At 60.3% G+C, this 57671-nt stretch carries 46 protein-coding genes and 1 CRISPR repeat array (1 of these 47 running past the window's edge); of the genes, 29 read left to right on the top strand and 17 right to left on the bottom strand.

Annotated features, from left to right (window positions below):
* Together RQ593_RS04705 and RQ593_RS04700 are read left to right on the top strand one after the other, a co-directional pair.
* Positions 1-253: the end of a hypothetical protein gene (locus tag RQ593_RS04705; RefSeq protein ID WP_294626317.1), read on the top strand. The gene continues 1103 nt to the left of window position 1, outside the view; the window shows 253 of its 1356 coding nt (coding positions 1104-1356); its start codon lies beyond the left edge, outside the window; it ends in the stop codon at positions 251-253.
* Positions 254-746: 493 nt separating this feature from the next.
* Positions 747-2117, top strand: coding sequence for a hypothetical protein (locus RQ593_RS04700; RefSeq protein ID WP_294626319.1), 1371 nt, complete (start codon positions 747-749; stop codon positions 2115-2117).
* A gap of 177 nt (positions 2118-2294) precedes the next feature.
* On the opposite strand, the gene RQ593_RS04695 is transcribed toward RQ593_RS04700, so the two are convergent.
* Positions 2295-2921: an isochorismatase family protein gene (locus RQ593_RS04695; protein WP_070690107.1), complete on the bottom strand. Its 627-nt coding sequence runs from the start codon at positions 2919-2921 to the stop codon at positions 2295-2297.
* Between the two features lie 88 nt (positions 2922-3009).
* Positions 3010-4308, bottom strand: coding sequence for a nicotinate phosphoribosyltransferase (locus RQ593_RS04690; RefSeq protein ID WP_311449937.1), 1299 nt, complete (start codon positions 4306-4308; stop codon positions 3010-3012).
* Between the two features lie 228 nt (positions 4309-4536).
* On the opposite strand from RQ593_RS04690, the gene clpS reads away from it, so the two are divergent.
* The 16 genes from clpS to RQ593_RS04610 all read left to right on the top strand — a co-directional run bounded on the left by clpS (position 4537) and on the right by RQ593_RS04610 (position 26228).
* The gene (gene clpS / locus RQ593_RS04685; protein ID WP_070593485.1) at positions 4537-4857 is read left to right on the top strand and encodes an ATP-dependent Clp protease adapter ClpS; all 321 of its coding nucleotides are present in this window, start codon (positions 4537-4539) and stop codon (positions 4855-4857) included.
* A complete protein-coding gene (locus RQ593_RS04680) occupies positions 4857-5477 on the top strand; it encodes a DUF2017 domain-containing protein (protein WP_311449936.1) in 621 nt (206 codons plus the stop codon). The genes clpS and RQ593_RS04680 overlap by 1 nt, the downstream gene beginning before the upstream one ends.
* 159 nt (positions 5478-5636) lie before the next feature.
* Positions 5637-6692, top strand: coding sequence for a glutamate racemase (murI, locus tag RQ593_RS04675; RefSeq protein ID WP_049357660.1), 1056 nt, complete (start codon positions 5637-5639; stop codon positions 6690-6692).
* Positions 6683-7576 carry an MBL fold metallo-hydrolase gene (locus RQ593_RS04670; RefSeq protein ID WP_005507828.1) on the top strand — a complete coding sequence of 298 codons (894 nt, stop codon included), beginning with the start codon at positions 6683-6685 and terminating at the stop codon, positions 7574-7576. The genes murI and RQ593_RS04670 overlap by 10 nt, the downstream gene beginning before the upstream one ends.
* Before the next feature lie 160 nt (positions 7577-7736).
* Positions 7737-8468: a ribonuclease PH gene (gene rph, locus RQ593_RS04665; protein ID WP_005506419.1), complete on the top strand. Its 732-nt coding sequence runs from the start codon at positions 7737-7739 to the stop codon at positions 8466-8468.
* Positions 8469-8506: 38 nt separating this feature from the next.
* A complete protein-coding gene (locus RQ593_RS04660; RefSeq protein WP_311449935.1) occupies positions 8507-9163 on the top strand; it encodes a non-canonical purine NTP pyrophosphatase in 657 nt (218 codons plus the stop codon).
* A gap of 321 nt (positions 9164-9484) precedes the next feature.
* A complete protein-coding gene (locus RQ593_RS04655) occupies positions 9485-10714 on the top strand; it encodes a peptidase E (protein ID WP_311449934.1) in 1230 nt (409 codons plus the stop codon).
* Positions 10715-10937: 223 nt separating this feature from the next.
* The gene (locus RQ593_RS04650; protein ID WP_311449933.1) at positions 10938-13040 is read left to right on the top strand and encodes a DNA topoisomerase IV subunit B; all 2103 of its coding nucleotides are present in this window, start codon (positions 10938-10940) and stop codon (positions 13038-13040) included.
* A 520-nt stretch (positions 13041-13560) separates the two neighbouring features.
* A complete protein-coding gene (locus RQ593_RS04645; protein WP_311449932.1) occupies positions 13561-15132 on the top strand; it encodes a cytochrome ubiquinol oxidase subunit I in 1572 nt (523 codons plus the stop codon).
* Positions 15133-15153: 21 nt separating this feature from the next.
* The gene (gene cydB, locus RQ593_RS04640; RefSeq protein WP_311449931.1) at positions 15154-16224 is read left to right on the top strand and encodes a cytochrome d ubiquinol oxidase subunit II; all 1071 of its coding nucleotides are present in this window, start codon (positions 15154-15156) and stop codon (positions 16222-16224) included.
* 219 nt (positions 16225-16443) lie between these two features.
* On the top strand, positions 16444-17376 hold the full coding sequence (locus RQ593_RS04635; protein WP_311449930.1) for a multidrug transporter: 933 nt from the start codon (positions 16444-16446) through the stop codon (positions 17374-17376).
* 266 nt (positions 17377-17642) lie between these two features.
* A complete protein-coding gene (locus RQ593_RS04630; RefSeq protein ID WP_311449929.1) occupies positions 17643-18128 on the top strand; it encodes a hypothetical protein in 486 nt (161 codons plus the stop codon).
* A gap of 13 nt (positions 18129-18141) precedes the next feature.
* Positions 18142-18636 carry a hypothetical protein gene (locus RQ593_RS04625; RefSeq protein WP_311449928.1) on the top strand — a complete coding sequence of 165 codons (495 nt, stop codon included), beginning with the start codon at positions 18142-18144 and terminating at the stop codon, positions 18634-18636.
* A 95-nt stretch (positions 18637-18731) separates the two neighbouring features.
* Positions 18732-19859, top strand: a complete 1128-nt coding sequence (locus RQ593_RS04620) for an efflux RND transporter periplasmic adaptor subunit (protein ID WP_296704570.1) — start codon at positions 18732-18734, stop codon at positions 19857-19859.
* Positions 19856-22087: an ATP-binding cassette domain-containing protein gene (locus RQ593_RS04615; protein WP_311449927.1), complete on the top strand. Its 2232-nt coding sequence runs from the start codon at positions 19856-19858 to the stop codon at positions 22085-22087. Before RQ593_RS04620 ends, RQ593_RS04615 begins: the two co-directional genes overlap by 4 nt.
* Before the next feature lie 178 nt (positions 22088-22265).
* Entirely contained in the window at positions 22266-26228 is a 3963-nt protein-coding gene (locus RQ593_RS04610; protein WP_311449926.1) for an ATP-binding cassette domain-containing protein, read from the top strand.
* Positions 26229-26421: 193 nt separating this feature from the next.
* On the opposite strand, the gene RQ593_RS04605 is transcribed toward RQ593_RS04610, so the two are convergent.
* A complete protein-coding gene (locus tag RQ593_RS04605; protein ID WP_311449925.1) occupies positions 26422-28947 on the bottom strand; it encodes a DNA topoisomerase IV subunit A in 2526 nt (841 codons plus the stop codon).
* Positions 28948-29233: 286 nt separating this feature from the next.
* On the opposite strand from RQ593_RS04605, the gene RQ593_RS04600 reads away from it, so the two are divergent.
* Complete coding sequence (locus RQ593_RS04600) at positions 29234-29827, top strand: DUF5998 family protein (RefSeq protein WP_005506389.1); 594 nt, start codon at positions 29234-29236, stop codon at positions 29825-29827.
* A gap of 55 nt (positions 29828-29882) precedes the next feature.
* Complete coding sequence (locus RQ593_RS04595; protein WP_311449924.1) at positions 29883-31163, top strand: alkaline phosphatase family protein; 1281 nt, start codon at positions 29883-29885, stop codon at positions 31161-31163.
* A gap of 127 nt (positions 31164-31290) precedes the next feature.
* Here the strand turns inward: RQ593_RS04595 and sepH are convergent, their stop codons facing one another.
* Positions 31291-32454, bottom strand: coding sequence for a septation protein SepH (gene sepH, locus RQ593_RS04590; protein WP_311449923.1), 1164 nt, complete (start codon positions 32452-32454; stop codon positions 31291-31293).
* Between the two features lie 326 nt (positions 32455-32780).
* Here sepH and RQ593_RS04585 point away from each other — a divergent pair, with 326 nt between their 5' ends.
* The 5 genes from RQ593_RS04585 (at position 32781) to RQ593_RS04565 (ending at position 35980) form a co-directional block, all read left to right on the top strand.
* Positions 32781-33080: a DUF4193 domain-containing protein gene (locus tag RQ593_RS04585; protein WP_005506382.1), complete on the top strand. Its 300-nt coding sequence runs from the start codon at positions 32781-32783 to the stop codon at positions 33078-33080.
* 240 nt (positions 33081-33320) lie between these two features.
* Positions 33321-33767 (top strand): dUTP diphosphatase, encoded by a 447-nt coding sequence (gene dut / locus RQ593_RS04580; RefSeq protein ID WP_044142235.1) that lies wholly within the window; start codon positions 33321-33323, stop codon positions 33765-33767.
* A gap of 77 nt (positions 33768-33844) precedes the next feature.
* Positions 33845-34639, top strand: coding sequence for a DUF3710 domain-containing protein (locus tag RQ593_RS04575; RefSeq protein WP_304193208.1), 795 nt, complete (start codon positions 33845-33847; stop codon positions 34637-34639).
* The gene (locus tag RQ593_RS04570) at positions 34639-35178 is read left to right on the top strand and encodes an asparaginase (RefSeq protein ID WP_294631328.1); all 540 of its coding nucleotides are present in this window, start codon (positions 34639-34641) and stop codon (positions 35176-35178) included. Before RQ593_RS04575 ends, RQ593_RS04570 begins: the two co-directional genes overlap by 1 nt.
* Positions 35168-35980 (top strand): DUF3159 domain-containing protein, encoded by an 813-nt coding sequence (locus tag RQ593_RS04565; RefSeq protein ID WP_311449922.1) that lies wholly within the window; start codon positions 35168-35170, stop codon positions 35978-35980. The genes RQ593_RS04570 and RQ593_RS04565 overlap by 11 nt, the downstream gene beginning before the upstream one ends.
* A 186-nt stretch (positions 35981-36166) precedes the next feature.
* Here the strand turns inward: RQ593_RS04565 and RQ593_RS04560 are convergent, their stop codons facing one another.
* Both RQ593_RS04560 and RQ593_RS04555 read right to left on the bottom strand, forming a co-directional pair.
* On the bottom strand, positions 36167-36820 hold the full coding sequence (locus RQ593_RS04560; RefSeq protein ID WP_294631326.1) for a TrkA family potassium uptake protein: 654 nt from the start codon (positions 36818-36820) through the stop codon (positions 36167-36169).
* Positions 36821-37693 carry a TrkA family potassium uptake protein gene (locus RQ593_RS04555; RefSeq protein WP_311449921.1) on the bottom strand — a complete coding sequence of 291 codons (873 nt, stop codon included), beginning with the start codon at positions 37691-37693 and terminating at the stop codon, positions 36821-36823.
* A gap of 195 nt (positions 37694-37888) precedes the next feature.
* On the opposite strand from RQ593_RS04555, the gene RQ593_RS04550 reads away from it, so the two are divergent.
* The 3 genes from RQ593_RS04550 (at position 37889) to dxs (ending at position 44221) form a co-directional block, all read left to right on the top strand.
* Positions 37889-40024 (top strand): APC family permease, encoded by a 2136-nt coding sequence (locus RQ593_RS04550; RefSeq protein WP_311449920.1) that lies wholly within the window; start codon positions 37889-37891, stop codon positions 40022-40024.
* Between the two features lie 243 nt (positions 40025-40267).
* Complete coding sequence (locus RQ593_RS04545; RefSeq protein ID WP_311449919.1) at positions 40268-41923, top strand: TRAM domain-containing protein; 1656 nt, start codon at positions 40268-40270, stop codon at positions 41921-41923.
* A 225-nt stretch (positions 41924-42148) separates the two neighbouring features.
* Positions 42149-44221 (top strand): 1-deoxy-D-xylulose-5-phosphate synthase, encoded by a 2073-nt coding sequence (gene dxs / locus RQ593_RS04540; RefSeq protein WP_311449918.1) that lies wholly within the window; start codon positions 42149-42151, stop codon positions 44219-44221.
* A 160-nt stretch (positions 44222-44381) separates the two neighbouring features.
* Here the strand turns inward: dxs and RQ593_RS04535 are convergent, their stop codons facing one another.
* From RQ593_RS04535 to RQ593_RS04485, 11 genes are all read right to left on the bottom strand, one after another.
* Positions 44382-44906, bottom strand: a complete 525-nt coding sequence (locus tag RQ593_RS04535) for a Rieske (2Fe-2S) protein (protein WP_294631321.1) — start codon at positions 44904-44906, stop codon at positions 44382-44384.
* A gap of 207 nt (positions 44907-45113) precedes the next feature.
* Positions 45114-46379: an HRDC domain-containing protein gene (locus RQ593_RS04530; RefSeq protein ID WP_304193193.1), complete on the bottom strand. Its 1266-nt coding sequence runs from the start codon at positions 46377-46379 to the stop codon at positions 45114-45116.
* A gap of 213 nt (positions 46380-46592) precedes the next feature.
* On the bottom strand, positions 46593-47054 hold the full coding sequence (gene msrB / locus RQ593_RS04525; RefSeq protein ID WP_294631852.1) for a peptide-methionine (R)-S-oxide reductase MsrB: 462 nt from the start codon (positions 47052-47054) through the stop codon (positions 46593-46595).
* Between the two features lie 87 nt (positions 47055-47141).
* Positions 47142-47642 carry a Cys-tRNA(Pro) deacylase gene (gene ybaK / locus RQ593_RS04520; protein WP_005506356.1) on the bottom strand — a complete coding sequence of 167 codons (501 nt, stop codon included), beginning with the start codon at positions 47640-47642 and terminating at the stop codon, positions 47142-47144.
* A gap of 122 nt (positions 47643-47764) precedes the next feature.
* Entirely contained in the window at positions 47765-47947 is a 183-nt protein-coding gene (locus RQ593_RS04515) for a hypothetical protein (RefSeq protein WP_049345143.1), read from the bottom strand.
* A gap of 92 nt (positions 47948-48039) precedes the next feature.
* Positions 48040-49050 (bottom strand): YeiH family protein, encoded by a 1011-nt coding sequence (locus tag RQ593_RS04510; RefSeq protein WP_311449917.1) that lies wholly within the window; start codon positions 49048-49050, stop codon positions 48040-48042.
* 275 nt (positions 49051-49325) lie between these two features.
* On the bottom strand, positions 49326-50000 hold the full coding sequence (locus RQ593_RS04505) for a DUF6318 family protein (RefSeq protein WP_049345147.1): 675 nt from the start codon (positions 49998-50000) through the stop codon (positions 49326-49328).
* Positions 50001-50054: 54 nt separating this feature from the next.
* Positions 50055-50777, bottom strand: coding sequence for a DUF6318 family protein (locus RQ593_RS04500; RefSeq protein ID WP_311449916.1), 723 nt, complete (start codon positions 50775-50777; stop codon positions 50055-50057).
* 188 nt (positions 50778-50965) lie between these two features.
* The gene (locus RQ593_RS04495) at positions 50966-51856 is read right to left on the bottom strand and encodes a peptide ABC transporter ATPase (RefSeq protein ID WP_311449915.1); all 891 of its coding nucleotides are present in this window, start codon (positions 51854-51856) and stop codon (positions 50966-50968) included.
* A 28-nt stretch (positions 51857-51884) separates the two neighbouring features.
* Positions 51885-52142 (bottom strand): hypothetical protein, encoded by a 258-nt coding sequence (locus RQ593_RS04490; RefSeq protein WP_311449914.1) that lies wholly within the window; start codon positions 52140-52142, stop codon positions 51885-51887.
* Positions 52142-52873 (bottom strand): DUF6318 family protein, encoded by a 732-nt coding sequence (locus RQ593_RS04485; RefSeq protein ID WP_311449913.1) that lies wholly within the window; start codon positions 52871-52873, stop codon positions 52142-52144. The genes RQ593_RS04490 and RQ593_RS04485 overlap by 1 nt, the downstream gene beginning before the upstream one ends.
* 696 nt (positions 52874-53569) lie before the next feature.
* Here RQ593_RS04485 and zapE point away from each other — a divergent pair.
* The gene (gene zapE, locus RQ593_RS04480) at positions 53570-54625 is read left to right on the top strand and encodes a cell division protein ZapE (protein ID WP_005506346.1); all 1056 of its coding nucleotides are present in this window, start codon (positions 53570-53572) and stop codon (positions 54623-54625) included.
* Between the two features lie 378 nt (positions 54626-55003).
* A CRISPR array of direct repeats spans positions 55004-56272; the repeat unit is 35 nt; unit sequence ATTTCCCTTCCTTTTCGGAGGGACTTTCATTGAGG.
* Between the last annotated feature and the right edge of the window lie 1399 nt (positions 56273-57671).

Raw genomic sequence — 57671 nt, 5'->3', positions numbered from 1 at the left:
CTACGGTGGCGGTGGCTCCGGTGCTTCTACCTCCGCTGCTGCAATCATTCTGACCCAGAAGTGGAACAACAACCCCAACGGTATCCGCCAGAACGTTGGCTTCGGCCAGCTTGGTGGCGGCGGTGGCGCAGGTGGTTCCTACCTGGCACCCGACGTTACTAACGTTGAGGTTGGTCTTTACAAGAAGGTCACCACTGAGCGTGGCAAGCGTACCAACGGCTCCGTGGTCGTCAGCTTCTGCGAGCGCTCCTAATAGCGTGCTTATCCGAGTCTCCCTCTTGGGTTGCTCGGTGGGTTAGACACTAACCCTTCTGGTTCTCCCGCTTCTGAATTCTCATTAGGTGCGGGAGAACCGGCCCCTAAGTTTTAGTCCCTCCAGGGGCGCATCTGCGCGCATCTGACATGAGGACTGTGTGCTTCTCTGGCGAGTGGTCTCTTGGTGTATTTTGGCCACTCACGGAGAACGCCATTGAGTGATGTCTCGTTGAGTCTCAACGATGAAACCAATGGCTTTTGAGGAAAAGGTTGGTAGTAATGCGCCAACCTGAAGGCCCGCAGGCACTTCGGTGTCTGCGGGCCTTTGCTATGCCCGGGAAATGCTGGGTTGGGCGAGGTCATAGCGTGGCGAGTTGAGAATGTTTTTCAGGGTCTATACTCTAGAAAATGAATATTGCACTCAGTGCACAAAGGTGTAAATTACTCACTCTACTCAACCCGCACCCTCAACCCTCATGAAAGAAAACCTCATGCCCCACAACGCACACCCCACCCGCCGCACCATCCTCACTGGCGCAGCATGGGCACTGCCCATCATCGCAACCTCCGCCGCCGTACCCGCATACGCCGCCAACAATACGCAGACCGGCACCTCCCACACCATCAAGGGCCAGGCAAACGGCCGCAAGACCGTCAAGACCTTCACTGTCCCGGCGGGCGTACGCGAACTCAGCTTCACCCTCACCGGCGGTGCAGGCGGCACCGTCATGGCACGCAGCCAGGGCGGATGCGGCGCCAAGGTCACCGGCACCGTCAGCGTCACCCCCGGCGCAACCGTAGAAATCATCGCCGCGGCAGGCGGCATCGGAGTGCTCGAGCGCGTCACCCGCAACGGCGCAAGCTGGAACGAATCCAAGCCCGCAACCGGCGGCGAAGGCTACGGCAAGGGCGGCTCCTCCGCCGCTCAGGTCACCGTTCCCGCAGGCCCGAAGGCTATTATCGACGCGGCAAACCCCCGCACCTACGGCAACCCCACCGCGGGCGACGGTGCACCCCACACCCACTTCAAGCGCAGCATTTACGCCGCATCCGGTGGTGGCTCCTCCGCACTGCTGATCAACGGCACCGTGGTTGCTATCGCAGCAGGTGGCGGCGGTGGACACGTGCGTAACTCCAGCTCCACCGCACCGCTGCCCGGCTCCAGCTACGCCATCAGCCCGGTCTGCGGCCTGGAATGGGTGCGCGGCGGCTCCGGCGGCAACGCAGAAGCCGCCATGGGCTATGAAGGTGCTGCCGCAAGCGACGCCTACAGCGTCGAGGCGAACCTGCAGATCATCGCAACCCCCGGCACGGGTGGCTCCGGCGGTCGAGGTGGCATGGGTGCTATCCCCAATAGCCTGCCCACCGGCGACCACGGTCTGGTCGGCTTCGGTTCCCAGAACAAGCAGGTCATCCACAGCACCAGTACCGCGGGCGCAACCGGCGGTAACGGCTTCAACGCAAACGGTGCGGACGGCGTGGGCGCATACGCCTACCAGTACGACAAGAACGACCCGGCGAACCTGACCGGCACCGCAACCGCGCGAACCACCAGCATCACCATCAGCAAGAACTTCTTCGGCTACCAGACCGTGGTTTCTGCTGGCGGCGGCGCAGGCTACGGTGGCGGCGGTTCCGGCGCGGCGAACGCAGTTTCGGCAATCATCATCTCGCAGCAGTGGTGCAACAACCCGAAGAACCCGCGCCGCGCGGTCGGCTACGTTCAGCAGGGTGGCGCCGGTGGTGCTGGCGGCTCCTACCTGGCGCCGAGCGTGCGTAACGGCGCGATTGTTGGCACTAAGGAGGCGCCGGTCGGCCCGAACGTTCGCGTGAACGGCATGGCGGAGGTTCGCTTCAAGTAAGCGGCTCGGTTGACTAAGTAGCCTCAGCTACTCGGTTTGTATTGCTCGATGAGCCGCGGGCACGCTAAGAGGCGGGGAGCCTGGGATGTACTATCCCAGGCTCCCCGCCTCTGTATATTCAGTGCCCGGTATTCAGTGCCCGCCTAGATGGCGAGTCACCGGCAGAGCTGGTGGAGGTTAGAGAACCTCAACCACCTCAACGCCCTCATTTTCAAGTTCGGCAACCACGTCGTCGAGCTTGTCCTCGTGCACGGGCGCGGTCAAGTCAAGCAGCACGCGGGTCTCGTAGCCTGCATCGACCGCGTCACGAGCGGTTGCAAACACGCAATAATCGGTGGCGATACCAACAACGTCGACGAACTCGATGCCGCGCTCATCCAGCCACTCCGACAGGGGAGTCTGCGGGCCGTCCTCGGACGCATCCGCACCAGGCTCGTGTTCGCCGGTTGCGACCTCATCCTCGGGAGCGAGAAGACCCTCAAAACCCGAGTACGCTGCCTCGAAGCGGCCCTTACGGAAGTACGCCTCAATGTAGTCGGTGTCCAGGTTCTCGTGAATCTGCGCGCCTTCGCTCTTCGCCACGCAGTGCACCGGCCAGGAGTCAACGTAGTCGGGGGTCTCAGAGAAGTGCGAACCCGGCTCAATGTGCCAGTCCTGGGTGGCGACAATCGCGTCGTAGCGGTGGTGGTTGTTCTCCACGTATTCGCTAATCAGCGCGGCAACGTCCGCACCGCGCTCGGTGGCGAGGGCGCCGCCGGCGCAGAAATCGTTCTGCACGTCAACAATAATCAGTGCCTTAGACATGTCTGTCCTTTACAAGTAGGAATGAGTTTTCACTCTGGTTCGCCAGGTGAAGATTCGCCAGGTGAAAACAGTATCTCAGAAGGGTGGTTTAGATGAACTCGGTCGGAATGATCGGCTCACCCTCCGAGAGGCGGCGGGCAGCTTCGGGAAGCTCAGCCAGGGAGGCAGCGTGGCGGGCGGTCGCGCGGCGCACGCCTTCCTCACCGGTGAAGCCGGGGAGCAGTTCGCCGTTGCGGACGAAGTCCACCATGAGCGGGCGGGTGTCCTCAAGCAGGTTCGGGTCCTCGTGGGTGCCCAGAACCTCGGCGGTCGCGATGCCCATGCCGTTGAGGCGGCGGGCGGCACGCTTGGCGCCACCGATGGATGCCTTGCCAGCGGAAGCCTTGGCGACCGGCTGCATTTCGCCAGCGGAGTTCTCGCGCTCAACAACCTTGTACACCATGGAGGAGGTCGGCGCGCCGGAGCCGGTGACCAGCTTGGTGCCCACGCCGTAAGAGTCCACGGGTGCTGCCGCCAGGGATGCGATGGCGTACTCGTCCAGGTCGCTGGTGACGGTGATCTTGGTGTGGGTGTTGCCGAGCGAGTCGAGCAGTTCACGTACACGTGCCGCGGTGGCGACCAGGTCGCCGGAGTCCAGGCGCACACCGCCGAGCTCTTCACCGGCGAGTTCCACGCCAAGGCGGACCGCATCGTCCACGTTGTAGGTGTCCACGAGCAGGGTGGTGCGGGCGCCGAGGGAGCGCAGCTGCGCCTCGAATGCTTCACGTTCGCTGTCGTGCAGCAGGGTGAAGGCGTGGGCGCTGGTGCCGATGGTGTGCAGACCGTAGCGCAGACCAGCCTCCAGGTTGGAAGTGCCCGCGAAGCCCGCAATGACGGCGGCGCGTGCAGCGGAGACTGCGGCGCGTTCGTGGGCGCGGCGCGAACCCATTTCGAGGCAGGGTCGGTTGCCAGCGGCGGCGCTCATACGGGAGGCGGCGCTCGCCACGGCGGAGTCAAAGTTCAGGATGGACAGCAGGTAGGTTTCGAGGACGCATGCCTCGGCGAAGGTGCCTTCGACCTGCAGGACGGGGGAGTGGGGGAAGAATGCTTCGCCTTCTGCGTAGCCGCGGATGTTGCCGCTGAAGGTGAAAGATTCGAGGTAGGAGAGAGTTTCTTTGTTGACGATGTTGCGGGAGGAGAGGAAGGAGAGTTCTTCGTCGTTGAATCGGAAGTTTGCGAGGCCTTCGAGGAATCGGCCGGTGCCTGCGAGGACGCCGTAGCGGCGGCCTGCGGGCAGGCGGCGAGTGAAGACTTCGAAGGTGCACTTACGGTTGGCTGCGCCGGAGGCGAGTGCCGCCTGGAGCATGGTCAGTTCGTAGTGGTCGGTGAGAAGGGAGGTAGTAGCCATGTGTTTATTGTAGTGGGGGATTAGGGTATTTTTCCTATTAATTCGGCGTGTCAATCACTACATAAAGTATTCTTGACTCTAAGTGCTGTAGTATGACAAATTACCAGCACTCTGTGCGGGAGCAACGCAGGACGAACACCGCAGTAGTGCAGGACGAACACAGGGGTCACACAGGGGCAACACATACCCGCCCGTATAATCAAAGGGAACCGGCCGCAAAGGAAACCAATGAACACTACCGCCGTGACCCTCTCCACCGGAACCCTCGAGGACACCGACCTCGACACCGCCTTGGAGAACATCCTCGCCGCAGACATCCCCTGGAACGTCATCGTCTGGAACGACCCCGTCAACCTCATGACCTACGTGTCCTACGTTTTCCGTAGCCACTTTGGCTACTCCCGTGCCCGCGCCGAAGAACTCATGCTGCAGGTGCACAACAACGGCAAGGCAATCGTCTTCACCGGCTCCCGCGAAGACGCCGAAAAACACACCCAGGCAATGCACGCCTGGGGCCTGCTGGCAACCTTCGAGAAAGTAGAAAACTAATGGCGCGACCCTTCCGCCGCACCCCCGGAGGCTACACCGCCTCCTTCGAACCCGCCGAACGCGACCTGATCCGTGAACTCGCCGAAGATGTGCGCGCGCTACTGCGCCCGGCAGATACCACCGCCGACGGCGGCACCGTCGACCCGCTGGAGGCGCTGGTCGGCATCACCGAAAACCCCACCATCCCCGCCGACAGCGCCGTAGCACGCCTACTCCCCGCCGCAAGCAGCGACGACGAGGCCGCCACCGAATACCGCCGCTACACCGAACGCGACCTGCGCGAAGCTAAACGCGCGAACCTCGCCATGCTCGCCTTCGACATTGAGTCCAGCGACCTGCGCCTGAACGAAGAACACGCCCGCGCCTGGGCTGCTGCGCTCGGCGATATTCGCCTGGTGCTCGCCGACCGCCTCTACATCGTGGACGAAGACACCGCAGAAGATATTGCGGCGTTCACCGACCCTTCCGAGATTGAGACCCAAGAAGAGTACATGGCTGTGGTGTACAACTTCGTCTCCTGGGTTCAGGACTCGCTCATGCTCGCCATGCTCGACGGGCTGGACGACGAAGAAACGACCGGCGGAGTATTTGGCGAGGCAAATGGCAGGGAAAAAGAGTAAGAATAGAACGAATTTTTCAAATTCCCCTCAAACTATCGTCATATACAACCACATAATGGTGGTTCTCGACTCATCTAACCGCTCAACGGACTAAAAGGGTAACCTTAGCGAGTTAGCATAGAACGTGGTACCCGACCGATAACGAAGTGTAGGTGACACATGAGTGACAGCATCGACGCAACAAATCCCTACCGTGCCCGCACCCCCTGGGGAAGCCCCGCGCCCGTAGGCCCCACCGCCGCGGCACCCATCGGCGTCTTCGACTCCGGCGTTGGCGGACTCACCGTGGCACGCGCCATCATGGACCAGCTGCCTCACGAACGCATCATCTACGTCGGCGACACCGCCCACGGCCCCTACGGCCCCCTCAAAATCGCAGAAGTACGCGCCAACGCCCTGCGCATCATGGACGAACTCGTAGACTCCGGCGTGAAAATGCTCGTCATCGCATGCAATACCGCCTCTGCAGCGGTGCTCCGCGATGCCCGCGAACGCTACACCCGCCAGTACGGCATCCCCGTCATCGAGGTGATCCAGCCCGCCGCCCGCCGTGCGCTCGCCGCAACCCGCAACCGCAAGATTGGCGTGATTGCGACGGAGGCGACCGTCACCTCCCGCGCCTACGAGGACACTTTCGCAATCACCCCGAACCTTGAGGTGCACTCGGTGGCGTGCCCGCGCTTCGTGGAGTTCGTGGAGAAGGGCATTACCTCCGGCCCCGAGCTGCTGGAGACCGCCCGCGAGTACCTGCAGCCGCTCAAGGACGCCGGCGTGGACACCCTCGTGCTCGGCTGTACCCACTACCCGCTGCTGGCCGGCGTGATTTCCTACATTATGGGTGAGGATGTCACCCTGGTGTCCTCCGCGGATGAGACCGCGAAGGACGTGTACCGCGAACTGCTCAACCACGCCATTGAAAGCCCGGTCCCCGAGGAAAACCCGCACCACGAATTCCTCGCCACCGGCGAATCTGAGACGTTCTCGCAGCTGGCACGCCGCTTCCTCGGCCCCGAGGTCACCAACGTGCGCCACACCAGCTCCGTGGCGGAACGCTACCCGACCGGCTCGCTGGCGGCACTCACCCCCGAAATGCTTGCGGCACACCGCAGCATCACCCTCGACGATGACGCGGCAGAATCCGACCAGGCAGCCGAATCTACCGCAGGCACTGAATTTTCTGGCACCACCACTAAGGACGACACCTCATGCGTCTAACCGTTATCGGTTGCACGGGCTCCTTTCCCGGCCCCGTCTCACCGGCTAGTTGCTACATGCTCACCGCCACGGACTTCGCGGGTCGAACCTGGCGCATCATCATGGACATGGGCAACGGCTCCCTCGGCATGCTCCAGCGCCATATCGACCTGAGCGATATCGACGCGATTCTGATTTCGCACCTGCACCCGGACCACTGCATCGACCTGTCCGGTCTGCACGTGGCGGTCAAGTGGGATCCGCGCGGCTGGCCCAAGGGCCGCATTCCGCTGTACGGTCCCGCCGCGATTAACGAGTACCTTTCGGCGACTCACGGCCTGGACCCGGACCCGGGCATGAGCACCGAGTTTGAGTACCACACCTGGACTGAGGGTGAGCCCGTGCAGATTGGTCCCTTCCGCGTGGAGCCGTTCCGTGTGGTTCACCCCTCGAAGGACCCGTACGCGCTGCGCATCACCTGCAATGACCGCGAGGGTCACACCGTGTTCTCGTACTCGGGCGATACCGACCTGTGCGAGGGCCTGGTTAAGGCTGCGCGCGGTGCTGACCTGTTCCTCTGCGAGGCAGCCTACCAGGAGGGTCGCGACGACGCCCTGCGCGGTATTCACCTGACCGGCAAGCGCGCCGGCGAGGCTGCCACGGAGGCGGGCGTGCGTAACCTGCTACTGACCCACCTGCCCGTGTGGAACGACCCGGACATCGCCCGCGCGGAGGCGCGCAGTGCTTTCTCCGGCCCGGTCGGCATCGCCGAAATGGCGGCAAGCTACCGCATCTACCCGCGCCCGACGGAGGCTCACCCGGTCACGTCCACCCTGAACGTGGTGGAGGTGCTTGATCCGCCGCTGAACACCGCGATTGCGCTCCCTAAGCCAGAGCTAGATTAGGCGAAGCCCGAGATGGACTAGACCAAACCCGAGCTTGGCTAAAACGAGCTGGACAGTGCTAAAACTAGCTGGACTAGCGAAACTGCACTCAGCCTGCCCACCTTTCGACATAGATTCAACAGACAGACACAGATCCCGCAGACAGATTCAAGGAGAACCCATGACTGCAACCCGCGAAGACGGCCGCGCCCTCAACGAACTGCGCCCCATCACCATTACCCGCGGCTGGTCCCGCAACGCTGAGGGTTCCGCCCTCATCGAGTTCGGCAACACCCGCGTGCTGTGCACCGCATCCTTCACCGAGGGTGTGCCGCGCTGGCTCAAGGGCGAAGGTAAGGGCTGGGTGACCGCAGAGTACGCGATGCTACCGCGCGCCACCAACACCCGTTCTTCGCGCGAGTCGCTGAAGGGCCGCGTGGGCGGCCGCACCCACGAGATTTCTCGCCTGATTGGTCGCTCCCTGCGTGCGGTCATCAACATGGATGAGCTGGGCGAGAACACCATCGTGCTCGACTGTGACGTTCTGCAGGCTGATGGTGGCACCCGCACCGCTTCTATTACCGGTGCGTACGTGGCGCTGGCTGACGCTATTTCTTGGGCGAAGGAGCAGAAGATTCTGCCCGCTAAGGCGAACCCGCTGATCGATTCGGTGTCCGCAATTTCGGTGGGCATTATTGACGGCACCCCCATGCTGGATCTGCCCTACACCGAGGACGTGCGCGCCGAGACCGACATGAACGTGGTCGTCACCGGTAGCGGTAAGTTCGTTGAGGTTCAGGGCACCGCCGAGGGCGCGCCTTTCGACCGCGACGAGCTCAACAGCCTGCTCGACCTGGCGCTGGAAGGCACCGCCGAGCTGGCTCAGATTCAGCGTGAAGCACTGGCACACTAACCCGTCCCAGTAACTAGTTCCGTCGACAAGGAGAAACTATGGCAGACGCAAAGATTGTTCTGGCAAGCCACAATAAGGGCAAGCTCAAGGAACTGCGTGAAATTCTGCGCGGACGCATTGACGACCTGGACGTTGACACCCAGGTGGTTGACGCCTCCAGCGTGAACGCACCCGACGTTCCCGAGACCGGCGTGACCTTCGCTGAGAACTCCCTGCTGAAGGCGCGCGCTGTTGCCGAGGCAACCGGCCTGGTCGCTATTGCTGATGATTCCGGCCTGTCGGTGGATGTGCTCAACGGCGCTCCCGGTATTTTCTCGGCGCGCTGGGCGGGTAGCCACGGTGACGATTCCGCGAACCTGAACCTGCTGCTGGCTCAGCTGAGCGATATTCCTGCCGAGCACCGCGGCGCGAAGTTCTGCTGCGCGGCCTCGGTTGCCTCCCCGAGCGGTTTTGAGGCGGTCGAGTACGGCGAGCTGCCCGGCGAGCTGCTGACCGCACCGGCGGGGGAGGGCGGCTTCGGTTACGACCCGATTCTGCGCCCCGTGGAGCTGAACGGTGAGAACGCCCTGTACGAGGGGCAGTACGCTGGCAAGTCTTGCGCTGAGATTCCCGCCGAGATTAAGAACTCGATTAGCCACCGTGCGCGTGCTTTTGAGGCGCTGATTCCTCAGATTGCTGCTGCGCTGACCTCCTAAAACCGCTGTCTAAAACCGTCGCTGAGACGCCAGAGCATACTCGCTGTGCCGCTCTGACTGTGCCGCTCTGTTGGGTGGAAACGCGGGGTTGGGTGCGATTTTTTCGTGCATCCCCCTAAAATCCCCCACAGGGATACCAATTAAAGGCACAATAGGTAGAGAAGCTTTACCTCAAGGTTAGTGACACCAAAGAAAACTCGTCTACTGAAGGTACCTTCGGCAGACGAGTTTTGCTATTGAAGAGCCTTTCAGCGGGGCATCTGCCCGACGCTTGCTGTCACCGACCGCGGTAGAAAAACCTGCAGCGAAAGAGACACACCGATGCTCATCCTTCTTCTGCTGATGGCACTCGCCCTTGCCGCCGGATGCTGGGCATACTCCTACGTGTGGCGCGGACTGAACCGCCGCGTCATTGCCGCCGTGAAGGTGGTCGATCCGATGATTACGCTCGGCCCGTACGTCATGGCGGCGTGGGTGGCGTTTATGGCTCTGATCGCCACGAATATCTGGGCGACCGGAACCCTGCACACTGTGCTGACTATTATTTTCTGCGTGGTTGCCGCAGGGTGCCTCGGCTGGGCTGGATTCTGGCTGCTCATGCACTGCCTGGGCGGGCAGACCCCGGGCAAACGCCCGATGTGGTGGCGCGAGGCGGTTGCCGCGAAGTTCGCCTGGCGTAACCTCTCGCGCATGCCCGCCTACCTGGGTGCTCGCACCAGCATCCTGCCGGTGGAGAACCCGCGTCTGACCAAGCCGTATTCGGGGTCGTGGACTCGCCCGCTCGGTGCGACCATGCCCGGGTACAGCTCCAACGGCGAGTTTATTGAGGGCTTTGACGAGTTCGGTCGCAAGATGCCGCATATCTACCCTGTAGGCCCTGAACCGACCATTTTTGAGATGGCGCGCTGGGGTAAATCGGTCAGCTCCGATCAGCTGCTGACGACCTTCCTGCCGACAGCTCCGTTTGAGCGTCTGCGTCTGCCCGGCACCATGACGGGCCCCTTCACCTTTGCGGGGGAGGTGCCGCACGGTGCGGTGACGAAGTGGCCTCGCCGCAGCGGCGCAAACCGAGCCTTCGGCTCCTACGCTCGTCTGGGTGAAATCACCGAACGTAAGGTGGAGCTGCTGGTCGACCACCGCATCATTGCGGCGTTGCAGACCACCCGCGAAAGCTACGAACGCCGACACAGCTGGATGCTCGCCTTCACCGATATCGCAGACGGCGACTTCACAATGGACGCCGATGAGAACGGCAACCTGCGCATCACCTTCGGCATGGTCACCGAGGGTTACGAGACTCCGTGGGTTTTCACCAGCACCCTGAAAGACAGCCCGCGCTTGCGCCGCAAGGTACGCCACGCCATGAGGGAACGCCGCGTGCTCAAGCAGAGTAGCGGCGAGCTGATGGACTGGTACTTCGTGCCGAAGCTCAGCGAATTCCCGCACGGCCCGGTCACGAATGAGCTTCCCGAAGAGTTCTACTTCAAGTCCAATATCATGGTCACGAACCGTCACGAGAGCTCCTCGCGCGCCTCGGGTGAGGCACACTAGGGGAAGGAACGTGGGAGCAGAGCAGCGCATTAGCGGTGACTGTCTTAATCACTCTTTTCCCCAAGCCACGCTAGAATAGAGTTCCGAACGTTGAACGCTCTGCGGGGCACGACACGCGTCGTGCCCCGCTGTCGTTCTGCCCCCGTAGCACTTGAGCCGGACTCGCACTCCGCACGGTGGCACGCGTTCACCACCGCAGACATATTCACCCGAAAGGATTCCCGTGGCGTCTTCGAACTACACCGCCCGTCACCTCTCCGTGCTGGAAGGTCTGGAAGCTGTACGCAAACGCCCGGGCATGTACATTGGCTCCACCGATTCGCGCGGTCTGATGCACTGCCTCTGGGAGATTATCGACAACTCGGTGGATGAGGCGCTCGCCGGTTTCGGCCAGTCCATTCAGGTCATTCTGTACCGTGACGGTTCGGTTGAGGTGCGCGATGATGGCCGCGGCATCCCCACCGATATTGAGCCGCGCACCGGCCTGTCCGGTGTGGAGGTCGTGTTCACCAAGCTGCACGCCGGCGGTAAGTTTGGCGGCGGCTCCTATAACGCATCCGGTGGTTTGCACGGTGTGGGCGCTTCCGTGGTGAACGCGCTGTCTTCCCGTCTGGACGTGCAGGTGGACCGTGGCTCGAAGACCTACCAGATGTCCTTCCGCCACGGCATTCCCGGCTTCTTCGAGTCCGGCCGCACCCCCAAGCCCGATGATCCGTTCACCCCCGCAACCGAGGGCACTGACGCCCTGCAGATTGTGGGTCGCGCTAAGCGTGGCGTGACCGGAACCCGTGTGCGCTATTGGGCCGACCCGCAGATTTTCACCCCCGACGCTAAGTTCAGCTACGAGGACTTGGCTGCTCGTGCGCGCCAGACCGCGTTCCTCATTCCGGGTCTGCGTATTTGCATTCGCGATGAGCGCCGCCTGCCCGGCACCCCCGGCGAGTTGGAGCCCCACGAGGAAGTCTTCCAGTACGACGGCGGCATTAGCGAGTTCGTCGAGTTCTTGGCACACGATGAGCGCATTACCGACACTTGGCGTTTTAGCGGCAGCGGCTCTTTCACCGAGACCGTGCCCGTGCTGGGTGAGGACGGCCGCTCGCAGCTGACCGATGTGGAGCGCGATTGCGAGGTTGACGTTGCCCTGCGCTGGGGTATTGGCTACGAGACGACGGTCCGTAGCTTTGTGAACATTATTGCCACCCCCAAGGGCGGTACTCACACTACCGGTTTTGAGCAGGGCCTGTTGCGCGTGATGCGCAAGCACCTTGCCGATAACGCCCGCAAGTACAAGGTGGGTAATGACAAGATTGAGAAGGACGATGTGCTCGCCGGCCTAACCGCCGTGCTGACTGTGCGTCTTGCCGAGCCGCAGTTTGAGGGTCAGACCAAGGAGATTCTGGGTACTCCGGCGGTTCGCCAGATTGTCTCGAAGGTCGTGGGTGATGCCCTGAAGGCTCGCCTGGAGTCGACCGCCCGTGCGGAGAAGGCTCAGGCGGCCGCTCTGTGCGAGAAGGTCGTCTCTGAGATGAAGACCCGCGTCTCGGCGCGCATCCATAAGGAAACTCAGCGCCGTAAGACCGCGCTGGAGTCTTCGTCCATGCCCACCAAGCTGGTGGATTGCCGTTCGACCAATGTTGAGCATTCTGAGCTGTTCATTGTGGAGGGTGACTCGGCGCTGGGTACGGCGCGTCTGGCGCGTTCTTCCTCGTACCAGGCTCTGCTGCCGATTCGCGGTAAGATCCTGAACACTCAGCGTGCTTCGGTGACTGATGTGCTCGCGAATGCTGAGTGCGCGGCGCTGATTCAGGTGATCGGTGCGGGCTCGGGTCGTACCTTTGACCTGGACTCTGCTCGCTACGGCAAGGTCATTATGATGACCGATGCGGACGTGGATGGTGCCCACATTCGTACCCTGCTACTGACCCTGTTCTACCGTTACATGCGTCCGCTGATTGAGGCGGGTCGCGTGTACGCTGCGGTTCCGCCTCTGCATCGCGTGGAGGTGGTGCGCCGCGGCAAGCCGAACGAGATGGTGTACACCTACTCGGAGAAGCAGCTGCATGAGCTTCTGGATTCTTTGCAGGAGCAGGGTGTGTCGTATAAGGAACCCATTCAGCGTTATAAGGGTCTGGGTGAGATGGACGCTGACCAGCTGGCTGAGACGACGATGGATCCGCGTCATCGCATGTTGCGCCGTATTCGCATTGAGGATGCGGAGGCTGCCGAGCGTGCGTTCTCCCTGTTGATGGGTTCTGAGGTGGCTCCGCGTAAGGAGTTCATCATTGCGGGTGCTCATCAGCTGGATGCCGAGAGCATCGATATGTAGCGTGCGGTGCCTTGTGTGGCATTACGGGGCATTGCGGTACCCTGCGGGGCAGTGGTGGCTGGCGTGTCACATTCCATGAATTTTATGTGAGAATAGTCACGTAATTCTTGGAGATTCCGCGTAAATTTCGCATGAAACAGGCAAATTTAAGCTTTGAGTGCCACTTGAACCACCTGTCATATTCCCGGAATCTGTCACCAAAATTTTGCAGAAAACATTAAAAACTGCAATATTTCACCGAGGTTCCGAAACTACCTCCCAACCCCGCAAGGTGCCATCGTGTCTCATTCCTCTAACCACCCTCACATCGAGGGATAACGTTCAACGTACCTTTAGCGAAACGTCAAACAATAAACGTCCATGCTATGCACAGCCTACTCACAGCTCCTCAGGAAAACCCTGTACCTTAGAAGCATGAGAGACAGTGTGTCAGTAACTCTCGTACGCTCCCCATTGACGGGGAACTACCCGAAATCTGGCACAAGCACACATTAAGTACACACATAGTAAGGACCTATCAATGGATCCCCTTGATTTTGGTAGGTGGCAGTTCGGTATCACCACCGTCTACCACTTCTTCATGGTTCCGCTGACTCTGGGTCTGGGCCTTGTGGTGACCTACCTGTACATTTGCTACGTTCGTACCAAGAAGGACGAATACAAGCGCATGACGAAGTTCTGGGGCAAGCTGTACCTCATTAACTTCGCTATGGGTGTGGCCACCGGTCTGGTTCAGGAATTCCAGTTCGGCATGGCGTGGAGTGAATACTCCCGCTTCGTCGGCGACGTCTTCGGCGCTCCGCTGGCAATGGAAGGCCTCTTCGCCTTCTTCGTTGAGTCGACCTTCCTCGGCCTGTGGATCTTCGGCTGGGACCGCCTCAAGCCCGCAGTCCACGCCTTCTGCCTGTTCATGGCTGTTCTCGGCTCCTGGATTTCTGCATTTTTCATTCTGGTTGCAAACTCCTGGATGCAGCACCCCGTTGGCGCAGAAATGATTGACGGTCGTCCCCGCATGACCGACATTGGCGCAGTGCTGATGAACCCCCTCGCATGGGTGACCTTCTCTCACGTCATCACCGCATCCATCCAGGTTGCCGGTGGCTTCCTGGTCGGTATTGCCTGGTACAAGCTGTGGCGTCGCCGCAAGGACGGCATCGACAAGGTCGTTGACGGCAAGGTCGTCGTTGGTGAGTCCGACAAGGGCGCACGAGACAAGAAGGACTTCCAGGTTTGGCTCAAGTCCCTGCGCCTGGGCGCAGTCGTTGGTCTCCTCGCGTTCGCAGGTGTTGGTGCATCCGGCCACCTGCAGGCACAGATGATGATTCACGAGCAGCCCATGAAGATGGCTGCCGCAGAAGCTGCGTGCCACGACGGTACCGCCTTCTCTGTTCTGACCATCGGCGAGCTCGGCGCTCAGAGCTGTGACAAGATCACCCCCATCATCGAGGTTCCCGGCGTGCTGTCCTTCCTGGCACACGACAACTTCGACACCCCGGTGAAGGGTATTCAGACCCTGCTGCCCGAGTACGAAGCTAAGTTCGGCACCAACCTGCCCAACAACCCGCTCTACGGCGAGCGTGCAGGTCAGAAGATTGACTACCTGCCCTCCCTCGAGGTCTCCTACTGGGGCTTCCGCGGCATGATTGGTCTGGGTGCAGTCGTACTGCCCCTCTACCTCTACGCACTGTGGGTAACCCGTAAGAAGGGCGTTGGCACCGTTCCCGAGTCCAAGCTGCTCAAGAACGTTGCTGTCTGGTCCATCATGGCTCCCTTCTTCGCAATCGCACTGGGCTGGATCTTCACCGAAATGGGCCGCCAGCCCTTCGTTGTGGCTCCGAACCTTCAGGGTGACCCCGCAATCCACCTGTTCACCGCAGCAGCTATCTCCCCGGGTGTTTCCGGTGAAGAAATCCTCTTCTCCCTGCTCACCCTGGGTCTGCTCTACGGCGTGCTGATGGTGGTTGAGGTTTACCTGCTCATCAAGTACGTCAAGGCCGGTGTTGTGGCAGCAATGCCCGAGCTGGTTCAGTCGCCCCACGAGGACGAGTCCAACGACAAGTCCAAGCGCGATGTGCTGGAGTTCGCCTACTAGGCGGGTAAGGATTGATTCACCATGAACTTTGATTTCAATATCTTTGCCGGTCAGCCTGGCCTGCCCACCCTCTGGTTTGTCGCCATTGGCGTCTTCCTCATCATGTACATGATTCTCGACGGCTTCGACCTGGGCGTCGGCATGCTGATGGGTTCCAAGTTCACCAAGAACGAGAAGGAACGCCGTCTGCTGCTGAACATCATCGGCCCCGTCTGGGACGGTAACGAGGTGTGGCTTGTGTCCGGCGGTGCTGCTATCTTCGCAGCATTCCCCATCTGGTACGCAGCCCTCTTCTCGGCTCTGTACATTCCCCTGACTCTCGCGCTGGTCTTCCTGATTCTGCGCGTGGTCGCCATTGAATACCGCGGTAAGAAGAACGACGAGAAGTGGATCCGTAACTGGAACATCGCTCTGTCTGTTTCTTCCTTCTTCATCGCGTTGCTCGTCGGCGCTCTGCTCGGTCTGACCTCCATGGGTCTGCCCATCAACGAGAACGGCGACCGCGTCGGCGGCGCCTTCGCATGGGTCTCCCTGCCGGTTCTGCTCGGCGGTCTGGGCTTCGTTGGCTTCGCCCTGGTTCAGGGTCTTGCCTTCATCGCCCTGAAGACCGACGGTGATATCCGCGACCGTGCCCGCAACACCCTGGTACGCTGGGCTCCCGTCCTGCTGCTGCCGATCGTTGCATGGGTTCTGACTCTGGACTTCACCACCGGTAACGGCATCTCCTGGCTGTGCACCATCCTGGCTGTGGTTGCTGTTCTGATTGCTTGGATCTCCGCAAAGGGTGGCCGTGAGGGTCGCGCTTTCGCTGGTCTGTCCGTGTTCCTCGCATTCGGCGCTCTGGCAATCTTCACCGCAATGTACCCGAACGTTCTGCCCTCCACCCTGGACCCGGCATACTCGCTCACCATTGCGAACGCATCCAGCTCCGAGTACACCCTGGGCGTTATGACCTTCGTGACCTGCCTTGGTCTGCCGGTCGTGTTCGTCTACCAGGCATGGACCTACTGGGTCTTCCGTAAGCGTCTGCACGTGGATCACATCCCCGAGGCTCACGACGCTACCGAACTGGCTGAACTGCCGACCAAGTAGCATGTAGCTGATTGAAGGATCCCCCGAATTTCTCTTCTGAGAAGTTCGGGGGATTTTTCTATGTCCCCAGAGGATATTCCCGCAGAGGATGCAGCTTGCGGCAGGCGAGTGGGCGCGCAAAAATTTTTTGGTGCACACCCCCCCCCGAAATTCGGGCGTGACAGGGAGTAAAAGGTGTAATGTGGTGTACAACTCACTCTCACGATAAGGAGTTTGACGATGAAGTCCCCCAACCGCCGCACCGGAGCTACTTCTCGCACTGGCATGAGCCGCCGCCTGCTCACCACGGGTGCCCTGCTGGCCATCGGCGTGCTCCCGCTGAGCGCATGCTCGCTCTTCAACCCGCCGCTGGAACGTGACGAAAGCGTCCACGCCGTCTTTGACGCGGAACAGGACATCGTGAAGATGCCCCTGGACGATTACACCTACTACGAGCGCACTCACTACGAATACACGGCCTTTCAGATTGCTATGAAGCAGTGCTTTGCCGAACACGGGCAGAACTACACCATCCAGGCTCCCTACTCTGAGGGTGCGCCCCGCGGCGAGATGGGGCGAAAGTACGGTCCCTGGAATGTCGAGTACGCCCAGAAGTACGGTTTTCAGAAGCGAGACCCCAACAACGCAGCCGCCCCCATCTCCTATCACTCGGGGGAGAGCATGAGCCCCGAGGACAAGCTTCGCACCGAATGCTACCCCAAGGCCCGCGAGACCCTGGAGGCCGCGGTGCCCGAAGGTAAGAGGCCCGAGAAGGAAGATCAGGCCACGTACATTCGTATCTCTACTGAGGCGGGTAACGCCGTTTACGGTAGCACGCTACACCGCGAGCTCGAAGAGAAGTGGAAGCAGTGCGTCTCAGACCGCGGCCTCACCCCTCGCTCGGCAGGCTCCGTCGCCGAGGAAACCCCGCTGGCTGAGCAGCTGAGCAAGAACGACGGATTCAACAAGCCCGCCTCCGAAGAAGAGATTCGCATCGCCACCATCCAGGCCGAATGTAACCAGCAGGTCGGCATGAGCAAGCAGCTCTACGACCTGGAAGCTCAGTACCAGATGCCGCTCATCCGCAAGTACCAGTCGCAGCTTGAACAGGAGCGCCAAGCCGACCGCGACCGCGACGAGAAGTTCAAGCAGTACGTTCAGGAGCACCAGTAACCCGAGCGTCCACGACCGGTTGTGACGTCGGATTTTAAAACCGAATTTTGATGCCGGGGAAAGACTGGTAATGGTGCGGGCCACCCGAGACACAGGCTTGGCGGGTAGCCCGCACCCGCGAGGATATTCCCGCAGAGGATGCAGCTCGCGGCAGGCGGGTGGGCGCGCAAAATTTTTGGTGCACACCCCCCCCCGAAATTCGGGCGCGGCAGGGAGTAGAACGTGTAATGTGGTGTACAACTCACTCTTATGAAAGGTGTTCAACGATGAAGTCCCTCAACCGTAGCTCCACCGCATCCGCCCCTCGCACCGGAACTAGCCCTCGCACCGGAACTAGCCCTCGCACCGGAACTAGCCCTCGTGCCAGCATGAGCCGCCGCCTGCTCGCCACGGGCGCCCTGCTCTGCATCGGCGTGCTCCCGCTGAGCGCCTGCTCGCTCTTCGAGCCGCCGCTGGAACGTGACGAAAGCGTCCACGCCATCTTTGACGCGGAGCAGGACATCGTGAAGATGCCCCTGGACGATTACCTCTACTACGAGCGCACCAACTACGAGTACACGGCCTTTCAGATTGCCATGAAGCAGTGCTTCGCCGAACACGGGCAGAACTACACCATCCAGGCTCCCTATTCTGAAAGCGCACCCCGCGGTGATTTGGGACGAAAGTACGGTCCCTGGAACGTCGAGTACGCCCAGAAGTACGGTTCTTCAGAAGCGAGACCCCAACAACGCAGCCGCCTCCATCTCCTATAACTCGGGGGAGAGCATGAGCCCCGAGGACAAGCTTCGCATCGAATGCTACCCCAAGGCCCGCGAGACCCTGGACGCCGCGGTACCCGAAGGCAAGCGGAAAGATAATGACACCACGCAGCCTACCTACATTCGCCTGGAAAACGAGGCCGGCAAGGCGGTCTACGGTAGCGACCTGCACAAGGAGCTCGAAGAGAAGTGGAAGCAGTGCGTCTCAAACCGGGGGCTCACCCCCAATAGGGCAGGGTCGGTAGCCGAGGAAACTCCGATGTTTGATCAGATGATGAAGAACGGAGGACCGAACGCGCCCGCCTCCGAAGAAGAGATTCGCATCGCCACCATCCAGGCAGAATGCAACCAACAGGTTGGCATGAGCCAGCAGCTTTACGACCTGGAGGCACAGTACCAGATGCCGCTCATCCGCAAGTACCAGACGCAGCTTGAACAGGAACGCAATGCAGAACGTGAGCGTGACGAGAAGTTCAAGCAGTACGTTCTGGAGCACCAGTAATCCGAGGTACTGAAAGACAGCGCAACGCAGGATAGCGTAGCAAAAGACAGCGCAGAGAAATAGACAGCGCTGACACAGTTTAGAAAGACACCGCCATGACCACTCACACGAAAAACCAAAACAGCGGGCACCGCTTCAGCGAACGCATCGCCCGACCCCGCGTGCTCCTGCTGCTGGCTATTCTCGCCATCGGCTCGCTCATGCTGTCCTTCTACCTGGGCACCCGCTACGCCGCCACGGGCCCCGACCCGACCGTGCAGGCGAAAACCGTGATTCCGGTCTGGGCGAAGGTTGAAGAACGAACCGTCAGCGAGGGCCTCGCCATTGCCGGAACCACCAAGGCTGGGGAGACCGCCCCGATTAGCGCGCGCACCAACGGTGAGCCGGTGCTCGTCTACCAGAACCAGAAGCCCGGTAACGTGCTCAAGGCCGGTGACTTCATCGGCATTATCGGTGCCGACCCCGTCTTTGTGCTGGACGGGCCGCTACCGCTGTACCGCGACCTGCACCTGGGCGATAACGGCGACGACGTGCTCGCCTTCCAGAAGGCGCTGAACTCCGCCGGGTACGCCACCGCATTGAGCGGCACCGTCACCGAAGACACCCTCGACGCCGTCACGCGCCTGCACCGTGCGCACCTGACCGGCGTGCCCAGCGAGGGGGTCACCAGCATTGTCCGCAGCAACTACGCGATTCTGCCCGGCGGTAGCCACACCGTCACCGCAGTTGCGGCGGTCGGTCAGCTCATCAGCGACGGCAACCCCATCGCGAGTGTAGAAACCAGCGAACCCTACGTGGAATCCAGCGTTGAGCTCTCCGTTGCCAATAAGCTCAAGGTCGGCGACCGCGTTAGCCTGCGCACTTCCACCGGCAGCGTGGAAGGCACCATCACCAGCATCGGTGAGCTGCAGAACGACCCCTCCAAGGGCGCGGCGAAGAGCGTGCGATTCAGCGCCGACGACCCGAGCAAGCTCACTCCGGGGCAGAGCGCATCCATCACCAGCAAGGGCAACACCTCAACCACCCTCGCCGTGCCCACCACCGCGGTACGCCAGGACTCCCAGGGCACCTACGTGCTCGTTGAAAAGGGCGGAAGCTCCACCTCGACCAGCAAGGATGCGCCCGCCACCGAACGAGTCAACGTTGAGGTCCTCCGCACCGCCGGCGGATACGCCGCCATCAACGCGAACCTCAGCACGGGACAGAAGGTGCTTGTCTCATGAGCCGCCATCATGGAATCCCCGAGCGAGCCCCCGACGGCATGACAGCCCCGCAGGTCAGGGGAGAAGCTGCCGGGCTCGACACTGTGCCTAACATCGCGCCTAACACCGATCCCAACACCGCGCCCGCCATCGAAATGCGCGGCATTACCCGCATCTTTGAGGGGAGCGACCGACCCGTCCTCGATCGTCTCGACCTGGTGGTCGAACGCGGCGAATTCCTCGCCATCATCGGTCCCTCCGGATCCGGTAAATCCACCCTGCTCAACGCCATTGGCCTGCTCGACACTCCCACCAGCGGAACGTACAGCCTCTTCGGCAAAAACACGGAAGGACTCAGCGACAGAGAACGCGACGAAATGCGCCGAGACCACCTCGGCTTCATCTTCCAATCCTCAAACATGCTGCTGGACGAAACCAGCACGACCAACGCCTCCATGGGCCTGCGCGTGCAGGGCGTACCCTACAGTGAGCGCCTGCAACGCACCGAAGAAACCCTAGAATTTCTGGGGTTGAGCGACCGCGCCAGCATCCGCACCCGGTACCTGTCCGGCGGCGAAAAGCAGCGTTGCGCCATTGCCCGCGCCCTCGCCACGCGCCCGCCGCTGATTCTTGCCGACGAGCCCACCGGCAACCTGGACAGCCACAATAGCGCCAAGGTCATTGAGATTCTGCAGCGCATTAACGCGACCGGCTGTACCGTGCTGGTGATTACCCACGACCCGGAGGTTGCCGCCGCTGCCCGCCGCGTGATTCGCATTGAGGATGGGCGGCTACACGAGCAGAGCCGTGCCGATTCGGATACGGTGCCTGCCGCTGAGGTTGTGTCGGCTGCAACGGATACCCCGGTTGATGCTCCCGCCAGCCTCGCACCGGGGGAGAAGCCCGCTACGCACCGCCGCGGAAGCTTCCTCACCGACGACAGCATCGAGGCAATCTCTGCGCTCACCTCACGACCGCTACGCACCCTGCTGCTGGGCCTGTCCTTCGCACTGGGCGTGGGCGGACTCATCAGCGCCTCCGGCATGAGCGAATCCGCCAGCTACCAGGTGAACCAGCGACTGCTCGGCTCCGAACAATCCACGCTCTACATCAGCGACCGGGACAATGACCAGAACATGCTCGGAACCTACCGGCAGGGCGAATCCGCGCAGAATGTAGCCGACCGTATTAGCGCGCTGGACTACGTGAAGAACACCGGATTCGTCAGCAGTGTGGCACCCGCCGACGTGCGAATCACCCGGTTCAGCCCCTACGAGGATGAACCCAAAACGGCGATTAGCCTCAACTCCACCTCGAAGACCAGGCTCGAGCAAATCGGTGCCCGCATGAACCCCGAAACTCTGCGTGCGCTCGAACAGATGAACGCGACCCTCACCCAGGAGAACGTTGCCGACCGTGAGCGCTCCGAGCAGCTCTCGGGCGCTATCGTGTCGGTTTCTGCTGCCCGCGCCCTCGGCATTATTCCCGAAGATAAGGCGGCAGATAACGCCACAACCGAGCCCAGACCCGGCGAGCTACCCACCGTAGAGTACGGCATTAAACTCGGTGGGCTGCCGCAGGTGGCACCCGGCGTGAGCATCTGGGTGGACGGTCAGCTGATGCCGGTCATCGGCCTCTTCGACCCCGGCAATAGCGGCTACGAATTCAGGAACTCGGTCATTGTCTCGCCGGGCACACTTCAGCGCACCGGACGCGGCCAGGTGACCTACATTGCCGAAACCGAACGAGGCTACGGCAAGGCGGTCGCCAAGGCCATTCCGCTGGCCCTCAAACCCGCTGAACCCAGCCAAATCAACGTGGAAACCCCCTCCGACCTGCAGAGCCTACGCGCGTCCATCGCCTCGGATCTGGGTCTGTACGTGGGTGTGCTCTCCGGAATTTTGCTGGTGCTTGCCTCCCTCTCGGCGGCAACCGCCATGTACCTGTCCGTGCAATCGCGCACCGCAGAAATTGCGTTGCGCCGCGCTATCGGATCGAGTAAATGGCTGATTGCCCGCATCTTCCTCATGGAGGGGGTCATGCTCGGCGTGCTCGGCGGCTCCATCGGCGCCTGCTCCGGCATGATTGCGACCATCATTCTTTCGCTCGTGCAAGGCTGGCAGGCGGTTCTCTCACCCGGATTCGTGGTGCTCGGCGTGGGCGTTGGCGCCCTTACCGGTCTGGTGTCTTCGGCGTACCCGGCGTGGGTGGCGTCCCGCAAGAGCCCCGCCGACGCGATGCGCGGCTAGAACTAGCGCTGGGTGAGGACCAGCCAATTAGCTGAAACCTGACTGGTCAAATAGGTATTAGATAGCCCAAGCCTTAAACTAATGGGAGGTAAAAACAGCAGAAGACTAAGGACAACACGTGAGTCGAACGCACACACCGCGTCATGCTGACAAACATCAGAACACTGAGGTACCAGAGGTGACCGAAGGAAAGCGCAACGACCGCGCTGACCGTCGCCCGCCCCTGGGCCCTGACGCCCGTAAAACCCTCAGCACGTTCGGCGTCATCACCGCCGTGCACACCCTCGCAACGGTGCTTTTCAGTGCCGCCCTGGCTGTAATTATTGCCCGGGCGGCACACGCCGGTTTCGCCGCTGTCGCCGCTGAGCACGCGCGCCTCAAAGAGACCAGCGCGCCGGACGTGTACCGCGCCTACATTGAGTTCTCGGGCTCCGCGCAGGCGCAGCTGGAGGCGCACGGCGGCTGGCTGCTCGGCCTCGGTGGCATCTTCGGTGACGCAGACACCATCACCCCCGGCCTGATTGCGGTCGCCGTCATTGCCCTGCTCGTCCGCTCGGGCGCCGACTACCTGCTGGCTGTGAGCGCGCAGCGTGCCGCCTCCGGAGCGAAGTCTCAGATTCGTTCTTCGCTGCTCAAGCGTGTGCTCGCCACCGGTGGCGCAGACACCCCCGAGGGTACCGGCGCAACCGCTGTGCTGCTTTCTCGCGGCCTGAACGCCCTGGACGACTACTACACCAAGACGCTGACCGCGTTCGTCTCCACCGCGGTTGTGCCGTTCATGCTCTGGGTCGTTGTGGCGTCCCTGGACTGGATGAGCGCTATGGTGCTGGCGTGCACCCTGCCGCTCATTCCCGTGTTCATGATCCTGATTGGTAAGAACACCCGCGACGAAACCGCAGAAGCTCAGGCTGAACTGCACCGCCTCTCCGACCATATTCTGGAGCTGGTGCGCGGCCTGCCCGTCATTATCGGTCTGGGCCGTGAGCGTGCACAGACCCGCGCCATGAACGCGCTCGGCCAGCGTTACCGCGAACGCACCATGCAGACCCTGCGTAGCGCCTTCATGTCTTCGCTGGCGCTGGAGCTCATCACCACTATTTCGGTGGCGCTGATTGCTGTGCTGATTGGTGTGCGCCTGGTCAACGGCACCCTGGGCCTGGACACCGCAATTCTTGTGCTGCTGCTGGCTCCCGAATGCTACCAGCCGCTGCGTGATGTGGGTGCCGCCTACCACCAGTCGGAGGACGGCGTTGCCGCCCTGCGTAGCGCCCAGAAGATTATTGATGCGCCCCTGCCCGCCGCTGCTGCGGACTCGACTGTGCAGGATTCGACTGCGCAGGATAAGGCTCAGCCTTCCACCATCGCTGTTGAGGACCTGTCGGTGAGCTACCCGGCGCGTCCTGCCGTGCTGACTAACCTGTCCCTGAATCTGGACCGTCGCGTTACTACTGCCCAGGGTGAGCGCGGTGCGGTGATCGGCGTGATGGGTGAGTCCGGCTGTGGTAAGTCCACCCTGCTGAACGTGTTCTCCGGTGCCGTGCGTGAGGGTCTGGTGCCCACCGGCTCGGAGGAGCCCGTGCACGTGACCGGTAGCGTGCGTGGTCTGGGAACGACCCTGGTTATTCCGCAGTCGCCGGTCTTCACCGCACCCACCGTGCAGACCGAAATGGCTCTCTATGCGCTCAGCGCCACCGAGGTGGAGCGTGAGCGTGCAGCCGCTCTGCTCGGTGAAGCGATGGACTCCAAGAAGCTGTCTGTCACCGATGCGGAGTCCGCGCTGCTGGTTGGCCCGCTGGCTCAGCTGGGCATGGAGAAGCTCACCGCCCTTGAGCCCGGTGCCCTCAGCGCAGGTCAGGCGCGCCGCCTCGCCGTGGCACGCACCCTGGCTCGTGCTGAGGCTATCTACCGTGCCGGCGGTGAGCAGACCGTGCTGACCGTCCTGGTGGATGAGCCGACCGCGCACCTGGACGCCTACTCGGCATACCTGGTGACCCGCGCCCTGCACCGCCTGGCGGAACTTGGCGCAACCGTGCTGATTGTGACCCACGAGCAGGAGCTTTCCGCTGGCTGCGACACCCTCGTTCGTGCCGTGCAGACCGCTCGGGGCTACACTTGGACCGCCGAGGCGAACACCGCCCGCGTTGCGGTTCCCGCGCAAGCCCCCGCGCACCTGCTCAAGGATCGGGAAGAGTACGAGGCTGAAAGCACCGCCCCGGCGGGCGCCTCCGCAACTGCCGAGGCCGAGGAAGCCGAGCCTGCCGGCCTGTTCGCTAGCCTGCGCACCCTGAAGGAACTGACCGGTATCGGTGTTCGCGCCGCAACCGGCCCGGTGATTATGGCTGCGATTACGTCCCTGATGGCTGCGGCACTGACCGCGCTGTCCGGCTGGCTGATTGTTCGCGCCGCCGAGGGCCCGGCAATGATGTACCTGATGGTCGCCATTGTGGGCGTGCGTTTCTTCGGTCTGGGTCGTGCCTGCGCCCGCTACGCTGAGCGTCTGATGACCCACTCGAAGGTTCTTGCCGCCGCAAATATTCTGCGTCTGCGCGCCTGGGTTGGCGCATGGCAGAGCGTGAGCAGCGTGCGTGCCCTGCTGCGTGGTGACGCGCTGCTCGAACGCCTCGTGGGCGGTATTGATGAGCTGCGTGACGGCGTGCCGCGCGTTATTATTCCGCCGGCTGCGCACCTGCTGGTCATGACCGCGGCGCTGATTACGACCGCGTGCATCCTGCCGCAGGCTCTGATTCCGGTTCTGCTTGCCGTGCTGGTTAGCACTTTTGTGGCTCCGTGGATTGTGCTTCGCGCTGATGCCCGTGCGGAGTCGCTGGCTCGCCGCTCCACCGCGCAGATGCTGCGCCTGGGCACCGGTATGCTTTCGGCGGCTGAGGATCTGCGCGCTAACGGCGTGGCAACCACCGCTGAGAAGGCTAACGGCGCTCTGGACGCCGAGAACCTGTCCGCCCTGCAGAAGGGCTCGACCGCTCAGGGCGTGGGTCGTACCCTTGTGACTCTGAGCTGGTTCGGTGCGGCTCTGGCGAGCGCAGTCATTGCGTACCCGCTGGCTGTTGACGGCACCGTGCGTGCCCCCGAAGCGGCGATTGTGGTACTGCTGTGCACCGGCATGCTGGAAAGCTCCCTGGGCCATGTTGAGGCGGTCCGCTCCTGGCCCGCGTTCAGCCGCCTGCTCGCGACGATTGCCCCGAGCGTGCGTGACGTATCCCTGGAGGGTGTTGTTGCGACCTCGACCCTGAAGCGTTCCGTGCCGACCGAGGCTGAGGTGGACACCCACGTTCTGCCGCGTCGTGTTGAGCGTCTGCGTGCCCGCGCGGAGGCCGAGATGGAGGAGCTGCTGGAGGCTGACCGTCAGCGTGCTCACCGCTTTGACCGCCCCGAATCTGCGGCTGGTTCTAAGAGCGATACCCCGCGCCCGCCGAAGCCCGGCGAGCCCAAGCTGGTTAGCTGCGGTACCCCGCAGGAACTCGGCGTGAAGGTCACCGAACCCGCCCTGAGCCTGCAGGACGCAGCCGCCCGCTGGCCCGGCATGGATCACCCGGTCTTCACCGACCTGAACATGAACGCCCGCGCGGGCTCCTGGACTGCGGTGACCGGCCCCTCCGGTTCCGGTAAGTCCACGGTGCTTGCAACCGTTCTGGGCTTCTTGCCGCTGGAGTCCGGCCATGTGCTGGCTTCCGGTGAGGTCCTGGAAGGTGAGCGGCTGCGCGGTTACGCGGCGTGGTGCCCGCAGGCGGCTCACATTTTCGAGTCGACCCTTGAGGGTAACCTGATGCTGGCTCGTGACCGTTCGGATCGCCCGAGCGAGGAAGAGCTGATTGAGGTTCTGCGCCGTGTGGGTCTGGGCGAGTGGTTTGACGCTCTGCCTCAGGGTCTGCGCACCCCGGTGGGTGCTGGCGGTTCTTTCCTGTCGGGTGGTCAGCGTCAGCGTCTGGCCGTGGCTCGTGCCCTGCTGGTGAACTCGCCGGTGCTGCTGCTGGATGAGCCGACCGCGCACCTGGACGCTGAGTCTGCCCGCGCACTGATGGCTGACTTGGATGCGGCGACTCGCTCCAGCTCCGTGGCTACGGTTCTGGTGTCGCACCGTCCTGAGGATATTGCCCGCTGCGACGAGGTGGTTCGCCTCTAAACGCAGCTGAGCGTAGCCACCGCGGGCGAGATTGAACGCAAGAAACTGCGAGGAATGCCCCGGTACTTCGTGAAAGTACCGGGGCATTTCTTTGTGCAAAATTTTCTGGGCACATTGCTCTGCGCGTTATATCTGCGCGGATTCCCCCAGGCTTTGTAAACAATCTAAGGTCGAAAGGCCGTGAACGGCGCGCTTAGAAGAGCTTTTCACCCTCCGGGCTAACCGCCAGCGCAGCAGAAACAGCCGCATAGTTCGGGCCCACAATGCCGATGCTCTGAGTGAGCATCACACCGGAACCGTCGCGGGCACCGTGCTCGGTCGGCAGGGAACGAGCCACACCGACGGAGGACGCCGCCTTCGCCGGGCCCACGCCCACCCACGCCAGAGCCAGCTGGCTCTCACCGGTGAGGAATCGGTGCGCACGCACACCGCCGGTCGCGCGGCCCTTCTGCGGGTACTCGCTCAGCGCGGTGACCTTGGCGCTCGCCAGGCCGTCCTTGCCGTTGGTGACGGTCACGACCTCCGCCGCGTCGCCGGGGGCGGTCACGCCCAGGGCAATCACGCGATCGCCGTCGGCAAGCTTGATGCCTGCGATACCGCCGCCGGTGCGTCCCTGCGGGCGGACCTTCGCCGCGTCGAAGGTCAGTAGCTTCGCGTCGCGAGTGACGAAGGTAAGTACCGCATCGTCGGTGGGGCAGGGGGCAGCGGCTACGATTTCGTCGCCGTCCTTGAGCTTCATGATGTCCCACTCGGTCTGGTTCAGCGGGTAATCCGGGTTCAGGCGCTTAATCACGCCGCCCGCGGTTGCCAGCGCCAGCACCGTGTTCAGCGGTACGAGGGCGACCAGCTTCTCACCCTTGGCGAGCTGAACCAGCTCGGCTGCCTTCACCGCAGACGCCATGGAGGGGGTGCCGCCGTTCTCGTCCAGCACCGCAATGTCCATGACGGACAGGCGCACCATGCGTCCTGCGGAGGTGATGGCACCAATCTCACCGCGTGCGGTGGTCGGCACAATCGAGGTGAACACGTCGTGCTTGAAACGCTTGCCGGGGTCCACGAGCGCCTCGCGGATGGGTTTGCCGGGGGTTCGTCCCATCATGCCGGAGGCCGAAAGCAGCACCCAGCAGGGATCGTCTGCGATTTCGAGGGCGAGACCCAGGCTCTTCTTCGCCTTGGACTGTGCGGTGACCGCCTCAATGGCGACCTGCATATCGTCCTTGGTTTTGAGCTGGGTGCGGCGGTCGGTGCCGTAGCGTTCGGCGACCTCGGCGAGCTCGTCGGAGACCAGTTCGCGTAGCGCCGCATCGGAGCCGAGGATACGCTGCAGCTCCGCGATTTCCTGTTGCAGGGTGTCGCGTTCTGCTTCCAGTTCCAGGCGGGAGTACTTGGTGAGCTGGCGCAGGCGCAGCTCCAGAATGTGGTTCGCCTGGGTGTCGGTCAGGTCGAAGACGACCTTCAGCTTTTCGCGTGCCTGAGCGGTCTCGTCAGATTCGCGAATAATCTGGATGACCTCGTCAATGTCGAGGATGGCCAAGAGCAGACCCTCGACCAGGTGCAGGCGGTCGGTGCGCTTGCCCAGGCGGAATTCGGTGCGGCGGCGGACCACGTTCAGGCGGTGGTCAATGTACACGCGCATCAGGTCGAGCAGGCCGAGGGTCTGCGGCTGACCGTCCACGAGCGCCACGTTGTTAATGCCGAAGGAGTCCTCGAGCGGGGTGTGCTTGTAGAGAGCGGCGAGCACCGCCTCCGGGTTGAAGCCGTTCTTAATCTCGATGACCAGGCGCAGGCCGTTGGTGCGGTCGGTCAGGTCGACCACGTCGGAGATGCCGGTGAGCTTCTTGGAGTTGACGCCGTCCTTGATTTTTTCGATGACCTTTTCGGGGCCGACCATGTACGGCAGTTCGGTAACGACAATGCCCTGCTTGCGGGGGCTGACCTGCTCGATGGAGACCTTCGCGCGGGTCTTGAAGGTGCCGCGGCCGGTTTCGTAGGCGTCACGGATGCCTCCCAGACCCACGATGGTGCCGCCGGTGGGCAGGTCGGGACCGGGGATGAACTTCATGATGTCTTTGAGGGTCGCCTCGGGGTGGGCGATGAGATGGCGGGTACCGGCGATGACCTCGCGCAGGTTGTGCGGCGCCATATTGGTCGCCATGCCGACCGCGATGCCGGTGGTGCCGTTGACGAGCAGGTTCGGGAAAGCGGCGGGTAGCACGGAGGGCTGCATGAACTGGTTGTCGTAGTTCGGTACGAAGTCGACGACGTCTTCTTCGAGGTCCGCGGTGAGTGCCTGCGCGGCGGGTGCCATGCGTGCTTCGGTGTATCGGGCGGCTGCCGGGCCGTCGTCGAGGGAGCCGAAGTTACCGTGACCGTCAACGAGGGGCAGACGCAGCGCGAAGGGCTGGGCGAGGCGCACCATCGCGTCGTAGATGGCGGCGTCGCCGTGCGGGTGGAGCTTACCCATGACCTCGCCGGTCACGCGGGCGCTCTTGACGTGGCCCTTGTCGGGGCGCAGACCCATCTGCTGCATCATGTAGAGGATGCGGCGCTGTACGGGCTTGAGGCCGTCGCGGGCGTCGGGGAGGGCGCGCGAATAAATCACCGAGTAGGAGTATTCCAGGAAGCTGGATTCCATCTCGGCGGATACGTCGATGTCGACGATATTCTCTACCACATCCACCGGGTAGTCGCTGACGGCGGATTTGGATCGGCGAGCCATATATCTCCTCGTGTCGGTGTGTTTTCGCTCCTCCTATTTTAGCGGGTGGGAGCGGGTCAGACGGGCTGGCTGGTCAGCGTCATCTGTGGGGTACGCCAAGGCGGTCGCGGGGCTGTAACCGAAGCGTACCGGGGGAGCGCACGCCGTCATATGCGCATGTATTAGCGTGGTCAAGTAGCATAGCCCGGCTGGAACCCTCTAAGGTAGAGGGGAGTAACACCTAACCGCCTTCATCGTGTGCGCCGACCGACGTCGCCTCATGAGGGCACCGCACGAAAGAGGTACGATGTACGCCACCACCCCCGAACGCGAGCAATTGGTCGCAGACATTAAGCATGCCGGTTTCTACCCCGACCTCGTGCTGGAAGTGGTGGATGACGCGCTAGCGGGCATGAACCCGGACGCGCACTTCGTACAGCATGAAACCCACTTCTCCCGCGATGATTTTCACCGCCACATCACCGTGATGGTGCTCTGCGGTGAGCACGTCATCTTTGCGCACCTGGACGACCAGCACCTTGAAGGTGACGCGCAGGGCACCGTGGCGCATGTGAGCGTGGAGGCGGTGCACCTGAGCGCCCTGAACGCGGTCACCATCAGCTACGGTTTCAGCCAGCCGCAGGCGTACAACGCCGGTAGCACCGCCCCGACTGAGATTTCCTTCCAGATTGCCTGGACCGGTTCGCTGCACATGGAGCTGGCTCCTGCCGGCTGCCAGGATCCGCAGTGCAACGCCGACCACGGCTTCACCGGCGATGCGCGCCGCGAGGACATTGCGGTGCGTGTTTCTGCGACCGCTGACGGCCCGGAGTCGGTTCAGCGTGCGCAGCATTTTGCGCGTGCTCTGCACCGTGCCCGCATGTACGCAACCCGCCGATAAACAGCACCGATAAGCACCGGCGATAAACACCCCGAGAGAGACCCGAGAGGAACCTATGACGGCCCCGTCCCGCACCGAACAGCCCACTCTGCACGATGTTCTGGGCGCGCCGTTGCCTCCCGCGCCCGCCTACGGCAGCAATAGCATCGCCGATGTGCTGGAGTCCGCCTCCTCTCTGGTGGCTCAGCGAAGCCTGGCGCGCCCCGCGCACGCCCTGGACGACGACTCGGCGTTCAACTCCGTAGCCGACCCGCTGAACCTTGCCGGTCGCCTCGCGGAGCAGGACGTTGACCCGGCGTCTTTCCGTCACGCCTGCGTGGTCATGGTAGACGGTCTGGGCGAGCAGCTCATCAACAGTTACGGCGGCTACGCGCCCGCCCTGCGCAAGACCCTGAACCTGGGCCCGCTGGACGCGGCGTTCCCCACCACGACCGCCGCCTCCCTGACCTCGTTGGGTACCGGTACGGCACCGGGCGCGCACGGCATCGCCGGTTACGAGGTGCGCAACCCGGCTGGCAACGGGGGAGCGGGCTCGGTCATGAACCACCTGTCCGGTTGGGACCAGTCGGTGGACCCGCACGCCTGGCAGCCGCTGCCGACCGTGCTGGAACGCCACCACGAAAACCGCCGCGTGCTCACCATTTCGCTGGGTAAGTATCGCGGTACCGGTCTGACGGAGGCGGCGTTGCGCGGTGGCGACTTCGTGGATGCCGTCGGCTATAACGCCCGCGTCACCTACGCCCTGGAAGCGCTCTCCAGCCGCACCCCGACCACCGTGTACCTGTACTGGGGCGAGATTGACGCGGCGGGCCACCGCTACGGCGTGGGCAGTGACGAATGGCTACAGCAGCTGGAGGAACTGAACTCGGCTCTGAAGCGTCTGGCGGAGCGCGCCCCGGCGTGGGCGGCACTCTTCGTGACCGCCGATCACGGCATGGTGAACGTGCCCGAGCATCAGCGCATCGACTACTCGGGCGTGGAGGAGCTGACCCGCAACATCGCAATGACCGCCGGTGAACCGCGCGCCGTGCACCTGTACCTGGAAGACACCTCGGAGGCGGCACGCACCGCCACCGCTCAGCGTTGGGCGCAGTACTGGGGCGAGCGCGCCTGGGTGATTGACTCTCGCGAACTGATGCGTGCCGGCTACTTCGGCCCGGTCATCACGGATGCGGCGCGCGGCCGCATTGGTGACCTGATGGTGTGCGCTCGCGACGATTGGGCGCTGTACGATATGCGCCACTATCAGGAGCGTGCCCTGCACATGGTTGGTCAGCACGGTTCGCTGACGGACGCTGAGCGTCTGGTGCCGTTGCGCATGCTCAAGACTTTCTAAAACGCTGGGGGATAAACGAAAACCGCTGGTTATTCGGGTGAATAACCAGCGGTTTTCGTATGTCTAGAGGCCCTCGACTAAAGCCCTCATCTAGATGCCCTTGATTGGACGGCGCGAGGGCGGTCGCTTACTTGCGGCCGCCGAAGATGATGTCGTCCCAGGCGGGAACGCTCACGCGCTGCTTCTTCGAGGAAGACTTGGGCTTCTCGGCCGCGGAGGCGGGCTCAGCCGGTACCTCAGCTGCGGGCTCAGGCTGTGCTTCAGCTGCGGGCGCCTCAGCAGCCGGTGCGTCCTCGATGGGTGCCGGCAGGGCGAAGGACTCGACCGGAACGGAATCAACGGGTGCTTCCGAATCCACAGCCAGCGGGTCGGTGGTTTCTACGGTGGGCTCGGGTGCAGCAGGAGCCGCAGGTTCTACCGGCGCAGATGCAACAGGTGCAGCGGGCGCAGCCGGTGCTACGGGCTCAGCGGGCTGCGCAGACTCGCGGTGCACGAACACCTCGGGCTCCTCAACCTGCGCCGGGCGCACCGAGCGGGCGCGCTCCAGAAGCTCCTTGAGCTTACGCTCGTCGGCGCTCTCAGAAGAAGTAAGGGGTGCCGGTGCGGGCTCGGGTGCCTTCGGCAGGCGGGCGGGAGGAACCTCCACGGGAGCCTTCTTCGCGGCGGCGGCAACAGCATCCTCACTATTGCCCATCAGGAAGTACGCCGCCTCATTCGAAGCGTACAGGCCCTGGTTCGCCGGGTTATACACCCAACGCGCGGGGAAGACGACCTGCGCGGGCAGGTTCTGACGCACCGAATCCTTCAGCGCAATATCAACCTCAACGCGCCACTGGCCGTTCTCCTGCTGGCGGGTGGTCCAGTCCTGGGTTGCGTCCTCAAAACCGTAACGCTCGGAGACTTCCTCGATGCGGGCGCTCAGAGTCACGGGAATCTGTGCGGTACCCGAAGCGGAGCTGCGGCGACCAATCTTCACGCTCTGAGCGGCACGAATAATGTGGGCACGCTCAGCAACAATCGGCCACTCGTAGCGGCGCACGCGCTCCGGCTCCCAACCGGACTCTTCAGCGATTTCCTCAACGGAGGCACCCTGACGGAAACGGGTCTGAATATCGCGCGGACCGTAGGTGCCCTTAGCGCCCAGACCGCGGGCGGGCTGAATACGGCGAGCCTTGGTGATGCTCGTGCGCAGGTTCGCGTCAATCGGCAGCAAGAAGCGGGTGCCGTCAGCAGACTCAAGCACCAGATTTTCGCCGTCATCGTGAACGCCAATCAGACGCAGTTCAAGCATGAGAACCTCCATAGGTGAACCGGACGCGTTCGTGAATGTGTTGCACGGAACGCAAACTACCTACCAGGGTACCGTGAAAGCGCGGTAAATCAGTAGCGGAGGCGGGATTTTCCCCAAAAAAAGATGTACTTTTCGGACCGAAAAAGCTAGAATGTGACGCCAAAACAGTCCAAAGCCTACCCAGGATTAGACAAATAGGGTGCCAATGGTGAACAATACCTGGCATGCCGTCGGGGTTAAATCCCCACCAGCGGCACCTAGAGCACTCATTAAACCAGCGTGGCCCAGTTCAACACACAGCCACAGAACCAACGGAGCGTGAAAGTTTGGCAACTGATTACGATGCACCTCGCAAGCAGGACGAAGAGCAGAACGAAGAGTCCTACGAGGAGCTGAACGCCCGCCGTTCCGAGATGCAGTCCGGTGCGGTGGACGAAGACGAAAACAGCGCAGCAGAAAGCTTCGAGCTGCCCGGTGCTGACCTCTCCAACGAGGAGCTGAACGTTGTTGTTCTGCCCGCTCAGGACGACGAGTTCACCTGCGCATCCTGCTTCCTGGTGCGCCACCGCTCGCAGATTGCACGCGAAGAGGGCGGCCTGTCCTACTGCATCGAGTGCGAGGGCTAAAACTTTAGGGAAGGGCTAACACCCACCCGACATACACCTCATGACGGGGCGAGTGCCGAGTGCACCCGCCCCGTTGAGTATGTGAAAGCCACGCACGCAAGAACAGCGCCGCGTCGCACCCAATACGGCACAGTGCGGCACGTGCTGAACGCGAACACGTAACGAAAACACCCCGCAGTAGAGCCTCAACACAGCGCGAGGTGATGGCACAGACACCCGCGAAAGGTTAGAGTATTGACCATGATGACCCCCGTAAACGTCCACATTAAGCTGCTCGACCCCGAGCTGCCCGCACCCGCCTACGCAAAGCCCGGCGACGCCGGCGCTGATCTGCGCTCCCGCATCGACTTCGAGCTGGAACCGGGCGAACGCGCCCTCGTCCCCACCGGCGTAGCAATCGCCCTGCCCGAAGGCTACGTCGGTCTGGTGCACCCGCGCTCCGGCCTGGCGACCAAGAACGGTATCACCATCGTGAACGCACCCGGCACCGTTGATTCCGGCTACCGCGGCGAACTGATGGTCACCCTGCTCAACACTGACAAGACCAAGTCCTTCCACGTGCAGCGCGGCGACCGCATCGCCCAGCTGGTCATTCAGAAGTACGAGCACGCAACCTTTACCGTGGTGGATGAACTGGAACAGACCGAACGCGGCTCCAGCGGCTTCGGCTCCAGCGGAATCCACTAGTCTGCTCTCACCGCAATTGTCGCACGAGAGAAGAGAAGAAACCCCCGCACCCTGCGTGCGGTGAAAGTAGGAATACCATGTTCGGATTTGGTAAGAAGAAGCGCGCCGAGGAGGCTGAAAAGGCCGCCATCGACAAGGCTGTCGCCGAAGAGATTGAGGAAACCAACGTCGAGGTTGAGGAGCTGAAGGAAGAGGAGAACTCTCCCGAGGTCATCAAGTACGACCGCGTCAACGGGCCGCATGACATTGAAGAAGTCACCGCCGAAGACCTCGAAGACTACGTGAACCTGGGTGCGCTGCGCATCAAGCTGCTCGACGGCATGAACCTGCGCCTCGAAACTGACGACGCAACCGGCGCGGTGATTGCCGCAACCATCACCCGTGACGGCGCAACCCTGCAGGTGCAGGCATTCGCCGCACCGCGCACCACCGGCATCTGGGACGACATCCGTCACGACCTGACCGAATCCGTCAAATCCCAGGGCGGCGTTGTCGAAATCTACGCCGGCGTATTCGGCGCCGAGATGCTCACCCGCCTGCCCGCCGTCACCCCGGACGGCCAGCCCGGCGAGCGCATCGCCCGCTTCGTGGGTGTGGACGGCCCCCGCTGGTTCCTGCGCGGCGTCATCTCCGGCGCGGCTGTGCTCGGCGACGATAAGGCTGCCGCCTCCGTGGAGGAAGTATTCCGCACCGTCGTGGTGGACCGTGGCGACGACCCGCGCCCGCCGCGTGAACTGCTGCCCATGACTCTGCCCGCCGACCTGGTCGCTGCGGCTGAGGAAGAACCCGCCGTCGAGGAAGAAACCGAGAACGAGCACAGCAAACTGCGCCCGATGCCTCGCCGCGGCCCTGAGATTACCGAGATTGGCTAATGCCTGAGTTCTCGAACTACCCGAGTGCGCTCGCGGTTCCTGAGGAGCAGATTCTTGCTCCCGGGTACCCCGAGCGCTTTCGCGTACGCCTTGCCGGACGCGTGGAGCAGGTGTGGTTGCCGACCGCCCAGGATAAGCCGATGTACCGTGCCGAGCTGGTGGTGGCTAAGTCAAAGCCGCTGCAGTGGTCGAGCCCGCTGGCGCTGATTGGTATGCCGATTGTGGAGCCGCCCGGTGAGGATTTCGAGGAGGAGTCCGAGGACCCCGAGAAGCAGCACCACCTGAACACGGCATCTTTGGCGACCGTGGCGGTGCAGGAGCCGCACGAGGTGTCTTTCCCGCCATATGCGCCGTTCAATCCGGGGGATAGGGTCATGCTCAAGTGGCAGGGCCAGCAGATGGTGCCCGGCGTGCATGCCGGTGCGCTGCTGCGCTGTTCCGGGGTGGTGTCTGTGAGGGCGCATCAGCCGGTGATTTATAACCCGCGCTATGAGATTGTGCCGCAATTCTTTGTGGAGAAGGGAAAATATGAGCGCTGAGCAGTCTTCGACCCAGCCCGATCCGAACGCTAACCCCGCAGATGCCCCGGCGCGGGAGGAGAATCAGCTGGCGCAGAGCCTGAGTGCCTCCATGGGTGCGAATATGCGCCGCACCGCTAACGGCGACGTGGATATTCTGCACGCTATCGGCGGCTGGCGCGGCCTGGTGGAATCCTCCCTGCCCGCGGTGGCGTTCCTGGTGCTGTTCACCGTGACGAAGGAACTGAACCTGTCCCTGATTGCGGCGTTGGCTGCGGCGGGCGTGTTCACGCTGATTCGCCTGGTGCAGGGCTCTAAGCTGGTGAGTGCGCTGACCGGTCTGGTGGGCGTGGCGATTTGTGCGTTTGCCGCGTACCGTACCGGTAATGCGAGCGACTACTTTGTGGTGGGCTTCTGGACGAACGGCGTGTACATTCTGGCGTATCTGCTGTCGATGCTGGTGCGTTGGCCGCTGATGGGTCTGATTTTCGCGGTCATTCGTGGTGAGGCGCTGACCTGGCGCCAGAACCCGGTGCGTCTGCGCCAGTACATGCTTGCCACCTGGATTATTACCGTGCTGATGATGCTGCGCCTTGCCGTGCAGGTACCCCTGTACTTCGCGAATAATGTGGAGGCGCTGGGCGCGACCCGCCTGATTATGGGCCTGCCGCTGTACGCTTTGGGCGTGTGGCTGGCGTGGCGTGTGTCGGCTCCCGAGGAGGCGCTGGTCAGCGAGGACACCGAGGCTTTGAATGCTGAGGCGACCGAATCTGCTGAGATCACTGATAGCGCTGAGGGCACTGAAAGCTCTGCGAACCGCTAAGGCACGCCCCGCAATTTGTACGCCCCGCAACTTCGCGAAATAGCTTCATAAAAGTAGGCGAAAGCCCTGGTACCCGTATGGGTGACCAGGGCTTTCGCCTCCTCAAATTTGGGGGGAGTCGTGCTTCAAATCTAGGGGAGAACCACGCCTCGCAACGCTTATGCGAACAGTGCTACGCAAACAGCGTTATGCAAACAGCGCGCGAATCTGGTCCTCACCGGCAATGGTCGTGATGAAGAACAGCTCGTCGCCGCCCTCAATCGCCACATCCGCACTGGGCGGAATCGGCGCGCCATCACGCAGGATGGCGGTGAGCACCGTGTCGACGGGCCACTGCACGTGGTCCACGCGGTAGCCGATGACGGGGTGGCCGTCCGGCACAGTGTACTCGGCAAGGGTTGCGCCGCCAGCCTGCAGGGTCAGCAGGCGCACCACGTCGCCGACTTCCACGGCTTCCTCGACGAGGGCGGTCATCAGGCGCGGGGTGGACACGGCAACGTCCACGCCCCAGGAGTCATCAAAAAGCCACTCATTACGCGGGTTGTTCACACGCGCCACGGTGCGCGGCACACCAAACTCACTACGAGCCAGCAGGGACGTCATCAGGTTTGCCTTGTCGTCACCGGTTGCTGCAACGACCACGTCCGCCTTGTTCGGGTGCACCTGGCGTAGCACGGACAGCTCGCAGGCGTCACCAATATGCCAGCGCACGCCGGGCAGATCGGCGCGCTTCTTGGCTTCGGGCTTGGAGTCGATGATGGTCACGTCGTGGCCGTTCATCATGAGCTCTTTAGCGATGGAGGCGCCCACGGAACCGGCACCAACAATGAGGACCTTCACTTACTTCTCACCTTTCGAGTGGTCACGATGGCGGCCGATGAGTTCGAGGGGGTCGGGCAGCTCCGGGGGAGTGTCACCGAGGTGGAATTCATGCTCGATGACGGGGCCGTCGTTGTGCTTCTGCTCGGCGGGTTTCTTCGGGGCGTGCGGATGCTTGCGGTGGCCCGAAGCGGGGGCGTAGTCCCCCTCAGCCTCCGCTTCTTCGTCTTCAACGCGCGGCGGGCGGGAGAGGATGCGGGTTACGTCCGCAACGTCGTCGGTGCGCATCATGACGTGCACGCTATCGCCCTGCTGGTAGGCGCTGTCCGGGCGGGGGAGCATGCCCTCGCCGAAGCGGGTGATGTAGGCGATGCGCACCCCGGCGGCGCTTTCGATGCTGGTCAGGGCGTGGCCTGCCCAGCCGTCGTCGAGCGGAATTTCGGTGAGCATGAGGCGGCCCGAGGGCTCACGGAAATCACCCTTGAGCGCCTGCTCGGGCAGCAGGCGGCGCAGCACCTGGTCGGTGGACCAGCGCACCGAAGCGACCGTGGGAATGCCCATGCGCTGGAAGAACTCGGCGCGGTTCGGGTCGTACACACGCGCCACAACGTTCTTTACCTTGAACATTTCGCGTGCCACACGGGCGGCAATAATATTCGAGTTATCGCCCGAAGAGACGGCGGCAAAAGCGTACGCCTCGGTAATACCGGCACGCTTGAGGGTGTCCGCATCGAAGCCGACACCGGTCACCAGACGCCCCTCAAAGCCCTTACGCAACGGCTGGAAAGCGCGTTCGTCCTGGTCGATGACGGCGACCGTATGCCCCGAAGCTTCCAGAGTGCGCGCCAACATGACGCCCACGCGTCCGGCACCCATAATGACGAAGTGAGGCATACAACCCTCCGAATGTGTTGATGTTTTGTGTCGATAAGGCGGTACCGCCTACCTCTACCAGTGTAATGGGCGGGTGAGGTTCCGCGCCGAGGCTCCGTGATATTCCGCTCGCAATGCCCACTATTCGGCTGAATAAAATTGAGCTTTGAAGCCGCGACCGATAGCCTTAACAGCGTGAGGAATCGTTGGGATAAGATGCGCATCGCCCTGACCGGTCAGCCGGTCAGCACGCGAAATCTTTCGGCAGTCGCGCTGCCGAAGCGCTACGCCCTGCCTCTTTTCGGCGCCGACGGTATCTCCTCGGTCGCCTACGCCGCCGACCAGATGATCCTGACCCTTGCCGCCGCGGGTGCATCTGCGCTCGCTTTTTCGCCCTGGATCGGTTTGGGTGTGGCGATGGTGGGTCTGCTGGTGATTGGCACCTACCGCTACAACATTAATCAGATTGCCTCCGAGGGCGATATTCAGCTGGTGCACCGTAAGCTGGGTGCGTTGCCCTCGATCGTGATGGGTGCGTCCTCGCTGATGGACTACATACTCACGGTGGCGGTTTCGATGTCTTCGGCGTCCTCGTTTTTGGTGGCGCTGTACCCGCAGATTCAGGATTGGCGCACCCTCATTGCGGTGTTGCTCATTGTTGCCCTGACGCTGTTTGCGTTGCGCGGCGTGCAGCTGCTGGGAAAGATTGCGTACTGGCCGCTGTACGTTTTCTTGGCGCTGTTGGGGGTCACTCTCATTGTGGGTTGGATTCGTGCCGCTACGGGTACTCTGCCACTGGCTGAATCGGCAACCTACGTGATTGTCCCCGAATACCAGGATCATGCCATGGAAGGCTTGGCGCTGGTGCTGCTTCTGGCACGTTCTTTCTCCGCCGGGTTGGTGGCGTTTTCGGGTGTTTCTACGATCTCTAATTCGGTGAGGTATTTCCGCCGCCCGAAGAAATATAATGCGGCGGTCACCATGATGATGATGGGCCTGATTACTTCGGTCCTGCTGGTGAGCCTGCTCGGTTTTGCGGCGGCAACCCGCGTACACATGGTGCACGATACGACTCGTTTCTTGTTCATTGACGGGCACACGCCGGGGGAGTACTTCCACCAGAAGCCGGCGCTGTACCAGGTGGCTTTGGCGATTTATCAGGGTGTTCCGTTCTTCGCGCAGCTGCTGGTGTTTGCCACGGTGGGCGTGCTGATTATTGCCTCGCTGACTGCGTTTACGGGCTTCCCTGTGATTGCCTCGTCGCTGGCTGATTACCAGTACCTGCCGGTGTTCTTCCGCAGCGTGGAGTCACGCGGCCTGTACGCGAACGGTGTGCTGGCGCTGTCGGCATTCTCAATTTTTCTCACCTGCATTTTCGGTTCGGACGTGTACTCGCTGATTCAGCTGTACATCGTGGGTATGTGCCTGTCCATGGTGCTGGTGCAGCTGGCGGTGGTGCGCTACCGCATGCGTCTGATGCGTATTACCCTCGCGCAGATGCCGCGCCGCGCCCTGATTCGTGATATCGCTGTCTCTGCGGTGGGTGTGGTCGTGACCGCCGCGGTGCTGGTCATTGTTGTGGTGACGAAGTTCGCCGCCGGTGCGTGGCTCTCCCTTGGAATGATTGCCCTGATGGTTGGAGGTATGGTTGTGACTCGCCGCCACTACGATGCGGTGGATGCCGCCCTAGACATCCCCCTGAACGCCGAATCCGTTGCGGATGTGGCGGCACTGCCTTCGCGTGTGCACGCCATCGTGTACGTGGAGCGTGTGCGCCGCCCGGCGGTTCGTGCCCTCTCCTATGCGCGTGCCGGTCGCCCCTCCACGATTGAGGCGCTGACGGTCAACAACGACCGCGCCGCCCTGGAGATTGTGAAGAAGCGCTGGTACGCCCTCGGTATTCCGGTGCCGCTGTCGGTCATTGATTCGCCGTACCGTGACACCGTGAATGCGGTCGTCTCGTATATTCGCCGCCGCCGCAAGAAGTCGCCCCGCGATATTTTGGTGGTGTACCTGCCGGAGTTCGTGGTGCAACACTGGTGGCAGCGTCTTCTGCACCGCCGCACGGTGCGCCGCCTCAAGCGGGCGCTTCTGCACGAGCCGGGCGTCATGACGGCAACCGTGCCCTGGGCGATGCACGAGGATGAGGTGTATGATGAGATTTTTGATCAGCGTTTACAAAACGAAGAATCAACGGTAGAAGCAGAGGACCCAATGGCAGCTGTCGCCCCGAAGATTACTCGTTCTGCCGGTGGCGGCCGTGAACTGATTCAGAGCAACCGCCACGCGGTGTACCGCGGCCGCCTGCACGAGGCGGACGCTGTGGCGCGCGAGAAGAAACGCCAGCCGTAATAATCGCCTGGTACCTAGAAATAATTGCTCGGTGCCCAGAAAAAATTGCCTAGCGCCTAGAAATAATTGCTCGGTGCCCAGCCCGGTCAATTGCCCTGCAACTTTGCTTGAGCACCCCGCATAGCGCCTGGACTTTGCCTTTTGCAACTGATGAAGCGCCCCTTGCGGGGCGTCGGAACCGGAGTAAAGGTACAATCCGGTGTAAAATAGTTCACATTAAGTGATTCTTTAGGAGACAATGCTGTGACCCACACTGCTACCACGCCTGCCGCCTCCAACAACGTAGACGGATACAGCGTCGGGCAGACCCTCACCGTCACCTGTGAGGCACCCGCGCACGGCGGCGCCTTCGTAGCGCGCACCGAACAGGGCGTCATCTTCGTGCGTCACGGCATCGTCGGCGAACAGGCAGAAGTGCGCATCACCGCAATCGGCCCCAAGCGCCGCTTCTACTTCGCAGACGTCATCTCCGTACCCGTACCCTCCCTGGCGCGCCGCCCCCACCCCTGGATCCAGGCGGATGCGCTCGCCACCGAAGAGGAACGCGCCGAAGCAACCGGCGTACCCGAACTGCTCGGCGGCATGGAATACGGCCACATCAGCCTGGCTGAGCAGCGACGCTACAAGACCGATATTGTCCGCACCCAAATCAACCGACTGGGCGGCCTGCCCCTCGAATCGCCCCTGCTGACCAACCTCATCGTTGAAGAGCTACCCCTGCGCGATAACAACGAGGGCCTGTCCTGGCGTACCCGCGTGCGCTACAACGTGACCAAGGTCCGCACCCAGCCCGGCAACGAGAAGAACACCAACCAGAAGAACAGCGTCGGCAAGAAGAGCCCCGCCGTCACCTGGCGCGTCGGCATGCACCCCTACCGCGCCTCCCAGCCCGTACCGGTCGTAGACTTCCCCCTCGCCGCACCCGAACTGCGCAACCTAGAGCTTGAGCGGCTGAACCTGCGCGGCGTACGCGAGGTCGAGGCAACCGTCTCCTCCCGCGGCAGGATCCTGTTGCAGTTCATCGTTGACCCGCGCTTCTCCATCGAAGAAGTCGCCAAGGACATCGAACAGCAGGCAGCCGACGCCTGGGGACTGCTCGCCAAGCGCAAAATCTCGCTGTTCTTCACCCCGCAGTCCACCTCCAACGGCAAGCCCAAGCGCCGCCGCCCCGGCTCCTCCCACACCCCCTACCGCCGCGTACCCGAAGGCGACCAGCTGCTCGGCGCGGGCCTGCGCTCCGTCACCGAAGAAGTCACCTTCGGCTCCCGCCGATTCAGCTACCAGGTATCCGCCGGCGGCTTCTGGCAGATTCACCGCGCCGCCCCCTCCACCATGGTCGGAACCATGCTCACCATGCTCCGCCCGCAGGAAGGCGAATGCGCCCTCGACCTGTACGCCGGCGCGGGCCTGTTCACCGCCGCGCTCGCGGACGCTGTGGGCGCGACGGGTACCGTCGTCAGCATTGAGGGTTCCCCGGTGACCCATAAGGATGCGCGCTCGAACTTCGCGCCGGATGGTTGTTCCCGCACCGATAACTCGGCGAACACCCGCATTGAGGTGATTCGCGGCGACGTGGCACGCCACCTGGTGGACTTGAAGACTGCCCTTGAGTTTGGTGAAATTCCCGCCATTGATGCGGTGGTCCTCGACCCGTCCCGTGAGGGCGCGAACCGCACCACCCTGGAACGCCTGGATGCGCTGGACCCCAAGCGTATTCTGTACGTGGCGTGCGACCCGGCATCCCTGGGTCGTGACACCGGTATTTTGCGTGATCTGGGTTGGGATATGGTGCAGCTTCGGGCGTTTGATATGTACCCGAATACGCATCATGTGGAGTCGGTGGCGCTTTTTGAGCGTGCCCCGGCGAAGCCTCGTCCGCGCCGCCGCCGCACCACGTAGCGCGCAGCTAGTTGCCGTAACAAAGAAGCAAATAATCGCAGTGTTGGGCGGGTTGGGCTGTTCACCAGCCTGCCCACTAGGGGTTATTTCAGGCTGTTTTCGCTCAACCCGGTGCGTCTTGCTCTGCGGGCGCATAAATCTGCTTTTTGGCACTGTAAACGGTAGAATCATTGAAGAACCAACGCACGGAATGAGCCGTGCCCCGACCTTGAGGAGTGTGGGTGTATGTCCGCTGAAAACGCATTGCCGCAGGAGGAGACCCCGAATAGCGCCGCCGGTGGCGCACCCACCGCCGACTACAGCATTGGCGATGGTGCCACTGCCAAGTTGCTCCCGGGTATTCAGTCTCCGGCGGACCTGCAGAACCTCAGCTACGAGCAGCTGGAGGAGCTCTCTAAGGAGATTCGCCAGTTCATCGTGACGAACGTGTCGGCGACCGGCGGTCACCTGGGCCCGAACCTGGGCGTTGTGGAGCTGACCCTCGGCATTCACCGTGTCTTCGAATCTCCCAAGGACAACATTCTTTTCGACACCGGCCACCAGTCCTATGTGCATAAGCTGGTGACTGGTCGTCACGCGTTTAAGACTCTGCGTCAGAAGGGTGGCCTGTCGGGTTACCCGGATCGTGGCGAGTCTGAGCACGACATTATTGCTTCTTCGCACGCCTCCAGCTCGATTTCGTGGGCTGACGGTATTTCTCGCGCGCACAAGCTCAACGGTGAGGATGACCGTTACACCGTGGTTCTCATTGGCGACGGCGCGCTGACCGGCGGCATGGCGTGGGAGGCAGTGAACAATATTGCTGCCGACCGCACCCGCAAGGTCGTGATTGTGGTCAACGATAACGGCCGCTCCTACGCGCCGACCATTGGCGGTTTTGCGAACCAGCTCTCTGAGCTCAAGCACGGTGTGCAGCAGCAGGTGGATCGTGTGCGCCTCGATCACCGCTACGACCACGCCCTGGATGCGGTGCGCGTCGGTCTGCAGCGTGGCGGCCCCGTCGGTCAGATGGTGTACCGCGGCTTGCACGGCATGAAGGCGGGCATTAAGGACGTCGTCGTACCCAAGGGCATTTTTGAAGACCTGGGCATGAAATACGTGGGCCCCATTGACGGCCACGACCAGCAGGCTGTGGAGAACGCACTGACCGCGGCGAAGAACTATGCCGGCCCGGTGATTGTGCACGCCATTACCGAGAAGGGCCACGGCTACGCGCCCGCCCGCGCGAATGAGGATGACCAGTTCCACGCGGTGGGCCAGATTGACCCGCTGACCGGTGAGGACGTTTCGACCAGCACCTCCGAGTCGTGGACCGGTGTCTTTGGTAGCGAAATCGCGGATATTGCGGATGAGCAGGAGAACGTCGTCGGCATTACCGGCGCGATGCTCATTCCCGTGGGTCTGCGCGAATTCCAGAAGCGCCACCCCGAGCGCGTTATTGACGTAGGTATCGCTGAGCAGCACGCTGTGGCGATGAGCGCCGGCCTGGCGTACGGCGGCATGCACCCGGTGGTTGCCCTCTACGCAACCTTCCTGAACCGCGGCTTTGACCAGCTGCTCATGGATGTTGCCCTGCACAAGGCGGGCGTGACCGTGGTGCTGGACCGCTCCGGCATTACCGGCCCGGACGGCGCAAGCCACCACGGCATGTGGGATTTGGCGATGCTGCAGTTCATTCCGGGTCTGCACCTGGCGGCTCCGCGTGATGGCGCGACCCTGCGCGAAGAGCTGCGTGAGGCTGTAGCTATCAACGATGCACCGACCGTGATTCGCTACCCGAAGGGCTCCGTGGGTGAGGACATTCCCGCCCTGGAGCGTCGCAGTGACGGTGTGGACGTGCTGGCACGCACCGGTGAGCCCCACCCGGAGACCGGTCAGCGTGACGTATTGTTCGTTGCCGTGGGCGCTATGGCTCGCGTGGCTCTGGAAGCTTCGAAGGTGCTTGCCGCCGAGGGTATCCAGTCCACCGTGGTTGACCCGCGCTGGGTGATGCCGGTGCCGTCTTCGGTTATTGAGTTGGCCCGTGATCACCGCATTGTGGTGACCATTGAGGACGGCGTGCGTTCCGGCGGCGTGGGTTCGCGCATCCGCCAGGAAATGCGTGCGGCTGGCGTGGATACCGCTCTGAGCGAGCTGGGTCTTCCTGCCGAGTTCATTCCGCACGCTTCCCGCGAGCAGATTCTTGAGGAGGTCGGCCTGACCGCGGAAACCATTATCGCGGATCTGCGTGCGCAGCTGGCTGGCGATAAGGTGCCGTTTGCTCGTGAAGAGGGCCAGAAGCCGCGCCACACCCGCTAAGCGGTCGTACCTGAGATGTGCCGCCTGAGCTTCTCTCAGTAGCGCGCCGCAATAGCAGGTGCTCAGCGACAAGTACCCGTCAATGACGGGCACAGTATATACAGCAAGAAGCCCCGCCCATTGTGATGGGCGGGGCTTTGCCGTACGTCTTCTACAGGTTTTAGGAGTCCTTATTGGTGTGGGCGACGAAAATCTTGCCGCCCTTCACCTGCACCGGGTAGCTGGTCAGCGCCTCCTCAGCGGGGCCGTGAATGACCGAGCCGTCAGCTACGGCGTATTCGGAGCCATGGCAGGGGCACACGATGCGGTTGGAGTCCTGCACCTGCACCTGGCAGCCCTGGTGGGTGCAGACGGTGCTGAACGCCTTGTATTCGCCCGAAGAGGGCTGGGAGACGATAACGGTCGTGGAGCCGTGGGTCAGCTTAGCTGCCTTGCCTACGCCCACTGCGGAGGCGGCGCCCATCTCTACGCTGCCTTCGGGCACGGTGACGTTGGAGTCACCTTCAGCGCAGGAGGCGAGCAGCGCACCGGATGCGACGGCACCGGTGATAAGGGTTGCGCGGCGGGAAAAGACGCGAGCAGAAGATTCAATCTCTGCGGTATCGACTGCGGTGTCGACGGCGGCAGATGCAGTGGGGGAGGCGCATGCCTTCTGAGAGCGGCAGCATCCGTTGGGTGCGGGCATGGTGGTTCCTTTCGTGTACTCTCTCCACCCTATGCCGGTTTGGGATAAAAATCGAATGAGAGCAGGCTAAGCTTCGTTCACGTTTGCTCCCGAGACAACTCCTGAGGCAAAATCCTGAGGCAACTCCCGCGGCACGCAAAATGCCGGTCGGGTGGTCACATCAACAACACACCCAACCGGCACACGTCTATTTAGCGTTAGTGAAATCTACCCCAGGTGACGGGCAAAAATCGGCGCAATCACGGGGGCAACCAGACCCGTCTGCCACGAACGCGCACCGTACTCGGCGAGTGCATCCCGCAGGGTCTGCTCGTCAAAACGAGCCGGCGGCTCCCAGCAGAGGCGGCGAACATAATCGGTCGTAATCAGGTTCTGCGCCGGAATGGTCAGCTTCTCAGAGAGCTCATCAATTGCCTGACGAACCTCGGTGAACAGCGCCAAGTTCTCGGGACGCTTAGACTCCCACGCCTTCAACGGCGGCGGGGCAGTCGACGGCAAAGTGAACGGTACAGCGTTCTCACCGCGTGCCGCCGCGGCAATAGCACGCACCCAGCGCGGACCCTCACGACGCAGACCGCGCGTCTGAAAACCGGGAATCGACATGATGGCGGGCACGTTACGCGGCATGGTGCGTGCCGCCTCCACAATCGCAGAATCGGGCAGCAGACGCTTCGCATCAACGTCCTTCTTACGCGCCAGCGAGTCACGCTCCTGCCACAGGTTACGCAGCGCCGTCAGCTGCTTGACCGAACGCAACATCGTGCGGCCCTTCGTCTTACGCCAACGCTCCGGCTGATCCGTCGGATCCTTCACCGGGGTCTTACACAGGTACTCGAACTCCTCCAGGGCGTACTGCAGCTTACCCTGCTGGCGGAGCAAATCCTCCAACGCGTCACGCAAATCAATGAGCACGTCAACGTCCAGCAGCGCATAGTTCAACCAAGACTCCGGCAGGGGACGGCGCGACCAGTCTTCCTTCGAATGCTTCTTCGCCAGCTTATAACCGAGCAGCTCCTCAACGGTCGCACCCAGGTTCACACGCTCCAGACCGGCAAGACGCGCACCAAGCTCCGTATCAAACAGGCGGTTCGGGCGCATACCGAGCATGTCCAGGCTCGGGAAGTCCTGAATCGCGGCGTGAATAACCCACTCAGCATCCGCCAAAGCATCGTTAATAATGCGCAAATCCTTAAACGCCTCAGGGTCAATCAGGTACAGCTGATCTTCACGCTTAAGCTGTACCAAAAAAGCACGCGAACCGTAGCGGATGCCCTGGGCGCGCTCCGTATCAACAGCCACCGGGCCGGACGCCGCCGCCAACTGCTCAGCGGCACGACGCAGACCGCTCTCAGTGGTGATGAGAGTCGGAATCGGTGAGGAAGGGGCCTCCAGAGGAACAACGTCCGGAACTTCGATACCGTGAAGGGTCAGCTGAGGGGTGCCTGCGGCATTCTGTTCAGCTGCGGTACTCATGCACTCAATCCTTTTCCTCTGTCTGGTTCGACGCGCCCATACGATGCGCCAGATGCCCGGGTAGGCGTACGCCCGAGCAAACACGAGCCCGGGCGGGGTGGCGTGCCCGCGAAGGCACTACGCCATTCTACCCGCCCGAGCTTAAAGCCTCGAATTTAGAGAGACTCACAATAAGGGGTTCACCGGCGTGCCCGCTGGGGGCATTGGCGGGGTCTATTCGGTGGATTCCGCCTCGTCAACCGGGGTATCGCCAGGCTGTGCTTCACTAGCGGGGGTCAGCGTCAGACACACCGAATTAATGCAATACCGCAAATCCGTGGGAGTCGGGTAACCCTCACCCTCAAACACGTGACCCAGATGCGAATCGCAGGCGGCGCAACGCACCTCCACACGGCGCATACCGAACGTCGTATCCTCCAGGTAACGCACACGGTCCTCAGCCAGCGGCGCGAAAAACGACGGCCAACCACAATGCGAATCGAACTTCTGATCGGAACGGAACAGCTCCGTACCGCAGGCACGGCACGAATACACACCCTCCGTGTGGGTGTTCCAGTACTCGCCCGTGAACGCGCGCTCGGTGCCGCCCTCACGCAGAACAGCGTACTCTTCAGGCTTGAGCACTTCACGCCAGTTCTTGGCGATAGCACCCACGCCGGGTAGCGAATTGCCCATCATGACTCCTTCAGTTTGCTCTCATGCCCAGGCTCTTACGACATATGTAACGCCGCGGCCGGGCGGATTATTCCCACTGAGCGCGGACTAAGCGCGGATGTCAGCGTACTTGCCGTTGGTGAGCTTCAGCAGGTCGTCCGGAGCGAGCTCAACATCCAGGCCGCGCTTACCGCCAGAAACCATGATCGTGTCAAAAAGCTGCGCAGACTCATCGAGCAGAGTGGGGGAGGGAGTCTTCTGACCCAGCGGAGAAATACCGCCCACCACGTAGCCGGTGCGGCGCTCAGCGACCTTCGGGTCGCACATGGAGGCGCTCTTCCAACCCAGGGCTGCCGCGGCAGCCTTAATGTTCAGCTTGCCAGAGACCGGCACGATCGCGACGGCGAAATCCTTCTCGTGCACAATCAGCAGGGTCTTGAACACCTGCTCCTCGGATGCGCCGAGGTTCTTCGCGGCCTCTTCACCGAAGGAAGTGACGCCCTCAACGTGCTCGTATTCACGCATCTGGAAGGGGGTGTTCGTCTCGGTCAGCAGTGCTACGGCGGCGGTTGCTGCGCCGCTCTTCTTACCTTTAGTTTTCTTAGCCATACAACCATTTTACGGAAGTCACCATGCGCCGATACCTATGCGCCGAGAAGCCACATGTGTTTCGAAAAGCCACTTCTTTGGTGGCTTCTCGAAACACATGTGGCTTCTCAAAGGTTATGGGGTTATTTCAGTAGCCCTTTTTCCTTCAGCTGCTCTTGAGAAAGCGAGCCAACGACAGTCCAAAATCCATCTGAATATTGGAGAATGTAAGCGCCGCTATCGTCCCCCTCGGCCGTATTTTTGTCTTCTGTATATGACCCGTCGGGTTCAACATACATTACGAATTCCCAAATGTGCTTCAGCATGAGAGTGTATTCTTTAGTTTTTTCATCATAGATAAAACGCCAAAAATGACGTTTGTCTACGTTCTGAGGTAGCCTTTAGGCTCCCTTTTTTCTTAGTAAATACCGATGAGTAATTGCATGCCAAGACTAGTCAGGATGATAGCAATCCAGCAAAGGGCTCCAAGAAGAATGGATTTTCCACTGGATTTGATCATAGCAATGAGGTTGGTTTTGAGACCAATAGCACTCATAGCCATGATGATGAGGAATTTGGAGAGTTGTTTGAGAGGTGAAAAGAAGCTATTGCTGACACCGAAAGATGTGAGAAGAGTAGTTAGCAGAGAAGCTAGGATAAAGTAGAGGATGAAAACGGGGAAGACTTTTTTAAGCTTTACCCCTTGGTTGTTGCCTTGTTGACGGCTTTGCCAATAGGAGAGGAAGAGAGTAATAGGGATAATAGCTAAGGTGCGTGTCAGTTTGACAATAGTGGCAGATTCGAGAGTGTTGGTATGGTATAGACTATCCCAGGCACTAGCAGTAGCTGTCACAGAGGAAGTATCGTTGACCGCAGTACCCGCAAAGAGAGCAAAACCTTCGTTGGAAAGATGGAGCCAAGAACCTAGAGTCGGAAAGATAAGAGCTGCCAAGACATTGAAGAAAAAGATAACAGAAATGGCTTGGGCTACTTCTTTTTCCTTGGCGTGAATAACAGGAGCAGTCGCTGCAATGGCAGAACCGCCACAGATAGAAGATCCAACTCCAATCAAGGTAGCTAGTTTTGTATCAAGGTTAAAAAAGCGTTGGAAAAAGAAAGCTATAATCAATGCAATTGAAATAGTTGAAAGGATAACAGGAAGGGAAGATGTTCCAACTGCGAAAACTTGTGAGATACTGAGTCCAAACCCAAGCAAAATAACAGCATACTGAAGCAGTTTTTTGGAGCTATAAGTCAAACCGGCATCCAGTTGTGTATAGGAAGTGAGAAAGGGATGGAGAATCATTCCGATAAAAATGGCGAAAACAGGTGCTCCCACAACAGGCAGAAATCCTCCTAAAACCCAAGAGATGATAGAAATGATCAGACAGACTGACAGTCCTGCCCAATTTTTTGATAGAAATGACATAAAAACCTCCGAAAATAAACACTCCTTATTATAATCTTATTTGTTAGAAAAATAAAATAGAAAGTAGGAATGCAGACCCAGCCCTGGGCGCACACCACCTCAGCCTCCGCGCTGATAAAGGCCTTCGATATCCTTGAGGAACTTAATATCCTTCTCGTAGGTATCCAGCATATAGGGCCATACATACTGCATGTCATTGCGCGGCGGGTCAAAAGAGTGGAAGCCATGGAAACGTATTCCTTATATCGGTGTGGTGTGTAAAAGGTGAATGCTGCTTAGACGTTGAATTCTTCGAAGTCTAGAATTGACCACTTTTGGCCGTCATGTTTCATTTTGACTTTGAGAGTATCGTTAGTTTTATCCTCGTTATCCCACGCAGTCCATTTACCGTCTGGTTCAACGTGGATTTCCTGATTCCAGTTACGATACATTTTCCAGAAATATGTTTCGCCGTCTTCGGACCAAGGCGACCCATCAGCTGTAAATTTTTCGATACCGTCGATAACCCATCCGCCGCGCCTGTATAGTTTTTCGACGCTTTCGTAGGCTTCTAATTCGGAGCTGAAATTAGGCGAGATGAATTCTCGTGCCTTTGCATAGTCACCAGTCTGGATACCGTAGTTTCCCCACTGGACCCATGCGTCAAATGTTTTACGTAGGCCTTCTAGAGACTTTTCGTTGTAGCCTTCTTCGGGGAGGCTGGGTTTCGGTACGTTCTGGGCTGGGCCGTATTTGTCGGCCTTTCGGTACTCTCCATCGGGTGCCTTGGATCCGCCCGAGTAGCCGCGAACAGTAGATGGAGTAGCGCTTGCCGAAGGTGCCTCAGATGCTGCAGCCGACGCGCTCGCCTCGTTGGTGGCTTGCTGGCCGCACGCTGCAAGCAGGGCCCCCAGGCCCACAAGAGCGCCGCTACCCAACAGTGCGCGGCGGTTCAAAATAACGGAAGTCATGGAAGTAAATTCCTTCTGTCGGTGTGGTGTGTGAATTGAAGAAAGAGACTATTGCTAGCTATCTATTTCCTCAATTGATTTACTTCCAGCAATCTTCCAATAGCCATCAGAGTAGGTGAAAAGGAAATAGAAAGTATCGTCACTAGTCTCAGTGTTAGCCTGCATTGTGAGGTGACCATTAGATTCAACGTACATAACGCTGCTCCAGAACCGACGATGCTTCATACGATACATTTTCTTTGCTTCGTCGTAGATAAGCGGGCCTTCTGGCTGGTAGCTATCCAGCCCGTCAACAGTCCATCCTCCGCGCTGGTAAAGACCCTGAATATACAGGTAGAACTCATATTCTTCTGCATCTTCTGTTACATATTTGAATGCGTAGGAGCAGTCACCGGTCTGGATTGCGTAGTTGTGCGCAACTACCCAGTCCTTCATCATGCGGTAGAGGCCTTGTTCAGTCTCAGGGTACTGTGCGGGTTCCTTGCGGGGTTCCTGGACGTTCTGCGCAGGACCGTACTCGTCGGCTTTGCGGTACTCTCCGTCAGGAGCTTTAGAATTACCTGAATACCCGCGAGTTACTCTTGGGGTAGTGCTTGCCGAAGGCGACTCAGACGCCGCCGAAGAAGCCGAAGCGGTCTCGCTCGGAGCAGTGGTCGATGATGCCGAGGCGCTCGCCTCGTTAGCAGCCTGTTGGCCGCACGCCGCAAGCAGGGCACCAATGCCCATGAGTGCGCCGCTGCCCAGCAGAGCGCGGCGGGTAAGAATAACGGAAGTCATGGAAATGTATTCCTCATATCGGTGTGAAGTGTGAATAGAGGGGCTGACTAGAAACCGGAAGACTAACCAACCGCAGAGAAGAACCCCCGATAGCTGAGAAGCCACATGTGTTTCGAAAAGCCACAAACAAGGTGGCTTCTCAGCGAACATGTGGCTTCTCAGCGTAAGACCCACGGCAGGGAGTAGCCCTACATGTCGGGCCAGTCGCGGTGTAGCGAATACTCCGTGTCCCCATCGCCGCTATCGTTCAGGTGCCAGCGCTGACCGGTACGGATATCGGCCTTGCGCAGGCGCGGGTTCGGGTTATCCTTCTTGCCCATGGTCGGGTCGTTCTTGCAGCCCCAACGAGTATCATCTTCGGCGCAGGTGCCGCCGACACGACCCACATCAACCCACCACACACGAATCAGCAACGGTTCAGCAGTGTCCTTCTTAACGACAGTACGCATAGCCTGCCACTGGCCGCCATTGACGCGGTATCGGCCAGCATAAGAAACCGTTGCGTACGCGTGGAAATTGCCCGAACGCTTATACACATAACTGGTCGCAGTCGGTTGTGCTTTCGAACCGGACTTCGGGTAAATAGGCTCGCCAATGGTGTATGACGTACCCTCGTCTCCGTTGCCGTACTGGACGGTCATCTGCACCGGATAAGACTCGATTTCAACATGACCGGCCGAAAGCTCGCCCTCCCAATAAGCGGTGGGAGCTTCAGCGTAGAAATTGACGTTGTCGCCCTTGTAAACATTCGGGTCGCCCTTAGCCCTGCCGGTGCCGTTACCGGAGTTATAGGACTGTTTCAGGATAGGGGGTCGAATATCGGTGTTAGCGAATTTGTCTTCAATTTCTTGAAGCATTTGAGCTGGGCTCGGTTTACGAGGCCCTCCGGGGTTGTTGGCGGTTAGGGTGCGGGTTTCTACTGGGTTGCAGTAGGTTCCGATGCCGGAGGTATTGTAATAACCGGTGTAGTCGTTGCCGTCGTCAGGCATCATCCAGGTACGGAAGTACTGTCCTGGTTGGCCGTCAGCGGTGGTGCAGGAGTCTTTATCAGTGGTTGAAGCGTAAAATTGACCGCCCATGCCATCATTTGCAAGATAATGCGTCTCCTCAAATTTTTTGCTGTTGCTGTTGTTTTGCAGTCCTAAGATCATCTTGGGCAGACTCATGATCAGGATAAGCATTTGTCTGAGCTATATCATCTACGTCATCATATGAAGAGGGAACGCTATATGGTGCTTTTATATCGGAAATACTGTGATTGTTGCTATCTGAGGTATCTTCTAAAGCGTAAACTAGATGTGAAGCAGGGCCAATAAAACCTATAATAAATGTCGCACAAAATAGGGGTAGTTGTTTTTTGTGCATTATTTAATAACTCCTTGTTCGCGGAGCTGCTTATTGGAAACATAACCAGACAGATACCAATAACCATCCTTATAGCGATAACGCATCATGAAAATTTCGTTATTATCATGCTTGGTATTGGAATGCTCCGTCCTGCTTCCATCAGGGTTGACATAGATGGCATAGGTCCAAAGGCGCCGAGTAAGAACCCAATACTCTTTTGCTTTATCGTCGTAATTGAGGGTGCTCTCTGCTTGAAAATCTGAGGTTCCCGCAATAACCCAGCCGCCGCGCTGATAAAGGCCCTCGATATCCTTGAGGAACTTAATATCCTTTTCGTAGGTATCCAGCATATAGGGCCATACATACTGCATATCACCGGTCTGAATACCGTAGTTACGGGCTCTGACCCAATCGGTCATCATTTCACGCAGGCCAGCAAAGGTTTCAGGATACTGTTGTGGCTTAGCCTTGGGGAGAGGAACGTTCTGAGCCATACCGTATTCATCAGCTTCACGGTACTCGCCATTGGGCGCCTTCGAGCCACCCGAGTAGCCGCGGGTAATGACGGGGCTAGGAGTAGTCGATGCAGATGCCGCCGCAGACGCCGAAGCCGACTCGCTCGGTGCGGCGGATGCGGTGGCTGCCGCCTCATTATTTGCCTGCTGGCCACAGGCTGCGAGCAGGGCGCCAAGGCCCACAAGCGCGCCGCTGCCCAGCAAGGTACGGCGATTAAAGATGGTCGAATCCATAGAAGATACGCTCCTAGCATCGGTGACAGTGTGATGTATATGTGCAAGTTGGGCCGTTATTCACAGGTCGAGTCGACCGCCGGAAGGAAAACAGCCCCGTAGCGCACCTAACAAACGCATCAGTGCGTTATGGAACACTATATTTACCACCCTACCGCATCTTTGTGTATATTTGCGTTGCTTTGAGTGCAATAGTATCTAAACGTCATTATTCGGACACATCAATGCTTTATGTATCAAATAAATCTACACTTACGGAGGCGTCGCCCCTGCAGAATTTGTGCCATGGTTTAGGGTCTTCTGCCATGGTTTTTAACTACGACCAAAGACACTAACCTATGGCACGAATCCGTAACCCATTACCGAATTTGGGTCTGCGTCGGATATGTGGGAGGGAGCCGGTTATGGTTTAGTTTTTTCGGTAATGGGTTAGTGACTTTAGGCTGGGGTTTTAACCACCTCCAAAGACGCTAAGTCATGACTGAAATTGCTAGGTCATGACCGAACCTCCACCGGTGCTGAGTAGCCCCTCCACTGGCACTGAGCGGCCTAAACAAAACAGGGCGGCCCCACGCACCCCCACTCCCTCCCTGTGCCCGTAATGTGGCGGGCAACTCATACGGCTCACGCGGGGTGTTAGACAGTACTACACTTAAAGCGGAAGTCACATCGCCGTCACTGAAGAAAAGAGTTTTTGTGCCCACCACTACCGTACATTTGACCGACCGCATCCCTCGCGTTTCTGCTGATGAGTTGCTGGCGGGTTTCCGCCCCTCTGAGCGTTTTGGTGAAGTGTCTTTTGATAGCTACATTCCTGATCCGAATCAGCCGTCACAGGCTGAGGCTGTGCAGAAGCTGAAGGATTTTGGCGACAAGATTAATGGTGGCGGTGCTGGTGCCGGTTTCTTTGGTCGCCTGTTTGGTGGCAAGAAGAAGGATTCGACGAAGGCTGGCCTGTACCTTGACGGCGGTTTTGGTGTGGGTAAGACTCACTTGTTGGCGTCGCTGTGGCATTATGTGGATGGCCCGAAGGCGTTCGGTACTTTTGTGGAGTACACGAACCTGGTGGGTGCGTTGACGTTCCGTAAGACGGTTGAGGCGTTGAGCAGCTACAAGCTGGTGTGTATTGACGAGTTTGAGCTGGACGATCCGGGTGATACTGTGCTCATGTCTCGTCTGATGCGTGAGCTGGCGGATGCTGGCGTGAAGCTTGTGGCGACGTCGAACACGCTGCCTGGTGCGCTGGGTGAGGGCCGTTTCGCGGCTGAGGATTTTAAGCGTGAGATTCAGGTGCTTGCTTCGCAGTTTGAGGTGCACCGTGTGGATGGTGAGGATTTCCGTCACCGTGGCCTGCCTGCTGCGCCGGAGCCTGTTGCTGATGATGCGTTTGATGCGAAGGTTGAGGAAGTGTTCGGCGGCCAGACTGTTGGTGTTGATAACTTCGCTGACCTGGTAGAGCATCTGGCGAAGGTGCACCCGTCGCGTTACCGTCAGCTGATTGATGGCCTGGACGGTATTGCCTGGCGTGATGTTCACCCGATTACTGAGCAGTCGGTGGCGCTGCGTTTTGTGGTGTTGGCTGACCGCCTGTATGACAAGGACTTGCCGATTGTTTCTTCGGGTGTGCCTTTTGACAAGGTGTTTACTGAGGAGATGCTGGCTGGTGGTTATCAGAAGAAGTATTTCCGTGCGGTGTCTCGTTTGACTGCGTTGGCTCGTGAGGGCATGCTGGGTGAGGAGGCGGAGCGCTAGTTCCGCTGTTCGCCGGGGCCGAGCTTTGGCCGGCTCGGGTTTTGATGCGCTGTTCTTTCTAGTCCCGTGAGACTCGAAGCTCGCCCGGTTTGCATGGTTAGCTTGGTTAGTCTGGTTTACCTGAACCGCGCCAACCCCTCTCATACGTGAGGACCCTCGCCGGGTCGCTTAGGAAGCACCCGGCGGGGGTCTTTGTTTGCGCGCGAGAACCTGGTACGTGACGTAAATATGGCGTGTCGCTCGCGTGGTGTTTTGGCTTGTCACGGATGTTTGGGCGTGTGCAGGCTGGTTTGGGTATACTTTTTGTGTGGGCCTGCCGCGAGGTTCTCGCGCGGTACCCGTTTCTGCCGCATGGTTGCGGGCTAGTTTCGGGTGGCTATTTCCCTTCCTTTTCGGAGGGACTTTCATTGAGGGTCATGATTTTCTGCTCCTTCTGATGCAGTCATTGCATATTTCCCTTCCTTTTCGGAGGGACTTTCATTGAGGGGACCATCTGCAAACTTCAAAAACACGCGATCACACATTTCCCTTCCTTTTCGGAGGGACTTTCATTGAGGGATGGGCAACTCAAAGTCCACTAGGCTGTAAACTTGGCTAGATTTCCCTTCCTTTTCGGAGGGACTTTCATTGAGGGGCGCTAATCTGCACCATCTGCGCGGCTTCACCCAGATTTCCCTTCCTTTTCGGAGGGACTTTCATTGAGGGTACCCTATCCCCCGTACCCAAGCCGCACACTTTGGCATTTCCCTTCCTTTTCGGAGGGACTTTCATTGAGGGTCGCTCTTCCTGCTACTGAATCAGGCGCTCTCCTACATTTCCCTTCCTTTTCGGAGGGACTTTCATTGAGGGGGCACTGTTGATCGGGGGCGCATGATTTCTGAGGGGAAATTTCCCTTCCTTTTCGGAGGGACTTTCATTGAGGGTCGGAGTTCTCATGCCACCACGCGAACACTTCCTTTGATTTCCCTTCCTTTTCGGAGGGACTTTCATTGAGGGCCACAAGTCTCGTTGCTCGTCCTCGCCACGGGCCAAGATTTCCCTTCCTTTTCGGAGGGACTTTCATTGAGGGTCAATTCATTGGCGAACATGGAGACGAGCGGACCAGATTTCCCTTCCTTTTCGGAGGGACTTTCATTGAGGGACTATTTACTGTGAGGTAAATATCTCGTGGCACCCGTATTTCCCTTCCTTTTCGGAGGGACTTTCATTGAGGGCTTTGGGCAGGCACCCACTCAGCAACGCGGAATTATTTCCCTTCCTTTTTGGAGGGACTTTCATTGAGGGAGACGGCCTCCACGCCGGGCGCCTGAGTCACGCCAATAATTTCCCTTCCTTTTCGGAGGGACTTTCATTGAGGGTCAGATTCGCCGAGCATGCCCTCACGAGCCAACGCAGATTTCCCTTCCTTTTCGGAGGGACTTTCATTGAGGCTCAGTCATGATTTTTTCGACAAAGGAGCCCCAACGATTTCCCTTCCTTCTGGGAAGGGCTTTCATTGAGGCGAACCGCGCTACCGCTCCGCCAAGAAAAAATACCGTGATTTCCCTTCCTTATGGGAAGGGCCTTTAATGAGACCGCGCCGTAGGCTCCAGAGCCACAGAGACAACTCAAATTTCCCTACAGTTTTGTAGGGACTTTCAATAAGACAGATTAATATCCCTTCAAGATGACCGCGGGACCGCTTGTTCTGTACCTTGAGGTGTAGACTTTCATTGAGGCCCGGCAAGGTCGTCGGGGGTGAATCCGTAGCTAAATTTCTCCGTTTCTCAATGGGGACTTTCATTGAGGCTACTCCGCCTGTTGCCCCGTTGCACCCCAAGGAACCGTTTCCCTTCCTTTTGGGAGGGGCTTTCATTGAGGCAGCTACAAGGCCACCAACATGACCCGAGGTGGACATTTCCCTTCCTGCTTGGAATGGCTTTCATTGAGGCGGCAACCCCCTACGCTCCGGCGCAATCAAAATCGGCATTTCCCTTCCTTTTCGGTGGGGCTTTCATTGAGGCATCGACGTGAACATCCTCTACGATCCGTGCGATACCGATTTCCCTTCCTTTTGGGAGGGGCTTTCATTGAGGCCAGCTGTGGCAGGACAAGACGGCCGAGCCGCCCGGCAAATTTCCCTTCCTTTTCGGGAGGGCTTTCATCGAGGGCAGGTTTTGACCCACGGGTGGAGAGGTAACCCACCCGATTTCCTTTCCTTTTCGGAGGGGCTTTCATTGAGGCGCGGTGCAGGAAGCAGCCGGGCGGCGGTGGGCGTTCGTATTTCCCTTCCTTTTTGGAAGGGCTTTCATTGAGGCCTTGTTCCGCCGGATGAATTTATTGCGAAAAAGCCCGAGATTTCCTTTCCTTTTTGGAAGGGCTTTCATTGAGGCCGACCCGGTTAGTCGGTCGGTCAGTCAGTCGGTCATTTCCCTTCCTTTTGGGAGGGACTTTCATTGAGGCGCTTCGTAGTCTTCTACAGTACGAGCCATTGACTACTAGATTTCCCTTCCTTTTTGGAGGGGCTTTCATTGAGGCGGTACTCGCGCTCCTCGGTCTTCAATCTGCGCGCATTTCCCTTCCTTCTGGGAAGGGCTTTCATTGAGGTCAACTGTGGATGAGCGAAACCAGCGGCTACGCCATATTTCCCTGCAACTTTGTAGGGACTTTCAAGAAAATAGACTGTTGTGATGGTCCAGGATGACTGCGGGACCGTTTGTTCAGCAGCTTGAGGTGTAGACTTTCATTGAGGCCAGCCCTTGAGCATCGCCTGCCCGATATAGGTCATCATTTCCCTTCCTTTTTTGGGGGGGCTTTCATTGAGGCTCGACCTCCAGCGAGGATTTAGCGTCCACCGCAGAATTTCCCTTCCTTATTGGGGGGCTTTCATTGAGGCCTGATCTTGGCAGCAGTCACTGACTCTGTAGCGTATTTCCCTACGGTTTTGTGGGGACTTTCATTGAGGCTCAGCACCTTCAGAAGATTCTGAAAGGTGACGACTGGATTTCCCTTCCTGAACTGCGCCCCGAAACTTGGACGCATTTAATAGTAGCCGCTACGCGGCCTC

It is taken from the genome of uncultured Rothia sp. (genome assembly GCF_963507905.1).
GTDB lineage: Bacteria > Actinomycetota > Actinomycetes > Actinomycetales > Micrococcaceae > Rothia.
The sequence above is the reverse complement of the archived record's forward strand: the minus strand, read 5'-3'. Positions and strand labels throughout refer to the sequence as shown.

What these genes read in the sequence shown, in the direction of transcription:
- RQ593_RS04700 (WP_294626319.1), top strand. Translation starts at nt 747, where the DNA reads ATGCCCCACAACGCACACCCCACCCGCCGCACCATCCTCACTGGCGCA.
- RQ593_RS04695 (WP_070690107.1), bottom strand. Translation starts at nt 2,921, where the DNA reads ATGTCTAAGGCACTGATTATTGTTGACGTGCAGAACGATTTCTGCGCC.
- RQ593_RS04690 (WP_311449937.1), bottom strand. Translation starts at nt 4,308, where the DNA reads ATGGCTACTACCTCCCTTCTCACCGACCACTACGAACTGACCATGCTC.
- clpS (WP_070593485.1), top strand. Translation starts at nt 4,537, where the DNA reads ATGAACACTACCGCCGTGACCCTCTCCACCGGAACCCTCGAGGACACC.
- RQ593_RS04680 (WP_311449936.1), top strand. Translation starts at nt 4,857, where the DNA reads ATGGCGCGACCCTTCCGCCGCACCCCCGGAGGCTACACCGCCTCCTTC.
- murI (WP_049357660.1), top strand. Translation starts at nt 5,637, where the DNA reads ATGAGTGACAGCATCGACGCAACAAATCCCTACCGTGCCCGCACCCCC.
- RQ593_RS04670 (WP_005507828.1), top strand. Translation starts at nt 6,683, where the DNA reads ATGCGTCTAACCGTTATCGGTTGCACGGGCTCCTTTCCCGGCCCCGTC.
- rph (WP_005506419.1), top strand. Translation starts at nt 7,737, where the DNA reads ATGACTGCAACCCGCGAAGACGGCCGCGCCCTCAACGAACTGCGCCCC.
- RQ593_RS04660 (WP_311449935.1), top strand. Translation starts at nt 8,507, where the DNA reads ATGGCAGACGCAAAGATTGTTCTGGCAAGCCACAATAAGGGCAAGCTC.
- RQ593_RS04655 (WP_311449934.1), top strand. Translation starts at nt 9,485, where the DNA reads ATGCTCATCCTTCTTCTGCTGATGGCACTCGCCCTTGCCGCCGGATGC.
- RQ593_RS04645 (WP_311449932.1), top strand. Translation starts at nt 13,561, where the DNA reads ATGGATCCCCTTGATTTTGGTAGGTGGCAGTTCGGTATCACCACCGTC.
- cydB (WP_311449931.1), top strand. Translation starts at nt 15,154, where the DNA reads ATGAACTTTGATTTCAATATCTTTGCCGGTCAGCCTGGCCTGCCCACC.
- RQ593_RS04635 (WP_311449930.1), top strand. Translation starts at nt 16,444, where the DNA reads ATGAAGTCCCCCAACCGCCGCACCGGAGCTACTTCTCGCACTGGCATG.
- RQ593_RS04630 (WP_311449929.1), top strand. Translation starts at nt 17,643, where the DNA reads ATGAAGTCCCTCAACCGTAGCTCCACCGCATCCGCCCCTCGCACCGGA.
- RQ593_RS04625 (WP_311449928.1), top strand. Translation starts at nt 18,142, where the DNA reads ATGAGCCCCGAGGACAAGCTTCGCATCGAATGCTACCCCAAGGCCCGC.
- RQ593_RS04620 (WP_296704570.1), top strand. Translation starts at nt 18,732, where the DNA reads ATGACCACTCACACGAAAAACCAAAACAGCGGGCACCGCTTCAGCGAA.
- RQ593_RS04615 (WP_311449927.1), top strand. Translation starts at nt 19,856, where the DNA reads ATGAGCCGCCATCATGGAATCCCCGAGCGAGCCCCCGACGGCATGACA.
- RQ593_RS04605 (WP_311449925.1), bottom strand. Translation starts at nt 28,947, where the DNA reads ATGGCTCGCCGATCCAAATCCGCCGTCAGCGACTACCCGGTGGATGTG.
- RQ593_RS04600 (WP_005506389.1), top strand. Translation starts at nt 29,234, where the DNA reads ATGTACGCCACCACCCCCGAACGCGAGCAATTGGTCGCAGACATTAAG.
- RQ593_RS04595 (WP_311449924.1), top strand. Translation starts at nt 29,883, where the DNA reads ATGACGGCCCCGTCCCGCACCGAACAGCCCACTCTGCACGATGTTCTG.
- sepH (WP_311449923.1), bottom strand. Translation starts at nt 32,454, where the DNA reads ATGCTTGAACTGCGTCTGATTGGCGTTCACGATGACGGCGAAAATCTG.
- dut (WP_044142235.1), top strand. Translation starts at nt 33,321, where the DNA reads ATGATGACCCCCGTAAACGTCCACATTAAGCTGCTCGACCCCGAGCTG.
- RQ593_RS04575 (WP_304193208.1), top strand. Translation starts at nt 33,845, where the DNA reads ATGTTCGGATTTGGTAAGAAGAAGCGCGCCGAGGAGGCTGAAAAGGCC.
- RQ593_RS04570 (WP_294631328.1), top strand. Translation starts at nt 34,639, where the DNA reads ATGCCTGAGTTCTCGAACTACCCGAGTGCGCTCGCGGTTCCTGAGGAG.
- RQ593_RS04565 (WP_311449922.1), top strand. Translation starts at nt 35,168, where the DNA reads ATGAGCGCTGAGCAGTCTTCGACCCAGCCCGATCCGAACGCTAACCCC.
- RQ593_RS04555 (WP_311449921.1), bottom strand. Translation starts at nt 37,693, where the DNA reads ATGCCTCACTTCGTCATTATGGGTGCCGGACGCGTGGGCGTCATGTTG.
- RQ593_RS04550 (WP_311449920.1), top strand. Translation starts at nt 37,889, where the DNA reads ATGCGCATCGCCCTGACCGGTCAGCCGGTCAGCACGCGAAATCTTTCG.
- dxs (WP_311449918.1), top strand. Translation starts at nt 42,149, where the DNA reads ATGTCCGCTGAAAACGCATTGCCGCAGGAGGAGACCCCGAATAGCGCC.
- RQ593_RS04535 (WP_294631321.1), bottom strand. Translation starts at nt 44,906, where the DNA reads ATGCCCGCACCCAACGGATGCTGCCGCTCTCAGAAGGCATGCGCCTCC.
- RQ593_RS04530 (WP_304193193.1), bottom strand. Translation starts at nt 46,379, where the DNA reads ATGAGTACCGCAGCTGAACAGAATGCCGCAGGCACCCCTCAGCTGACC.
- msrB (WP_294631852.1), bottom strand. Translation starts at nt 47,054, where the DNA reads ATGGGCAATTCGCTACCCGGCGTGGGTGCTATCGCCAAGAACTGGCGT.
- ybaK (WP_005506356.1), bottom strand. Translation starts at nt 47,642, where the DNA reads ATGGCTAAGAAAACTAAAGGTAAGAAGAGCGGCGCAGCAACCGCCGCC.
- RQ593_RS04515 (WP_049345143.1), bottom strand. Translation starts at nt 47,947, where the DNA reads ATGCTGAAGCACATTTGGGAATTCGTAATGTATGTTGAACCCGACGGG.
- RQ593_RS04510 (WP_311449917.1), bottom strand. Translation starts at nt 49,050, where the DNA reads ATGTCATTTCTATCAAAAAATTGGGCAGGACTGTCAGTCTGTCTGATC.
- RQ593_RS04505 (WP_049345147.1), bottom strand. Translation starts at nt 50,000, where the DNA reads ATGACTTCCGTTATTTTGAACCGCCGCGCACTGTTGGGTAGCGGCGCT.
- RQ593_RS04500 (WP_311449916.1), bottom strand. Translation starts at nt 50,777, where the DNA reads ATGACTTCCGTTATTCTTACCCGCCGCGCTCTGCTGGGCAGCGGCGCA.
- RQ593_RS04495 (WP_311449915.1), bottom strand. Translation starts at nt 51,856, where the DNA reads ATGGGCGGTCAATTTTACGCTTCAACCACTGATAAAGACTCCTGCACC.
- RQ593_RS04490 (WP_311449914.1), bottom strand. Translation starts at nt 52,142, where the DNA reads ATGCACAAAAAACAACTACCCCTATTTTGTGCGACATTTATTATAGGT.
- RQ593_RS04485 (WP_311449913.1), bottom strand. Translation starts at nt 52,873, where the DNA reads ATGGATTCGACCATCTTTAATCGCCGTACCTTGCTGGGCAGCGGCGCG.